This window comes from Caballeronia fortuita (genome assembly GCF_001544835.2).
GTDB classification, from domain to species: domain Bacteria; phylum Pseudomonadota; class Gammaproteobacteria; order Burkholderiales; family Burkholderiaceae; genus Caballeronia; species Caballeronia fortuita.
In genome coordinates this window covers 1-57,671 of sequence record NZ_FCNX02000008.1, presented here as the reverse complement: position 1 = coordinate 57,671, position 57,671 = coordinate 1, and the positions used below count along the sequence as shown (strand labels likewise).

Genomic DNA, 57,671 nt, shown 5'->3' with positions numbered 1-57,671 from the left:
CCAACGCGATGATGGCGTAGACGCTGCCAAGCACCAGACCGTTGAGGATCTGCTGGATGAAAATATCCATTTAAAGCTCCTTAGCCCCGTGCGATTCGATAACGCCTTTATCACCGGCCGATAAACCAGTGTGAAGCGAAATCTGAAGCGGCACTGCGCGTACTTTTAAAAAACCGGTAAGGGTTGAGCGCCGATCGTCCGCCCGCGGCCGGATGGGGCTGCAAGCAGTTCACGGACGGATACGAAAACAGCGCCGCCGGATAGCTGGCGCCGCCAGACTGCCTACTGCTTGACGACGTCGAGTACGTCCTTCTTCTTGTCCTTGAAGTCGTACAGCGTGATGGTCCCCGCCTTCAGGTCGCCCTTGTCGTCGAATGCGATATGACCCGTCAGACCGTTGTAGTCGGTCGTGGCGATCGCAGCGAGCACCTTGGGCGCTTCGACGGAGTTAGCACGCTTCATTGCATCGACGATCACGTACATCGCGTCATACGTGAACGGCGCGTAAATCTGCACCGGCGTGTGAAAGCGCGCTTCGTACTTCTTCTCGAAGTCGGCTCCCTTGTCCATCTTCGAAAGCGCGAGTCCCGCCTCCGAGCAGACGATGTTCTGCACCGCGTCGCCCGCGAGCTCGGCCACCTTGTCGGTGCAGACGCCGTCGCCCGCCAGGATCTTCGCCTTGATGCCGAGCGCCGCCGCTTCCTTCGCGAACGGTCCGCCCGTCACGTCCATGCCGCCGTACATCACGGCGTCCGGCTGGATGCGCCTGATTTTCGTGAGAATCGCCTTGAAGTTGCGCGCCTTCTCGGTGGTCTGCTCGCGCGCCGCGATCTTCACGCCGCCGGCCTGCGCGGTTTTCGCGAACTCGTCGGCGAGGCCGCGGCCGTAGGCGCTGGCGTCATCCACCACGACGACCTTCTTCGCGTGCAGCGTCTTCACCGCGTAGTTCGCGAGCACGGGGCCTTGCAGCGCGTCGGTCGCGACGACACGAAACGTCGTCTTGTAGCCTTGCTTCGTGTACTCGGGATTGGTCGTCGACGGCGAAATCTGCGCGATGCCCGCATCGCTGTAAATTTTCGACGCCGGAATCGATACGCCCGAGTTCATATGGCCGATGACCGCGACCACGCGGTCATCGACGAGCTTCTGCGCGGCTTCGGTGCCCACGCGCGGATCGGCGGCGTCGTCCTGGGCGTCCAGTTCGAGACGGATGGAATGCCCGTCGATCGTCAAACCCTGCGCGCTGATCTCTTCGAGCGCGAGACGCGCGCCGTTTTCGTTGTCCTTGCCCAGATGCGCCTGCAGCCCTGTCACGGGCGCGACGTGACCGATCTTCACGACAGTTGCCTCGCTCGCCGGCGTCGGCGCCGGAGCGGACGCAGCCGCCACGGCAACCGCGCTCGCCGCTGACGCCGCCGTGCTCGCCCCGCTTTCGTCCTTCTTGCCGCATGCGGTTGCCATTGCAACCGCAGCCGCGATGGACACGGCGTGAGCAACTTTGAATCGCATCAAATAGGTCTCCTGCGCCTCTAAAAACTGTCGTCGTGAACCCTTCTGGCCTCAAGACGCGCGCATTGTAACGCTAAATATGAGACGAGCAATATTCTTGCGTGGCGGGGTTTTCCAGCATTGCAACCATCATTTTTCGGCGATTTTCCGGCAAAAGCGCAACCGGGTTGCGATCCTTTTTTGTGCAGCAGTTGCACCATAACGGAAGCAGGTGTAATCGGACAGGTTCGGGCGCGTACGTTTGCTTATCGGATTTACGGGGAAACCCTGAAGGCATTAGAAGGAATCGCCTACAACGGCGTGTGCCCCGAAATGGGGCTTTCGCTTGGTTTCAGATCGTTCGGAAGGGTTCCGCCCGTAGCCGTTCGTCGCACTTAAAAGGCGAAAAAAAAGCGCCCGGAGGCGCTTTTTCGAGCGATGCGATTAGTTCATTGCGGCAATGACAAGCCGCGCGGCAACGGAAACGAGATGGTTTCCTCGATGCCCTCGAGCGAGCGCACATTGCGCACGCCGAGCTCTCGCAGACGCGCAATCACGGCCTGAGCGAGCACTTCCGGTGCCGATGCGCCCGCCGTCACGCCGATGCGCTTCTTGCCCTCGACCCAGCGCGGATCGATCTGCGACGGCGAATCCACCATATAGGCGGGAATGCCGCGCTTCTCCGCGACTTCGCGCAGACGGCTCGAATTCGAGCTGTTCGGGCTGCCGACGACGATCACCACGTCGCATTGCGGCGCGAGGAACTTCACGGCGTCCTGGCGGTTCTGCGTCGCGTAGCAGATGTCCTGCTTCTTCGGCTCCTTCACCTGCGGGTACTTGGCCTTCAGCGCGTCGATGATCGCGGAGGCATCGTCGACGGACAGCGTCGTCTGCGTCACGTACGCGATGCGCTGCGGATCGGGCAGATCGAGCTTGAGCACGTCGTCGATATCTTCGACGAGATGCATGCCCTCGCCCGACTGGCCCATCGTGCCTTCCACTTCCGGGTGACCCTTGTGGCCGATCATCACGATGTCGAAGCCTTCCTGACGCATCTTCGCGACTTCGATGTGCACTTTGGTCACGAGCGGGCACGTCGCGTCGAACACGCGCAGGCCGCGCGCTTCGGCTTCGCCGCGCACCGCCTTCGAGACGCCGTGCGCGCTGAAGATCAGCGTCGCGCCCTCGGGCACGTCGGACAGCTCTTCTATGAAGATTGCGCCCTTCTTGCGCAAATCCGCGACGACATAAGCGTTATGGACGATCTCGTGGCGCACGTAGATGGGCGCGCCGAACAGCTTGATCGCGCGCTCGACGATCTCGATTGCGCGATCGACGCCCGCGCAGAACCCGCGCGGCTGCGCGAGCAGGATTTCGACGTCGGTCTGAACTTCGTTGAGGCTTTCAATCATGGTTACAGAATTCCGATGATTTTCACTTCGAAGACGAGCGCCTGGCCCGCGAGCGGGTGATTGAAGTCGAACAGCGCGGCAGTCTCACCGACTTCCTTCAGCACGCCCGCGTAGCGTCCGCCGTTCGGCGCGTTGAATTCGACGAGATCGCCGGGAGAAAAATCCTCGCCGATCATGCTGTTTTCGCGCAGCGTCGCAAGCGACACCCACTGGACGAGCTCAGGATTGCGCGGTCCGAACGCCTGATCCGGCGTTAGCTGAAAGGTCGAGTGGTGACCGACCTTCAGGCCCAGCAGAATGTCTTCCAGCGGTTCGGCGAGTTGCCCTGCGCCGAGCAGGAGCGTCGCGGGCTTGTCGGCGAACGTGTTGACGACGTCGGCACCATCGGCAAGCGCGAGCCGGTAATGAAGCGTGACGTGCGAACCGGGTTTCACCTCGGAGATATCGATGATGCTCATGAGTATTGGATGTGGCCGTTCGTTTGAAGGCGGGGCGCGGGCCCCGCATGCGGCGGCTCTGCGGCGCGAGGCGGCAAACCGCGCGGCGCCGGTGCGAACCGGGCGCCAAAACCGCTATTGTAAGACAGAGTTGCGCCGGGGCGCGTCACGTGGATCGCTCCCGTGTGCGCTCGCCCGCGCGACAAGCCGTCCCGGAGCCCCGCGATGAGCGCCGATCTGCGGCTCGTGCAGCCAGCCGCCGCGCCCGGCGACGGCGCGCCCGCGATCGCGCCCCTCATGCCGATCCGCAAATGGGCGCGCGCAGATCGGCCCCGCGAGCGACTGCTGGACACCGGGCCCGCCTCGCTGTCGGACGCGGAACTCTTCGCATTGTTCCTGCGCACCGGCGTCATGGGCGTGACAGCCGTCGATGTCGCGCGCCAGCTTCTGCTGCGTTTCGGGTCGCTGCGCGGCGTGCTGGACGCATCGGAGGCGGAATTGCGCGAACTGCGCGGCATCGGGCCGGCGCGCGCGGCGACGCTCATCGCCGTGTCCGAGTTGTGCCGGCGCGCGCTGGCCGAGAAGGCGCGCGACCGCGAACTGCTGAACGCGCCGGGCGCGGTGGAAGACTATCTGCGGCTTCTGATCGGCACGCGGCCCTACGAGGTGTTCATCTGCCTCTATCTGGATGCGCGCCATCAACTGCTGCACGTCGAGGAATCGGCGCGCGGCTCGCTCACGCGCGTGGCCGTCTATCCGCGCGAGATCGTGCGGCGGGCGCTCGCGCTGAATGCAGCGGGACTCATCGTCGCGCATAATCATCCGTCGGGCGGGGTCGAGCCGAGTGCGAACGACCGGCGGCTCACCAAGACGCTGCAGGACGCGCTGACGCTCATCGACGTGCGGCTGCTCGATCACATCGTCGTGGCCGCGAACGACGTCTTCTCGTTTGCGCGTCACGGCTGGCTCTGACGGCATAAACCGTTTGATATTGCAGCGTTTTTCCTGCTACAATCCGCGTTTGCTTTTCTCAACCCGCCTGTTCTGAACGAATGCGGTCCTCATTGGCATAACCGTGCTGCCAAGTCCCCGATCGGCAAATTGGGCGATAAGAGGTATCGAAACGAAGGCAAATCAAGTGCTTTCGCATCGAGCGTTCGTCTCGGACTCAACGTGTATTAGGAGTGTCACCATGGCACGCGTATGCCAAGTAACTGGGAAAGGCCCGATGTCGGGCAACAACGTTTCCCACGCAAACAACAAGACCAAGCGTCGCTTCCTGCCGAATCTGCAGAACCGCCGTTTCTTCGTTGAAAGTGAAAATCGCTGGGTGCGTCTGCGCGTTTCGAACGCCGGCCTGCGCCTGATCGACAAGAACGGTATTGACGCCGTGCTCGCAGACCTGCGCGCACGCGGTGAAATCTAAGGAGCACGCACATGGCCAAGGGCGCACGCGACAAGATCAAGCTGGAATCGACCGCAGGCACGGGTCACTTCTACACGACGACCAAGAACAAGCGCAACATGCCGGAAAAGATGCTGATCAAGAAATTTGATCCCGTCGTCCGCAAGCACGTTGACTACAAGGAAACCAAGATCAAGTAAGCTTTGATTTTGAGACCTGCCGAAAGGCGAAGACAGCAAAGAGCCCCGCACCCTGCGGGGCTTTTTGTTTTTCGACGCCGCTTTTTTCCCATGTTTCCCACGCTTTGCACACGATCGTACGGGGGTTTTCGCTGTCACGGAATGTTCATGCGCGTTATGCTTGCCGGCTAACGACGAAGAACACGGACGGAGAACCGGCAGCATGAATTTCGATGTAGCGATCGTAGGGAGCGGGCTCGCGGGTCTGAGCGTCGCGCTGAATCTCGCCGAAACCCGGCGCGTGGCGATCCTGGCCAAGCGCGCGGCGAATATCGGCGCGAGCGATTGGGCGCAGGGCGGCATCGCGGCCGTGCTGGATTCGGCCGACAGCATCGACAATCACGTCGGCGATACGCTCGTCGCCGGCGGCGGGCTGTGCGACGAAGCCGCGACGCGCTTCATCGTCGAAAACGGGCGCGCGGCGATCGAATGGCTCATCGACGAAGGCGTGCCGTTCACGCGCGACGTCTCGGCGGAACTCGGCTTCCATCTGACGCGCGAAGGCGGCCACAGCCATCGGCGTATCATCCACGCAGCCGACGCCACGGGCCACGCCGTCGTCACGACGCTGTCCGAGCGCGTGCGCAACCATCCGAACATCACCGTTCTCGAAGATCATTACGCGATCGATCTCATCACGTCCGACCGGCTCGGGCTGCCGGGGCATCGCTGTCACGGCCTTTACGCGCTCGATCTCAAGACGGGCCGCACCGTGACGATTCAGGCGCCGCACACCGTCCTCGCAACGGGCGGCGCGGGCAAGGTCTATCTCTACACGACCAATCCCGATACCGCGACCGGTGACGGCATCGCGATGGCGTGGCGCGCGGGATGCCGCGTCGCGAACATGGAGTTCATCCAGTTCCATCCGACGTGCCTCTTCCATCCGTACGCGAAGTCGTTCCTGATTTCCGAAGCGGTGCGCGGTGAAGGCGGCGTGCTGCGCCTGCCCGATGGCACGCGCTTCATGCCCGCGCACGACGAGCGCGCCGAGCTTGCACCGCGCGATATCGTCGCGCGCGCGATCGACTTCGAAATCAAGAAGCGCGGCATCGACTGCGTGTATCTCGACATCAGCCATCAGCCGCGCGCGTTCCTCGAAGAGCACTTTCCGACGATCCTCGCGCGTTGCCGCGAGTTCGGCATCGATATCGCGAAGGAGCCGATTCCGGTCGTGCCGGCCGCGCATTACACGTGCGGCGGCGTCGTCACCGATCTCGCGGGGCGCACGGATCGCCCGGGCCTGTATGCGGTCGGCGAGACGTCGTACACCGGGCTGCACGGCGCGAACCGGCTCGCGAGCAACTCGCTGCTGGAATGCCTCGTGGTCGGGCGCGCGGCGGCGCAGGCGATCGAAGCCGATGGCTATTCGAAAGGCTGTCACGCCGAATTGCCCGACTGGGACGAAAGCCGCGTGTCCGATCCCGACGAGGAAGTGGTCGTCGCGCACAACTGGGACGAGTTGCGCCGGCTGATGTGGAATTACGTGGGCATCGTGCGCACGGACAAGCGCCTCGCGCGCGCGCAGCACCGTATCGCGATGTTGCGCGACGAGATCCACGAGTACTACGCGAATTTCAAGGTGAGCCGCGATCTGCTGGAACTGCGCAATCTCGTCGACGTGGCGTCGCTGATCGTCGAAAGCGCGTGCTCGCGGCGCGAGAGCCGCGGCCTGCACTACAGCCGCGACTGGCCCGCGACCTTGCCGAAGGCGCTGCCGACAGTGCTGATGCCGCCGGCCGCGCGCCGCACGAGCCTTTAGAGCAGACGCATCGAAAAATCGGTCGCGCGCACGTCCTTCGTGAGCGCGCCGATGGAGATGCGATCGACGCCGGTATCCGCGATCGCGCGCACGGTGTCGAAATTCACGCCGCCCGACACTTCGAGCAACGCGCGCCCCGCCGTGATGCGTACCGCGTCGCGCATCATGTCGAGCGTGAAGTTGTCGAGCAGGATCGATTCGGCCCGGTGCGCGAGCGCCGTTTCGAGTTGCTCCAGCGTTTCCACTTCGATCTGTATCGGCACGCCGGCCTGCAACGCGAGCGCCGCATCCATCGCCGCGCCGACGCCGCCCGCCGCCGCGATGTGGTTTTCCTTGATCAGAATGCCGTCGTATAGCGCGAGACGCTGGTTCGCGCCGCCGCCCACGCGCACCGCGTACTTCTGCGCGAGCCGCAAGCCCGGCAAGGTCTTGCGCGTGTCGAGAATCCGAGCGCGCGCGCCTTCGATCGCGTCGACGTAACGGCGCGTCGCGCTCGCCACACCCGACAGCAATTGCAGCAAATTGAGGCCATTGCGCTCGGCCGTCAGCAGCGAGCGCGCAGCGCCGTGCAGCAACACGACCGGCGAATTCGCCGTCATGCGATCGCCCTCGCGATATTGCCATTGCACTTCGATGGACGGATCGACGCGGCGCATGACTTCATCGAACCACGGCACGCCGCAGAGCACCGCTTCCTCGCGCACGATGATGCGCGCGGTGCGGCGCGCGTCGGCGGGCACGAGGCGGCCGGTGACGTCGCCCGTGCCGACGTCTTCATCGAGCGCATCGACGACATTGCGCGCGAGCGCCGCGTCGAACGCTTCGCCGTATTGCGCGCGGACTTCCTCGAAGATCGATGCATACGTCATCACGCGGCTCCCACGTTCGAGAACAGCGTCGTGTCTTTCGCAAGATCGCCGCTCGCCTGCACGCGCTTCTTGTGACGCGCGGCGAAATCGAGCATGCGGTCGATCGGCACGCGCGCACGCATTCCGATGGCCGGGTCGACGTGAATCTCGTTGTGCCCGCGCTCCAGCACGTCGGCGAGATTGGCGAGGCCGTTCATCGCCATCCACGGACAATGTGCGCAGCTTTTGCAGGTCGCGCTGTTGCCGGCGGTCGGCGCTTCGATGAACGTCTTGCCCGGCGCGGCGAGCCGCATCTTGTGCAGGATGCCGAGATCGGTCGCGACGATGAAGCGCTGCGCGTCGAGCTTCACGGCGGCATCGATGAGCTGCGTGGTCGAGCCGACGACATCCGCGAGCGCGACCACGCCTTCCGGCGATTCCGGATGCACGAGAACCTTGGCGTCGGGATATTCGCGGCGCAAGAGATCGAGTTCGATGCCCTTGAACTCATCGTGGACGAGACATGAACCTTGCCACAGCAGCATGTCCGCGCCGGTCTTCTTCTGGATGTAGCTGCCGAGGTGCCGATCCGGCGCCCACAGGATTTTTTCGCCGCGCGCGTGCAGATCGGCGACGATTTCCAGCCCGATCGACGACGTGACCATCCAGTCGGCGCGCGCCTTCACGGCCGCGCTCGTGTTCGCGTACACGACGACCGTGCGGTCCGGATGCGCATCGCAGAAAGCGGAGAATTCGTCGGCCGGGCAGCCGAGGTCGAGCGAGCAGGTCGCGTCGAGGTCGGGCATCAGCACGCGCTTGTCCGGGCTCAGAATCTTCGCCGTCTCGCCCATGAAACGCACGCCCGCGACGACGAGCGTCTTCGCGGCGTGATCGCGCCCGAAGCGCGCCATTTCGAGCGAGTCGGCGACGCAGCCGCCGGTTTCGTCGGCGAGTTCCTGAAGTTCGGCGTCGACATAATAGTGCGCGACGAGCACCGCCTGTTCACGCACGAGCAGCGCGCGGATGCGCTCCTTCAGCTCGCGCTTGCGTTCGGCCGATGGCGCGTCGGGCACCCGCGCCCACGCCTCGCCCACTCCACACGTCAGGCCTTGCGGCCGGTCGTACTCGACGCTCCTGATCGCTTCCATGTCCCTGTCCCCTGCTCCATGCCAACAACGTGATGCGAGAATCGGCCGCCCAAAAACAAAAACCCCGCCAGAGCGGGGTCTTGTGACGTCCTTAAATTTTAACGGATATCGCGGATCAGGCGTAGCGGCGCAGACGCAGCGCGAAATCCTGCAATGCCTTGATGCCGCTTTCTTCCGCGCGATGGCACCAGTCCTGCAACTGCGTGACCAGTTGTTCGCGCGATGCGTTCGAACGGTCCCACATCGCCGACAAGTCCTTGCGCAGCTCGATGAACGTACGCAGTTTCTGATTATCCGAGGTCAGCTCCGGCAGTTGCTTCAACTGCGGCTCGTTCAGGCCGTCTTCTTCCTTGTGAAACCACTTGCGCGCACCGCGCATCAACTGATACTTCTCGCGCGCGCCGGCTTCCTTCAGCTTCGCCAGTTCCTGCGCGTAGGCGTGCTTGAGCGCCTTGCCGTAGCGCGCCATCACTTCGTAGCGGTTGGCGAGCACGGCCTGCAGCGTGTCCTGATCGACGACGGCCTTGCTCGCAGCGAGCTTCGGCGTCGGCGCGACCTTTTTCACCGTCGCGAGGCCGACCATCGACATCATGCGGATATACAGCCAGCCGATGTCGAACTCGTACCACTTGCTCGACAGCTTCGCCGACGTAGCGAACGTGTGATGGTTGTTGTGCAGTTCTTCGCCGCCGATCAGGATGCCGAGCGGAAAGATGTTCGTCGAGGCATCCGACGAGTTGAAGTTGCGATAACCCCACCAGTGGGCGAGACCGTTCACGACGCCTGCCGCCCAGAACGGAATCCAGATCATCTGCACGGCCCACACCGACAGACCGACGATGCCGAACAGCGCGACGTCGATGACCATCATGACGCTGATGCCGAGAATCGGATAACGCGTGTAGACGTTGCGTTCCATCCAGTCATTCGGCGTGCCGTGACTGAACTTGCGCATGGTTTCTTCGTTTTTCGCTTCCGAGCGATAGAGCTCCGCGCCCTCGAGCAGCACCTTCCAGATACCGCGCGTCTGCGGGCTGTGCGGGTCTTCCTCGGTTTCGCATTTCGCGTGATGTTTGCGGTGGATCGCCGCCCACTGGCCGGTCAGCATGCCCGTGGTCATCCACAGCCAGAAACGGAAGAAGTGGCTCGCGACCGGATGCAGGTCCAGCGCGCGGTGCGCCTGGCAGCGGTGCAAATAAATCGTGACGCCGGCGATGGTGACGTGCGTCATCGCGAGCGTGAAAAGCAGAATCTGCCACCAGGAAAAGTCGAGCAATCCGTTGGCGAGAAATTCGAGAGAAGAATTCAGCAAGGCAGTTTACCTGTGTAGCTGTGAAATTCGGGAAAAATGGCCGGTCGAACGGACTTCGAACGCGGTGTTGTGCACATGAAAGGAATGTGCGCAAGTTCGATCGCATTCTACTGCATGCGTTCCAAGTCTTTGTCCTAAAGGTGAAATTTTTTGAATGGTACCGAAACGAGGAAAATCTCACGCCTCGATCAGGTGCCGAATCACCACTCAAATCAAAAGATCGAGCCGTCCGACGGGTTGTCAGCCAAGTCCGGCATTTATTACCGATTCGCTGCCCGCACGGGGCACGCCATCGATAATTCGTATTTCGCGCTGAGCGTAGGGAATTTCAATCCCATACTCGCAGAATAACCGCCAAACCGCGCGATTCACGTGCGACTTTACGCCGCCCGTGCCCTTGGCGGCCTCCTCGATCCAGAAACTCAACTCCAGATTGATGCCGTCCGCGCCGAAACTCGCGAGAAGCGCCGCGGGCGCCGGGTCCTGCAACACGCGCTCGACGCCCTGCGTCGCTTCGACAAGCAACTGCATCGCGCGTTCGACGTCGCATCGGTAACTCACCTGCACCGCGATCTTCGCATTGCCACGCGTGAGGAACGACGAATGATTTTGTACGACATCCGTGATGAGCTTTTCGTTCGGAATCAGCGTTTCGATGCCGTCCAGACCGCGCACGACGGTATAGCGCGTGCGGATCTGCGTAACCGTGCCCTGATTCCCGCTGACGTTGATCATGTCACCGAGCCGCAAGGAGCGGTCCAGCAGAATGATGAAGCCAGACACATAATTGCTCGCGATCTTCTGCAAGCCGAAGCCGAGCCCGACGCCGAGCGCGCCGCCGAACACGCCGAGCACCGTGATGTCGATGCCGACGATCGACAGGCTCACCAGAATCGCGGCGAGAATCATCAGCGCCCGCGCGACACGGGCGAGCACCACTTTCAGATTTGCATCGAGCGAGCGGGCGCGCATCAGGCGGTCGTCGAGCAGCGCGCCCGCCCACATCGCGACGATCAGCGTCACGCACACCCACAGCACGCCCGAGGCGAGCGAGAGCAGCGTCATGTGCGCGTTCGCGAAATTGAAGCGCACGCTCGCCATCCAGTGAACGACATCGTCCTGGATGCCCATGACGGTGAGCGCCATCGCGATCCACACGATCGCAGTCACGAGCTTTTCGAACAGATAGAGCAGCGCGTTGGCCTCGTGCTCCGCCTGACCGCGGCTGAAGACGCGCCGCGCGACGTACAGCATCGTGTAAATAACGGTGATGCCGCACAGCGGCACGAGCGCAAGCCGCAGCAGGGACGTATGGATGAACGGGGCGAGCGCGATCTGCGCGATCGACACGAACACGGTGCCGAGCAACGGAAACAGTGCTTTGTTGAGGCTTTCCGCGCCGAAGCGCACGGCTTCGAAACGCGACTGGCGGCGCGCATCGAGCTTCTTGCGAAGCGCGCGCGCGCACCACCACGCCACCACCAGCAGGCCGAAGAGCGCGGCCACCTGCCAGATCACTTCCGGCTCGCCGAAGTCGCGAAAAAGCCGCGTGGAGAGTTCGTTCAGGAAGTGATTCTGCATCGCTTACGCGGATTCTTCGGCTGCCTTGGGTGCTTTGGCGGCGTCGGGCACGCGCTCCAGCACCGCCGCGAAGAAGCCGTCCGTGCCGTGCTTGTGCGGCCACAGCGACAGGAATTCGCCCGTGTCCAGATCGATGCGCTGTTCCGCCAGCACGTCGCGCGCGGGCACCACGCGGAAGTTCGGATGCGTATCGAGAAACTGTTTCACGACGTCTTCGTTCTCCGCTTCGAGCATCGAGCAGGTCGCGTAGACGAGACGGCCGCCGGTCTTCACGAGCCGCGCGGCGCTCGTGAGAATCGAAAGTTGCTTGGGCGTAAGTTCAGCGACCGTCGCGGGCGACTGACGCCACTTCAGGTCCGGATTGCGGCGCAGCGTGCCGAGGCCCGAGCACGGCGCATCGACGAGCACGCGGTCGATCTTGCCCGCGAGGCGCTTGATCTTCGCGTCGTGTTCGCTGTCGATCAGCACCGGATTCACGTTCGACAGGCCACTGCGCGCGAGACGCGGCTTGAGCTTCGCGAGCCTGCGATCGGACACGTCGAACGCATAGAGACGGCCGGTGGAGCGCATCATCGCGCCGAGAGCGAGCGTCTTGCCGCCCGCGCCCGCGCAGAAATCGACGATCATTTCGCCGCGGCGCGGGGCCATCAGCGAGCAGAGCAACTGGCTGCCCTCGTCCTGCACTTCGATCCAGCCTTCCTGGAACGGCGCGAGGCGCGTCAGCGCCGGCTTGCCGTCGACGCGGATGCCGAACGGCGCGAACGGCATTTCGCCCGCGTCGATGCCCGCCTCGGTCAGCGCCTTCAGCACGATCTTGCGATCGGCCTTGATCGGATTCGAGCGCAGATCGAGCGGCGCGGGATAGTTCAGCGCGGCGGCAAGCTGCGCGAGTTCTTCGGGCGCGAATCGCTTGCCCATCGCGTCGTAGATCCACTGCGGCAGGTTCGTGCGTACGCGGACCGGCAGGCTCGCCGGATCGATCTTCGAGACCTGCGCGAGCCATTGATATTCGTCGGCGGACACGAACGGCTTCAGCGCGGAGAGACCGGCCGTCTGCATCAGCCCGAGCAGCGCGAGACGGCGCGCCTGATTGCCGCTGCCGCTTTCCGCGAGATGCGAAAACTCCATCTTCCGGCGCAGCACCGCGAAGACCGCCTCGGCGATCACGCCGCGCTCGCCGTGCCCGAGCTTCGGATGCGCGCGGAAAAAGCGGCTCGTCGCGGCATCGGCCGGGCCGGAAAAGCGGAGCACGTCCGCGAGCAGCGTTTCGGTTTGTCCGATCAGAAATCCATGCAGCCTCATACGCCCTCCCCGGCAATGTCGGCAAAGAGCCATTGCGGCTCGGACGGCGTGAGGGCGACACGTTCGCCCTCGATAGAAAGACGCCCCTCGATAAACCAGCGCACCGCGCGCGGGTAGATTTCGTGCTCGACCTTGAGCACGCGCGCGGCGAGCGCGGCGGCATCGTCGCCGGCGACGACCGGCACCGCGCCTTGCGCGACGATCGGCCCGTGATCGAGCGTCGGCGTCACGAAATGCACGCTTGCGCCGTGCACGCGCACGCCGGCGTCGAGCGCCTGCTGATGCGTGCGCAAACCCGGAAAGCACGGCAAGAGCGACGGATGAACGTTGAGCATGCGCCCGGCGTATTTCACGACGAAGGCGTCGGTCAGCACGCGCATGAAGCCTGCGAGCACGACGAGATCGGGCTCGAAGCGATCGATTTCACGCGCGAGCGCCGCATCGAACGATTCGCGTTCGTCGAACTGACGATGATCCACCACTTTTGTTTCGATGCCGTTCGCGGCCGCGAAGCCTAGACCGGCGGCATCGGGCCGGTTGGAAATGACCGCGCAGACGCGAGCCGGCCAGCCTTCGCGCGCGCATGCACGCACGACGGCCTCCATGTTGCTCCCGCGTCCGGAGATCAGAATGACGATTTTTTTCATCCGCGGATTTTATCATTCGGAGGGTGCGAAAATCGTGCCAAACGGGTTTGCATTCGGGATCGACCGGCGTCGCGCCGGGGCGCTCGCGCCCGACCATCCGTGCGAGCGTCTATAATCTAACGCTTTGCGGCATCTGCCCCTCCCACCGACCATCGCCTATCGTGAGAGTCTTTCGCGGCCTCCCCAATGCCGAAAGCCGGTCGCCCTGCGCGCTGACCATCGGCAATTTCGACGGTGTCCATCGCGGTCACCAGGCGCTGCTCGCGCACGTGCGGGCCGCCGCCGACGCGCGCGCGCTGCCGGTCTGCGTGATGACCTTCGAGCCGCATCCGCGCGAGTTCTTCAATCCGGCAGGCGCGCCGCCGCGCATCGCCATGTTGCGCGACAAGCTCGAAGCGCTGCGCACCAACGGCGTCGATCGCGTGGTGGTCGAGCATTTCAACAAGACGTTCGCGGGCCAGTCGCCGGATACGTTCGTGAAGAACGTCATCGTCGATGGCCTGCACGCGCGCTGGGTCATGGTCGGCGACGACTTCTGCTACGGCGCGAAACGCGCGGGCAATTTCGAGTCGCTGAAAGCGGCCGGCGAGAAATACGGCTTCGAAGTCGAGCAGATGGCGACCGTCGCGCATCCGAACGGCGCGCGCATTTCGTCGTCGTCGGTGCGCTCGTCGCTCGTCGCGGGAGATCTCGACGCGGCGCAAGTCGCGCTCGGGCGTCCGTACGTCATCAGCGGACATGTCGTGCACGGCGCGAAGCTCGGCCGCGACCTCGGCTTTCCCACGCTGAATCTGCCGATCGCGCACAAACGGCCGGCGCTGGCGGGCATTTTCGTCGTGCGCGTGCACGGCCTCGCCGATGAACCGCTGCCCGCCGTCGCGAGCCTCGGCCTGCGTCCGACCGTCGACGATTCCGGCCGCGTGCTGCTCGAAGTGTTCGTGCTCGACTGGCACGGCGACGCCTACGGCAAGCTCGTGCGCGTCGAGTTCCTGAAGAAGCTGCGCGACGAGGAGAAGTACGTCGACCTCGAAACGCTCGGCCGCGCGATCGCGAAAGACGTCGACGACGCGCGCGCGTACTTCGGCCTGCCGCCTGCCAGCAACGCGAGCCGCGCTTCCGGCTTCGCCATTTCGGCGACCGACCGAATTAGGTGAGCGCGCGGTGCCGCTTTGAAAAAAGCGCATCGCCCGCTGCCCTCGCCTGCCTGGATACACCGCGCGCAAACCAGCGCCGCCGTCTCACCGAATTCACTGAGTCACTCATGAGCGACAAGAAAGAAAAGGCTTCCTCGAAGTATCCCGTCAACCTGCTCGACACGCCGTTCCCGATGCGCGGCGACTTGCCCAAGCGCGAACCCGCGTGGGTCAAGGAATGGCAGGACAAGCAGATCTACGAGAAGATCCGCGCGGCATCGAAGGGCCGCAAGAAGTTCATCCTGCACGACGGCCCGCCCTACGCGAACGGCGACATCCACCTCGGCCACGCCGTCAACAAGATCTTGAAGGACATGATCGTCAAGGCGCGCAATCTCGCGGGCTTCGACGCGGTCTACGTGCCGGGCTGGGACTGCCACGGCATGCCGATCGAAATCCAGATCGAAAAGCAGTTCGGCAAGACGCTGCCCGCCATCGAAGTGATGCAGAAGGCGCGCGCCTACGCGGGCGAGCAGATCGAGAAGCAGAAAGTCGGCTTCCGGCGTCTGGGCGTGCTCGGCGACTGGGACAATCCGTACAAGACGATGAACTTCGCCAACGAAGCGGGCGAAATCCGCGCGCTCGGCAAGATCATGGAAAAGGGCTACGTGTTCCGCGGTCTCAAGCCGGTGAACTGGTGTTTCGACTGCGGCTCGGCGCTGGCGGAAGCGGAAGTCGAGTACAAGGACAAGACCGATCCGACCATCGACGTGATGTTCGCGTTCGCGGAACCCGAAAAGACCGCGCAGGCGTTCGGCCTGCCGGCGCTGCCGCGCGCGGAAGGCGGCATCGTCATCTGGACGACGACGCCGTGGACCATTCCCGCGAATCAGGCGCTGAACGTGCATCCGGAGATCGTCTACGCGCTCGTCGATACGCCGCGCGGCCTGCTGATCCTCGCGCAGGAGCGTGTCGAAGCGTGCCTGCAGAACTACGGCCTCCCGGGCGAAGTCATCGCGACGACGACCGGCGAAAAGCTCGCGAACCTGCGCTTTCATCATCCGCTCGCGGCCGCGCATCCGGGCTACAAGCGCACGTCGCCGGTCTATCTCGGCGACTACGTGACGACCGAAAGCGGCACGGGCATCGTGCATTCGTCGCCGGCCTATGGCGTGGAAGACTTCGTTTCGTGCAAGGCGCACGGCATGGCGGATTCCGACATCATCAACCCCGTGATGGGCGATGGCCGCTACATCGAATCGCTGCCGCTTTTCGGCGGGCTGTCGATCTGGAAGGCCAATCCGCAGATCGTCGAAGCGCTCGATGGCGCGGGCTCGCTCATCAAGAGCGAGAAGTACACGCACAGCTACATGCACTGCTGGCGCCACAAGACGCCGATCATCTACCGCGCGACCTCGCAATGGTTCGCGGGCATGGACGTGAAGCCGAAGGACGGTGGCCCGACGTTGCGCGAAACCGCGCTCGAAGGCGTCGAGAACACGGCGTTTTATCCGTCGTGGGGCAAGCAGCGTCTTTACAGCATGATCGCGAATCGCCCGGACTGGACGCTTTCTCGCCAGCGTCAATGGGGCGTGCCGATGGCGTTCTTCGTGCACAAGGAAACCGGCGAGCTGCATCCGCGCACGCTGGAGTTGCTGGAAGAAGTGGCGAAGCGCGTCGAGGAAGGCGGCATCGAAACGTGGCAATCGCTCGATCCGCGCGAATTGATCGGCGATGACGCCAACATGTACGAGAAGAATCGCGACACGCTCGACGTGTGGTTCGACTCGGGCACGACGCACTGGCACGTGCTGCGCGGCTCGCACAAGGATTCGCTGCAATTTCCGGCCGATCTGTATCTCGAAGGCTCGGACCAGCATCGCGGCTGGTTCCATTCGTCGCTGTTGACCGCATCGATGCTCGATGGCCGTCCGCCTTACGACGCGCTCCTGACGCACGGCTTCACCGTCGATGGCGAAGGCCGCAAGATGTCGAAGTCGCTCGGCAACGGTATCGATCCGCACGAAGTGGCCAATCGCCTCGGCGCGGAGATCATCCGTTTGTGGATCGCATCGACCGACTATTCGGGCGAACTCGCGATCTCGGAGGAGATTCTCAAGCGCGTGACGGAAACGTATCGGCGTATTCGCAACACACTGCGCTTCCTGCTCGCGAATCTGTCGGACTTCGATTTCGACAGGAACGCGCTGCCGTTTCAGGACTGGCTCGAAATCGATCGATACGCCGTCGCGCTCACGCGCAATCTGCAGGACGACGCGCTTTCGCACTACGAGAAGTACGAGTTCCATCCGGTCGTCGCGAAGATCGCGACGTTCTGCTCGGAAGATCTCGGCGGCTTCTATCTCGACGTGCTGAAGGATCGTCTCTATACGACCAAGCCCGATTCGCGCGAGCGCCGCAGCGCGCAGACCGCGCTGTTCCATATCGCGCAGGGCTTGCTGCGTCTCGTCGCGCCGTATCTGTCGTTCACGGCGGAAGAGGCGTACAAGGTGCTGAAGCCCGGCCAGGACACGATCTTCACCGAAGTCTTCGCGACGTATCCGGAGATCGCGAACGGCGGCGAGCTGCTCGACAAGTGGACGCTCATCCGCAGCGCGCGCGGCGACGTCACGAAGGCGCTGGAAGAAGCGCGCACGGCCAATCAGATCGGCTCGTCGCTGCAGGCGGAAGTCGTGGTGCGCGCAAGCGGCGCGCGTTACGACGCGCTCGCGAGCCTCGGCGATGCATTGCGCTTCGTGCTGATCACGTCGTCGGCGCAAGTGGAGAAGGTCGCGAGCGAGGCGGAAGAAGGCGTGGATGTCGCCGCGTCGAGCTATCTGAAGTGCGAGCGCTGCTGGCACTATTGCGCCGATGTCGGCTCGCACGCGGATCATCCGGGTCTGTGCGGCCGCTGCTTCTCCAATCTCTTCGGCGCAGGCGAAACGCGAGGCGCGGCATAAATGGCTCGAACGATGGCAAAACAAACTTCCGTTAAAGCCGCGAGCAGCGGTTCGCTCGCGCCGTGGCTCGGCGTCGCGCTGATTGTCATTCTGTTCGACCAGTTGACGAAGATCGCCGTGCAGCGCGTGTTCGCCTATGGCGATCCGCACGCGCTCACGCCGTTTTTCAACCTGCTGCTCGTCTACAACCGCGGCGCGGCGTTCAGCTTCCTCGCAATGGCGGGCGGCTGGCAGCGCTGGGCATTCACGGCGCTGGGCGTCGTCGCGGCAATCGTGATCTGCTATCTGCTCAAGCGCCATTCGGGGCAGCGCATGTTCTGCACGGCGCTTTCGCTCATCATGGGCGGCGCGATCGGCAACGTCATCGACCGGATCGCGTATGGGCACGTCATCGACTTTCTGGATTTTCACGTGAACGCCTGGCACTGGCCGGCGTTCAACCTCGCCGACAGCGCGATCACCGTCGGCGCGGTCCTGCTGGTGTTCGACGAACTCCGGCGCGTGCGCGGCTCACGTTGACATTCACGACGCGGCTCCTTTCACGGAGCCGTGTTCTTTTTGCGATGGAGGCAAGTTGGAACTCGCGGGCAAACATCTCGTTTTGGGGCTGACCGGCGGCATCGCCTGCTACAAGATCGCCGAACTGACGCGCCTGCTCGTCAAGGCCGGCGCGACGGTGCAGATCGTGATGACGGAAGCGGCCACGCAGTTCATCACGCCCGTCACGATGCAGGCGCTCTCCGGCCGTCCGGTCTACACGTCGCAGTGGGATGCGCGCATGCCGAACAACATGCCGCACATCGATCTTTCACGCGAGGCGGATGCGATCGTCATCGCGCCGGCATCGACGGATTTCATGGCGAAGCTCGCGCACGGCATGTGCGACGACCTGCTCTCGACGCTGTGCATCGCGCGCGATTGCCCGCTGCTCGTCGTGCCCGCGATGAACCGGCAGATGTGGCAAAGCCCGCCGACGCAACGCAACGTCGCGCAGCTTCGCGCTGACGGCGTCGAAGTGCTCGGTCCCGATTCGGGCTCGCAGGCGTGCGGCGAAGTGGGCGACGGCCGCATGATCGAGCCGGAAGCCGCGTTCGAAGCAATCTGCGCGTTCTTCCAGCCGAAGATCCTGCGCGGTCAGCGCGTGCTCATCACGGCGGGTCCGACGTTCGAGCCGCTCGATCCGGTGCGCGGCCTCACGAACCGCTCGTCGGGCAAGATGGGCTTCGCGCTCGCACGCGCGGCAGCGCAAGCGGGCGCGGACGTGCATCTCGTCGCGGGTCCGGTTTCCCTGCCGACACCGTGGGGCGTGTATCGCGAGGACGTGCAGACCGCGCAGGACATGCACGATGCAGTCATGGCCGCGACGCCCGACGCCGACATCTTCATCGCGGTCGCGGCGGTCGCGGACTGGCGCGCCGAACACGTGAGCGAGCAGAAGATCAAGAAGTCCGCCGATGCCTTGCCCACGTTCACCTTCGTCGAAAATCCCGACATTCTCGCGACGGTCGCGAAGCTGCCGAATCCGCCCTACTGCGTCGGTTTCGCGGCCGAGAGCGGCGACCTCGACGTGCACGGTGCCGAAAAGCGCAAGCGCAAGGGCGTGCCGCTTTTAATCGGCAATATAGGGCAACTCGCATTCGGTCGCGACGACAACGAAGTCGTGCTGTTCGAGGAAAGCGGGACGACGCCGCTGCCGCGCGCCGACAAGCAGCAACTCGCGCGCACGCTGATCGCGGAAATCGCGAAGCGCGCGCCTCGCATCGGCGGCTCGCTCCTGTCATGACGAAACTCTCGGTACTCGACCAGACGCCGGTCATTCACGGTCACAGCGTCGCCGACGCGATCGCGGCCACGCTCGATCTCGCGCAACTCGCCGACGATCTCGGCTATACGCGCTACTGGTGCGCGGAACATCACGGCTTGTACGGCGTGTCGAATCCGTGTCCCGAGGTGATGCTCGCGCGCATCGGCAGTCTGACGAAGCGCATTCGCATCGGCTCGGGCGGCGTGATGCTGCCGTATTACTCGTCGTTCAAAGTGGCCGAGCAATTCATGATGCTCGAAGCGCTCTTTCCGAACCGTGTCGATCTCGGCGTCGGACGCGCGCCCGGCGGCGACATGCATACCGCGCAGGCGGTCGCGGGAGGTTCGTACAATCGCGGCGATGTGTTTGCGCAGCAAGTCGCCGAACTGATCGCGCTTTTCAGCGGCAACATTCCCGACGATGCCCTCGCCAAAGGCGTGCTGCTGCAACCGCAGATCGACACGCGCCCCGAGTTGTGGATGCTCGGTTCCAGCGAATTCGGCGGCCTGCTCGCCGCGCAACTAGGCATCCGCTTCGCGTTCGCGCATTTCATCAACGCGCAGTACGGGCATCGGGTGGCTCAGGCGTATCGCGAGCGTTTCACGCCGGGCCATGAAAAGAAGCCGTATCTCGCCGCCGCCGTATTCGTCATTTGCGCCGACACGGACCGCGAAGCCGAGGCACTCGAACGCGCGGTCGATCTCCGTCGCGTGCAGATGGCGTACGGGCTGAACCAGCCGATTCCATCGATCGCGCAAGGCGTCTCTCAGGTCTACGGCGAACGCGAACTCGCGGTGATCGCACACGAAAAAGCGCGCAACATCATCGGCACGCCCGAGCGCGTGACCGCGAAGCTGCACGCGCTGCAGGAACAATTCGACGCCGACGAACTGATCGTCATCACGGTCGCCGGCAGCTACGCCGCGCGCACGCGCTCCTATCAACTCCTGGCCGAAGCCTTCGAACTCGGCCAATCGCCTGCATAACGCCTCATTCCATGAAACTCGACGTCAAGATTCTCGACGCGCGCATGCGCGACTTCATGCCCGCCTACGCCACGCCCGGCAGCGCGGGCCTCGATCTGCGCGCGTGCCTCGATGCGCCGCTCGTCATCGAACCGCATCAGACCGTGCTCGTGCCGACCGGTCTCGCGATTCATCTCGCCGACCCGGGCTACGCCGCGCTGATCCTGCCGCGCTCGGGTCTCGGTCACAAGCACGGCATCGTGCTCGGCAATCTCGTCGGGCTGATCGATTCGGATTATCAAGGCCAACTGATGGTCTCGACGTGGAATCGCGGCGACACCGCCTTTACGCTGAATCCGATGGAGCGTCTCGCGCAGTTGGTGATCGTACCGGTCGTGCAGGCGCAGTTGAATATCGTCGACGACTTCGAAGCGAGCGAGCGCGGCGCGGGCGGCTTCGGCAGCACGGGCAAGCACTGAGCTTCATCGCGCGAGCGCGAAAAAAAAACGGCGCGGTGTCGACACCGCGCCGTTCGCACTTCAAGACCCCTTCTCTTAATCTACTTCGATCGCTTCCGGATTCGGATTGCGCGGCGGCGCCGAGTTCTCGTCGAACGTCAGCTGGACCTTGTCGTCCGCATCGACATCGACCGTCACGCGGCCGCCGTTGACCAGCTTGCCGAACAGCAGTTCGTCGGCCAGCGCACGACGGATCGTGTCCTGGATCAGACGCTGCATCGGACGCGCGCCCATCAGCGGATCGAAACCGTGCTTTGCGAGATGCTTGCGCAGCGAATCGGTGAAGACCGCATCGACCTTCTTCTCGTGCAGCTGATCTTCCAGTTGCATGAGGAACTTGTCGACCACGCGCAGGATGATTTCCTCGTCCAGCGAGCGGAAGCTGATGATCTGGTCCAGACGGTTGCGGAACTCCGGCGTGAACATGCGCTTGATGTCGGCCATTTCGTCGCCCGACTCGCGGCGCGACGTGAAGCCGATCACGGCCTTGCCCATCGCTTCGGCGCCCGCGTTCGTCGTCATGATGATGATGACGTTGCGGAAATCCGCCTTGCGCCCGTTGTTATCCGTCAGCGTGCCGTGGTCCATGACCTGCAGCAGCACGTTGTAGATGTCCGGATGCGCCTTCTCGATTTCGTCGAGCAGCAGCACGCAATGCGGCTTCTTCGTGACGGCTTCGGTCAGCAAACCACCCTGATCGAATCCGACATAGCCCGGCGGCGCGCCGATCAGACGGCTCACCGCGTGGCGTTCCATGTACTCCGACATGTCGAAGCGCAACAGTTCGATGCCCAGCGTGAACGCCAGTTGCTTAGCGACTTCGGTCTTGCCGACGCCCGTCGGACCGGAGAACAGGAACGCGCCGATCGGCTTGTCCGTCTTGCCGAGTCCCGCGCGCGCCATCTTGATCGACGCCGACAACGCGTCGATCGCCGGATCCTGGCCGAACACGACCGCCTTCAGATCGCGATCCAGCGTCTGCAGCTTGCTGCGGTCGTCCTGCGACACGCTTTGCGCCGGCACGCGCGCGATCTTCGAGATGATCTCTTCGATTTCGCTCTTGCCGATGGTCTTCTTCTGCTTCGACTTCGGCAGAATGCGTTGCGCCGCGCCGGCTTCGTCGATCACGTCGATGGCCTTGTCCGGCAGATGACGATCCGTGATGAAGCGCGCCGACAGTTCCGCCGCCGCCGACAGCGCACCCGACGAATACTTCACGCCGTGATGCTCTTCGAAGCGCGTCTTGAGGCCGCGCAAGATTGCCACGGTCTGCTCGACGGTCGGTTCGGTAACATCGACCTTCTGGAAACGGCGGGACAGCGCCGCGTCCTTTTCGAAAATGCCGCGATATTCCGTGAACGTCGTTGCACCGATGCACTTCAACTGGCCCGACGACAACGCCGGCTTCAACAGGTTCGATGCATCCAGCGTGCCGCCCGAAGCCGCGCCCGCGCCGATCAGCGTATGAATTTCATCGATGAACAGAATGGCGTGCGGTCGCTCTTTCAGTTCCTTCAACACCGTCTTCAGACGCTGCTCGAAATCGCCGCGATACTTCGTGCCCGCGAGCAGCGCACCCATGTCGAGCGAGTACACCTGCGCGTCGGCGAGAATGTCCGGCACTTCGCCGCGCGTGATGCGCCACGCGAGACCTTCGGCGATCGCGGTCTTGCCGACGCCGGCTTCACCGACGAGCAGCGGATTGTTCTTGCGGCGGCGGCACAGCACCTGCACCACGCGCTCCACTTCCAGTTCGCGGCCGATCAGCGGATCGATCTTGCCGTCCTTCGCGAGCTGATTCAGGTTCTGCGTGAACTGCGCAAGCGGTGTTTCCTTCTGCGCGGCAGCGTCTTCCGATTCCGGATTGGCTTCGTTGTTCGTCTTCGCGGCATCGCCACTGTTCGTCTTCGCGATGCCGTGCGAAATGAAATTCACGACATCGAGACGCGTGACGCCCTGCTGCTGCAGGTAATACACGGCGTGCGAATCCTTCTCGCCGAAAATCGCGACCAGCACGTTCGCGCCGGTCACTTCCTTCTTGCCGTTCGAAGTCGATTGCACGTGCATGATCGCGCGCTGGATCACGCGCTGGAAACCAAGCGTCGGCTGAGTATCGACGTCGTCCGTGCCGGGCACGGTCGGCGTGTTGTCATGAATGAAATTGCGCAGGTTCTGACGCAAATCTTCAATGTTGGCTGCGCAGGCGCGCAACACTTCAGCCGCGGTCGGATTGTCCAACAGGGCGAGCAAGAGATGCTCGACCGTTATGAACTCATGCCGCGCCTGACGTGCTTCCATAAACGCCATGTGCAGACTGACTTCCAGTTCCTGGGCAATCATGCTTCCTCCATCACGCACTGCAGCGGATGACCCGCTTGCCGTGCATGGCTAACGACTTGCTCAACTTTGGTCGACGCAATGTCTCGCGTGTAGACCCCACAAACTCCCCTGCCCTCGCGATGAACCTTCAGCATGATCTGCGTCGCAGTCTCACGATCTTTATTGAAGTATTCCTGCACGATCATCACGACGAATTCCATCGGCGTGAAGTCGTCATTCAGCAGCACCACCTTGTACATGGCCGGCTTCTTGAGCTTCTGCTCCTGCCGCTCCAGTACCGTGCCATCCTGCTTGTTGGGATTTGTCGCCATACATCCATTCTAAACAACACGGACGTCCTCGCAATCGCCGCTCCAGCACCGACCATTCGGCCGGAATGAAACGCTGGAAAGTGCGCGTGCGCAGCGACGCTCCACTGAATCCTGCCGCTGCCCAACATTTCGGCACGGCCCGCTTGCACCTCGTCGAAACCAGTATCGCACAGCTTCAAAAAAAACAAACCGAGCACCAGTTGCCGCGGGCCGCCGGGTATCACACAAGTGAGTCGATTATGCGACTTTTCAAGATGGCGTGCTTGGACGGCAGCGCACACGCAATGCAGGAATTACCCTACGAATGCGCTCTTTGCAACGAGCTTAACGGCTATCCCAAAAATTCCTTGACACCCGATTTAAGAGATTTAACAATCAAACTGGCACTTTTTTCCGGGGGCCAACCACGGACGAAAAAAGAGGCCGAGGTGAGCTTGTGAGGAGGGGGCGGTTCACATTGTGGGGTGTGCCGTCGAGCTTTTCGAGCGTGCTCTGGGTGCGACAAGAGTTAGAGGGGAAGTACGAATGTCTACTGGTACGGTCAAATGGTTCAACGACGCGAAAGGCTACGGATTCATCACGCCCGATGAAGGCGGCGAGGATCTGTTCGCACATTTCTCGGCGATTCAGATGAACGGTTTCAAGACGCTCAAGGAAGGCCAGAAGGTCAGCTTCGAGATCGTCCAGGGACCGAAAGGCAAACAGGCTTCGAACATCCAGGATGCAGTCTGACCGTTCGATCGACGTTGCTGCTGAAACCCGGCCTTCGCGCCGGGTTTTTTTACGCCCCACATTCTCAGCATACATGGGGCGCTCACGCCAGATAAAAACCCCGCAAGACGTAGGTCTTCCGGGGTTTTTAGTTACCAGTTCGAATTGAGGTGAGTCCTCACATATTTTCGATCATCACCTCTCCGAAGCCCGAACACGATACCTGCGTCGCGCCTTCCATCAGGCGGGCGAAGTCGTAGGTGACGCGCTTCGAAAGAATCGATTGCTCCATCGACGAGATGATCCGGTCCGCCGCCTCGAACCAGCCGAGATGGCGCAGCATCATTTCCGCCGACAGGATTTCCGAGCCCGGATTCACGTAGTCCTTGCCCGCGTACTTCGGCGCGGTGCCGTGCGTCGCTTCGAACATCGCGACGGAATCCGACATGTTCGCGCCCGGCGCGATGCCGATGCCGCCCACCTGCGCCGCGAGCGCATCCGAGATGTAGTCGCCGTTCAGGTTGAGCGTCGCGATGACGTCGTATTCGGCGGGACGCAGAAGGATCTGCTGGAGGAACGCATCGGCGATCACGTCCTTCACGACGATATCGCTGCCCGACTTCGGATTCTTGACCTTCATCCACGGACCGCCGTCGATCAGTTCCGCGCCGAACTCCTTCTGCGCGAGCGCGTAACCGTAGTCGCGGAACGCGCCTTCGGTGAACTTCATGATGTTGCCCTTGTGCACGAGCGTGACCGAGCGGCGGTCGTTATCGATCGCATACTGGATCGCCTTGCGCACGAGCCGCTCCGTGCCCTCGCGCGACACCGGCTTGATGCCGAGCCCCGACGAATCCGGAAAGCGGATCTTCTTCACGCCCATCTCCTCGCGCAAGAACTTGATGACCTTCTTCGCTTCGGGCGATTCCGCCGGCCATTCGACGCCCGCGTAGATGTCTTCCGAGTTCTCGCGGAAGATCACCATGTCGATCTTCTCCGGTTCGCGCACCGGCGAGGGCACGCCCTTGAAGTAGCGCACGGGCCGCAGGCATACATACAGATCGAGTTGCTGACGAAGCGCCACGTTCAGCGAGCGGATGCCGCCGCCGACGGGCGTCGTGAGCGGCCCCTTTATCGACACGATGAACTCCTTCACCACGTCGAGCGTTTCGTCCGGCAGCCACACGTCCGGGCCATAGACGCGCGTCGCCTTTTCGCCCGCGAAGACTTCCATCCATTGAATCTTGCACTTGCCGCCGTAGGCTTTTTCCACGGCCGCATCGACGACCTTGATCATGACAGGCGTGATGTCGACGCCCGTGCCGTCGCCCTCGATATACGGGATGATCGGCTGATCCGAAACGTTGAGCGAGAAATCCGCGTTGACGGTGATCTTGTCACCGTCCGCCGGAACCGTGATGTGCTGATACGGCATGGTCGACTCCAAATATGGCCGGACTTGAATGGAAGCAATCAGACTGGTTAGCGAGCGATGCGATGCAGCATGCGCGGCCTCGCGTACACGATGACGTACGTAATGACGCGCGATGATGTTCACCGCATCATTCTAACCATGCTGGCCAGCCCCGGCGCGCCCGAGGCCGCGAGGCGCATGGATTAAGATGCCGCATCAGATCACGCCGCGCGCCGCCTTCGCATGTCACTCATCGCCCTGAACAAGCCCTTCGGCACCATCTGCCAGTTCTCCCCGCACGAAACGCGGTCGTCGCTCGGCGACTGCGTGAAGACGCCGGGCGTGTATCCGGCGGGCAGGCTCGACGCCGACAGCGAAGGTCTGCTCCTGCTCACCGATGACGGCGCATTGCAGGCACGCATCGCGGAGCCGCGTCACAAGCTCGTGAAGCGATATTGGGCGCAAGTCGAAGGCGCACCCGACGAAGCCGCCTTGACGCGTCTCGCGAACGGCGTCGATATCGGCGGCCATGTGACGCAGCCGTGCCGCACCGCGTTCGTCGATCAAAGCGATACCGATGCGCTCTGGCCGCGCACGCCGCCGATCCGCTATCGCGCAGCCATCCCGACGACGTGGATCGAACTCGCGATCACAGAAGGCAAGAACCGGCAAGTCAGACGCATGACGGCCGCCGTCGGCTTCCCTACATTGCGCCTTGTGCGCGTCGCGATCGGCGCGCTCGATATCTTCACGCTCGGCCTCGCGCCCGGCGAAAGCGTCGAGGTCGAATCGCGCGCGCCGTGGCAGCGCGTTCGTTGAATGGCATTCAATTATCTCGAAAATAAGCAATGCGCCGTCGTTTCGCGAATGCGTTTAAACGTCGTGTCATGAAGATCGAGTAGCGCGCGTGGTGGATCGGAACAACATCAAAGCGGATATCAAAACGCGCATCGAATATTTTTTGGTCTGCTGCGCAATTTCTTTGTCACTCGCGTCAACCGACTCTTCTCGCGATGCGTTAAGGGCCTCAGATGCCGCATAAAGCTATCCGGCATGAGCGAATAACTGATTACAACAACCTGTGTGCTCCAGGGTGTTTGAAAGGTTCAAGCGTTCACGGTCTTATCGAAAATCAAATAGTCGATAAGACTGTCAACCGAAAGGTAGGTGGCTCGTTTACCGACATGACTCAATGACCGGGTCGTCTGGTTAATCAACTCTCGCTGAGGATGTAAAGATGAACAAACTGATCGCTGCTCTCGTCGCTGGCCTGTTCGCAACCGCTGCGTTCGCACAAGAAGCTTCGGCACCGGCTGCTGCTGCTCCGGCAGCTGCTTCGTCGGCTCACAAGTCGTCGGCTCACAAGAAGTCGCACAAGTCGTCGCACAAGAAGTCGCACAAGGCAGCCGCTTCGGCTCCGGAAGCAGCTTCGGCAGCGCAGTAAGTTTGTTGTAAGAGGCGGTATAGCGAAGTCAAGAACGAAGCATTACCGCCGTACTTACGGCGTTGAAGGGCAGATGGCCGCAAGGCATCTGCCCTTTTGTTTTGTGTCTGCGCATCGAGTAACATGCGCGTGGTTTGGCCGGTTCAGGTCCAGACAATCAATATGGAATGGGAGCTTTGCCGTGAATCTCGTCTCGCGCTTTTCGACTCAACGAAGCAATATGGGCAAGCTCGCCCGCGCGTGCGTGATCGCGCTCGCGTTGCCGTTCGCCGCATTGCCGCTCGCGCAGGCGCAGACGATGCCGCCCGGCGCGAAACAGCCGTCCGATTTCCCGCGCGCGAAACTGACGGCCGGCATGTACGTGATCGACGCCGCCGTCGCCGCCAACGATGCCGATCGCGAGCAAGGCCTCATGTATCGCACGAAGCTGGGTGCAAACGAAGGCATGCTCTTCGTGTTCAATGAAAACGCCGTGCATTGCTTCTGGATGAAGAACACGCTGATCCCGCTGTCGATCGCGTTCATCCGCGCGGACGGCACGATCACCGACATCGACGAGATGCAGGCCGAGACCGAGAACAACCACTGTCCGCGCAACAACGGCGTATACGCGCTCGAAATGCCCAAGGGCTGGTTCGCCGCGAAAGGCATCAAGCCAGGCGTGCAGCTCAAGGGCTTGCCGCGCGCGCAGTAACGCGTCTTTCGCGCACGATCGAAGAACCGGCGTCGTCGTCCGACACGCCGGTTTTTTTGCGTCCGAATCTCCGGGAAGTCTCGGGCACGGAGCTGGCAGGATTCCTGCAAAGAGCTTGCCGACGCGCTATCCTAAAAAGATTCAGCGCGACGCTCTTGCGTTGGCTACACGCCGCGCTGACTTTATCCACAGGAGGTTCACGTGCCCCGCAAGACTCCCATCGAGCGCTATCGGAACATTGGAATTAGCGCTCACATCGATGCCGGCAAAACCACGACTACCGAGCGCATCCTTTTCTATACCGGCGTGACGCACAAGATCGGCGAAGTGCACGACGGCGCGGCCACGATGGACTGGATGGAGCAAGAGCAGGAACGCGGCATCACGATCACCTCGGCGGCGACGACAGCCTTCTGGAAAGGCATGGCCGGCAACTATCCGGAACACCGCATCAACATCATCGATACGCCGGGGCACGTCGACTTCACGATCGAAGTCGAACGCTCGATGCGCGTGCTCGACGGCGCATGCATGGTCTATGACTCGGTCGGCGGCGTGCAGCCGCAATCGGAAACCGTGTGGCGTCAGGCGAACAAGTACAAGGTGCCGCGCATCGCGTTCGTCAACAAGATGGATCGCGTCGGCGCGGACTTCTTTCGCGTGCAGCGGCAGATCGGCGATCGTCTGAAGGGCGTCGCGGTGCCGATCCAGATTCCGATCGGCGCGGAAGATCACTTCCAGGGCGTGGTCGACCTCGTGAAGATGAAGGCGATCGTCTGGGACGACGAGAGCCAGGGCATCAAGTTCACCTACGAGGAGATTCCCGACAACCTCAAGGACCTCGCGCATGAATGGCGCGAGAAGATGGTCGAAGCCGCGGCCGAAGCGAGCGAGGAATTGCTCGAAAAGTATCTCGAGGATCACGAAAGCCTGACCGAGGACGAGATCAAGGGCGCGCTGCGCAAACGCACGATCGCCAACGAGATCGTGCCGATGCTCTGCGGCAGCGCGTTCAAGAACAAGGGCGTGCAGGCGATGCTCGACGCCGTGATCGATTACTTGCCCTCGCCCGTCGACGTGCCCGCGATTCTCGGCCACACGGAAGACGATAAGGAAGCGGAACGCCATCCGAGCGATGACGAGCCGTTCTCCGCGCTCGCCTTCAAGATCATGACCGATCCGTTCGTCGGCCAGTTGATCTTCTTCCGCGTGTACTCGGGCGTCGTGAATTCCGGCGACACCGTCTTCAATCCGGTGAAGGACAAGAAGGAGCGCCTCGGCCGGATTCTGCAAATGCACGCGAACGAGCGCAAAGAAATCAAGGAAGTGCGCGCGGGCGACATCGCGGCGGCCGTCGGCCTGAAGGAAGCGACGACCGGCGACACGCTCTGCGATCCGCAGAACGTCATCATCCTCGAACGGATGATCTTCCCGGAGCCCGTGATCTCGCAGGCCGTCGAGCCGAAGACGAAGGCCGATCAGGAAAAGATGGGCATCGCGCTGAATCGTCTCGCGCAGGAAGACCCGTCGTTTCGCGTGACGACCGACGAGGAATCCGGCCAGACGATCATCTCCGGCATGGGCGAGCTGCACCTCGAAATTCTCGTCGACCGGATGAAGCGCGAGTTCGGCGTCGAGGCGACGGTCGGCAAGCCGCAGGTCGCGTATCGCGAGACGGTGCGCAACAAGGTCGAGGACGTCGAAGGCAAGTTCGTCAAGCAGTCGGGCGGACGCGGCCAGTACGGCCACGCGGTGATCGCGCTGGAGCCGGATCCGGGCAAGGGCTACGAGTTCGTCGACCAGATCAAGGGAGGCGTGATTCCACGCGAATTCATCCCGGCGGTCGACAAGGGCATCCAGGAAACGCTGAAGGCCGGCGTGCTGGCGGGCTATCCGGTCGTCGACGTGAAAGTGCGCCTCACCTTCGGCTCGTATCACGATGTCGATTCGAACGAAAACGCGTTCCGCATGGCCGGCTCGATGGCCTTCAAGGAAGCGATGCGCCGTGCGAAACCCGTGCTGCTCGAACCGATGATGGCTGTCGAAGTCGAAACGCCCGAGGATTTCATGGGCAACGTGATGGGCGATCTCTCGGGCCGGCGCGGCATCGTGCAGGGCATGGAGGACATCGCGGGCGGCGGCGGCAAGCTCGTGCGCGCGGAGGTGCCGCTCGCCGAGATGTTCGGCTACTCGACGTCGCTGCGTTCGCTCACGCAAGGCCGCGCGACCTACACGATGGAGTTCAAGCACTACGCGGAGACGCCTAACAACGTGTCGGAAGCGATCATCAACTCGAAAGCGAAATAATCGCGATCGAACCGTGTAGTATCGGAAGTCCGTTGCTCGCTTCCTTGATGGCGGCAACGGACTTTTCATATCCGCAGACGATAGACGGGCATGAGCGACATGAGCGATCCACATCAGCACATCGATTGGCGCGAACACGGCGTCAAGGTCATCAAGGGCGATCAGCTCGACACCAACACACCGCAGACGCCGGGCATGAACCGCGCGGCTGCGATCAACGCGGCGCGCGTCGGCGCGCAGAAGATCTGGGCCGGCACGGTCACGATCCATCCGAATGCGAAGACCGGCGCGCATCATCACGGCGCGCTCGAAAGCGTCATCTATGTGGTGCGCGGACAGGCGCGCATGCGCTGGGGCGAACATCTCGAGTTCACGGCCGAGGCCGGTCCCGGCGACTTCATCTTCGTGCCGCCCTACGTGCCGCACCAGGAAATCAACGCCAGCACCGACGATCCGCTCGAATGCGTGCTCGTGCGCAGCGACAACGAAGCGGTGGTGGTGAATCTGAACATCGATGCGGTAGAGCAGCCCGAGGAAGTCTTCTGGGTTGATCCGATCCACAAGCATCCGCACGATCACTGAAGCACACGGGCGCGTCAAGGAGCGGCGCGTTCCTTGCTAGTTCGACCTGAATGCACCTCGACGGCGCGGTCGAGCCGATCCCGCATGGGCGACGGCCAGCAAACAACGACAACGGAAAAGCACACGATGAAGAAACCTTCGACCGACGCGCATCTACTCGAACTGCTCCGCCCGAGCGCGGGCGAGCTGGGCAATCACGCGATCGACGAGTTCATGGCCGGCCGCCTCACGCGCCGCGAATTGCTGCGCCATGCGAGCGTGCTCGGCCTGGCGCTCGCCGCGGGCGGCATTCTCGGCATGCCCGCCGCGCGCGCGCAAGGCACGGGCAAGCCCGGCGGCACGATCCGCGTCGCGCACATGACGCCTGCGGGCGCGGTCGATCCGCTCACGGTGACGGACGCGGCGGGCCTCGTGCTCATCAATCAGACCGGCGAATTCCTGATCGACGACGACAGCGAGCACCTGACGCTGCGGCCTGCTCTTGCGCTATCGTGGTCGTCGAATGCGAAAGGCGACGTGTGGACCTTCAAGCTGCGCCCCAACGTCAAGTTCCACGACGGCCAGCCGATGACCGCCAAGGACGTCGTCGCGACCTTCAATCGCCTGTCCGATCCGGGTACGGGCTCGGCGGCGCTCTCCGTGCTGAAGGGCGTGCTGTCGAAGGATTCGGCGAAAGCCGTCGACGATCACACGGTCGAATTTCATCTCGACGCGCCCAACGGCAATTTCCCGTATTACGTTTCCTCGAACACATATAACGCGGTGATTCTGCCCGCCAATTTCAGCGGCCCGTACGAGAAGACGTTCATGGGTACTGGCGCGCTCAAGCTCGAAAAATACACCCCGACAGTGGGCGCCTCGTTCGTGCGCAATCCCGACTACTGGGGCGAGAAGTCGCTGCCCGATCGCGTGCAGTTCTCCTTCTACGCGGACCAGCAGGCGCAACTTCTCGCGATGCAAGGCCGCCAGGCCGACGTGATGGGCGACTTCACCGTGCAGGGCGGCGTTGCGATGCTGACGAATCCGCAGTTCAAGGTGCTCGGCACGAAGTCGAGTTCGCATCGGCAGATTCACATGCGCTGCGACATGGGCGCGTTCAAGGACAAGCGCGTGCGTCAGGCGCTCGCGCTCTCGATCGATCGCGAAGTCATCGTGAAGGGATTGTTCCGCGGCCGCGCGCAGGTCGGCAACGACAGCCCGTTCGCGCCCGTGTTTCCGTCGAGCGATCTCACCGTGCCGCAACGCAAGATCGACATCGCCCAGGCGAAGAAGCTGATGAGCGATGCGGGCGTCGCGAACGGCTTCGACATCACGCTCACGACCGAAAAGTACATGGAGATTCCCGATCTCGCGGTCGTCGTGCAGAACGCGGCGAAGGCGATCGGCATTCGCATCCAGTTGAAGGTCGAGAGTCAGGACCTCTATTACGGCTCGGGCACGTTCGGCAAGTCGGACTGGCTCGATTCGCCGCTCGGCATCACCGATTACGGGCATCGCGGCGTGCCGAACGTATTTCTCAACGCGCCGCTGACGAGCGCCGGAACGTGGAACGCGGCGCACTTCAAGAATCCGGAGTACGACAAGCTCGTCGCGCAGTTCGTCGCCGCGCTCGATGTCGCGTCGCAGAAGAAGCTGTCCGGCCAGATTCAGCGTCTGCTGCTCGACGAAACGCCGGTCGTGATTCCCTACTTCTACGACCAGTTGATCGTCACGCGCGCCAGCGTCTCGGGCGTGCGTTTCAACGCGATCTCGCAGATGTGGTTCGACCGCGCAACGATCTCGGCCTGAACGCATGAGCACGATCACGCCCACGGCGTACGTAGCCGATTTCGCCAAAATGAAACGCGTCGTGCGCTTCGTAGGCGTGCGGCTCTTGCTCGCGCTCGTCACGCTGTGGCTTTTGTCGATGATCGTCTTCGCGGGCGGCCAGCTTCTGCCCGGCGACGTCGGCCGCGCGATTCTCGGCCCGCTTGCCGACGCGCGCGCGGTCGCGGCGCTCAATCATCAGCTCGGCGTCGACCGGCCGCTTCTCACGCAGTATTCGAGCTGGATCGGCCATTTCCTGCGCGGCGACATGGGCGAGTCGTACGCGTTTCGCGCGCCCGTCGCGCCGTTCATTGGCGATGCGCTGTGGAACTCGGCCAAGCTCGGCGCGCTCGCGTTCGTCGTCGTGGTGCCGCTCGGCATCGCGGGCGGCGTGTATGCGGCGCTGCATTCGGGCCGATGGATCGATCGCGTCATCAGCATCGGCGGACTGACGGCGACCGTCGTGCCGGAATTCGTCTCGTCGATCGTGCTGATCCTGATCTTCGGCGTGTGGCTGCAATGGCTGCCGATCGAGGCGACCGCGCCCGCCGGCGCCGGCATCCTGACGCAACTGGAGCACCTGATCTTGCCGGTGCTGCCGCTCGTCTTCGTGTTCTTCGGCTATATCGCGCGGATGGCGCGCGCGGGCACCGTCGAAGCGCTCGACGCCGACTACACGCGCACCGCGATCCTGAAGGGCCTGCCGCAGCGCGTCGTGATCCTGCGGCACGTGCTGCGCAACGCGCTCCTGCCGACGGTCACGGTCGCCGCGACGCAGCTCGGCTACATGATCGGCGGGTTGGTCGTCGTGGAGACGCTGTTTCACTATCAGGGCATCGGCTCGCTGATCTACAACGCTGCAAAAGCGAAGGACTTTCCGATGCTCGAAGCGGGCGTGCTGACCATCGGCGTGATCTATACGGCGGCGAATCTGATCGCGGATGCGCTTTACGTCGTGCTCAATCCGCGCCTGCGCACGGGTGAAGCGCAATGAGCACGGCGACCGCTGTTGCGCCGAAACCGCGCCGCTTCGAAGCCCTCGGCGCGCTGCTGCGCTCGGCCACGTTCGATCTCGGCGTGCTGATCCTGCTCTTCTGGGTGGTGTGCGCGCTCTTCGGCCACTGGCTCGTGCCGCACGATCCCTACGCGTCCGATCCGCTCAACTCGCTCGTCGCGCCTTCCGCCGATCACTGGTTCGGCACCGATCAGCTTGGCCGCGACATCTTCGCGCGCGTGATCGTCGGCTCGCGCGACATCCTGACGATCGCGCCGCTCGCAACCCTGCTCGGCACGGCGGCGGGCACGGCGATCGGGCTCGTCGTCGGCTATTTCGACGGCTGGGTCGACGCCGCCATCGGCCGCGTGATCGATGCGCTCCTCGCGCTGCCGCTCGTCATCGTCGCGCTGCTCGCGCTCGCCGCGGTCGGCGCGAGCAATACGACGGTCATTATCGTGATCGGTCTCACGTTCGCGCCGATCACCGCACGCACCGTGCGCGCCGCCGTGCTGAGCGAGCGCCATCTCGACTACGTGCTCGCGGCGCAATTGCGCGGCGAAAACGCGCTCTACATCATGTTCGCGGAGATTCTGCCCAACGTGCTGCCGCCGATCATCGTCGAGGCGACCGTGCGCCTCGGCTACGCGATCTTCGCCGTCGCGACGCTCTCGTTTCTCGGCTTCGGCATCCAGCCGCCGTCCGCCGACTGGGGCCTCGCGCTGTCCGAAAGTTATACGCTGATGGCGGGCGGCGCGTGGTGGACCGTCGTGTTCGATGCCGCCGCGATCGCGTCGCTCGTCGTCGCAGTGAATCTCGTCGCGGATGCCGTGCAAGGAGTGCTCGACCGATGAACGGACCGCCGCCATCGGCATTTCCCACGTTCGGCGCCGCGAAAGGCGATCAGGCCGACGCGCTCACGGTCGTCGGCCTCACGGTTGCATATCGCTCGCGCGGACGCGAACGCGAAGTGCTGCAGGACGTGACCTTGCGCGTGAAGCGCGGCGAAGCGTATGGACTCGTCGGCGAATCGGGCTGCGGCAAGTCGACGGCCGCGCTCGCGGTGCTGCGTTATCTGCCGCGCAACGGCCGCGTGAAGGCGGGCCGCATTTCGATCGCCGGCCGCGATGTCGCCGCGCTCAACGCCGACGCGCTGCGCGGCATGCGGGCGAACGCCGTGTCGATGGTCTATCAGGATCCGGGACGCGCGTTGAATCCGTCGCTGACGATCGCGCGGCAAGTCTCCGAAGCATTCGAAGTCACGGGCGCATCCGCCGACGAGGCGCTGTCGCGCACCGCCGAAATGCTCCGGCGCGTGCGCATCGCGTCGCCCGAGCGCGTGATGGACAGTTATCCGCATCAGTTGTCGGGCGGCATGCAGCAGCGCGTCGTCATCGCGATGGCGCTCGCGTGCAATCCCGAACTGCTGATTCTCGACGAGCCCACAACGGGCCTCGACGCCACGGTCGAAGCCGAAGTGCTCGATCTCATTGCGCAATTGCGGGCGGAGCTCGGCACGGCCGTGCTCTTCATCAGCCACAATCTCGCGGTGATCGGGCGCATGTGCGACCGCGTCGGCGTGCTGTATGCGGGCAAGCTCGTCGAAGAAGGCGCGACCGCCGATGTCTTCGCGCAACCGCGTCACCCGTACACGGTCGGCCTGCTGCGCTGCCTGCCGCGCGCAGGCCGCAGTAAGGAGACCGGGCGTCTCGACACGATTCCCGGCTCGCTGCCGCTGCCGGGATCGATCGCGCAGGGCTGCATCTTCGCGCCGCGCTGCAAGCTCGCCGACGAGCGGTGTCTGAAGGACGCGCCGCCGCCGTATCGCGTGGCATCGGCGCACGGCGATCAGATGGCGCGCTGCCATTACCATGAACGCGCCCAGACGCTGCCGCGCGCGACCGACGAAGCGCCGGTGCCGGTCGCCGATGCCGGCGTTGCCGATCAGCCGCTCGCGTTATCGGCGCGCAATCTCTCGAAAACCTTCCGCGTCGGCGATGAAGACGTGCGCGCCGTCCACGATGTCTCGCTCGATCTCGTTCAAGGCGAAACGCTCGGGCTCGTCGGCGAATCGGGCAGCGGCAAGACGACGCTCGCGAAGCTGCTGCTCGGCCTCGTATCGCCCGATAAAGGCGCGTCGCTCGAACTCGACGGCGCGACGCTGCCCGAGCGCGTCACCCGGCGCAGCGAGGAACAGGTGAAGTCGCTGCAGATCGTGTTCCAGAATCCGGATTCCGCGCTGAACCGCGCGCATTCGGTGCGGCAACTGATCGCGCGTTCGCTGTCGAAGCTCGCCGCGCTGCACGGCGAGGCGAAGGAAAAGCGCCTGCATACGCTGACCGAAGCGGTGCGCCTGCCCGCGCGCTATCTCGGCTCGCGCACGCGGCAACTGTCGGGCGGGTTGAAACAGCGCGTCGCGATCGCGCGGGCGTTCGCGGGCGATCCGCGCGTCGTGGTCTGCGACGAGCCCACGTCCGCGCTCGATGTCTCCGTGCAGGCCGCCATCCTCAATCTGCTCGCGGACTTGCAGCACGAGCGGCGCGTCTCGTACGTCTTCATCTCGCACGACCTTCATGTGGTGCGTTATCTGTCGGATCGCATCGCGGTGCTGTATCTCGGGCGCATCATGGAGATCGGGCGCGCGGCCGCCGTGTTCGACGGACCGCAGCATCCGTACACCGAAGCATTGCTGTCGTCGGCGCCGTCGATCGACGGGACGCATGCGAAGCGCATCCGTCTGTCGGGCGAGTTGCCGAGCGCGGCGAATCCGCCATCGGGCTGCGTGTTCCATACGCGCTGCCCGCGCAAGATCGGCGCAATCTGCGAAACGGATACGCCGCCCTGCCGCGACGCCGGCGACGGTCACGCGATCCATTGCCACATTCCCGTCGACGAACTGCGCGCGCTGCAACTTCAGTGACGGCGCAGTGACGGCAATACGGCCAATCGTCGGAACCAAAGCGGCGTTGCGCGTCTCTCATCGGTTCGATAGTTCACAACAACGAGGATTCAACCGATGAAACCCGCCCTCTCCGCCGCGCTTTGCGCACTGACTTTCGGCGTCGCGATGGCCGCGCACGCGCAGACCGCGCCGCAAACGCCGCCGTCCGGCGCGGCCGATCCGACTTTCTCCGCGTACGCGCTCGCGCAGCAATGCGCCGCAAAATCCGACAACACGGCGCAAGGGCAATGCGTGGGCGCCGTGCGCGGCATCGTGCGCGGTTATCAATACGGCGTGCTGTTCCTGTCGCAGCGCACGTCGCTGCCCGATAGCGAAACGAAGCGCGTCTCGCTGTGCCTTGCGGACACGCCGGTATCGTCGATCGTCGATGACTTCCTGGCCGATGCGAAGCAGGTCAACGAAGCCGACCTGCGCCGCACGCCCGCGGAAGTCGCGGTGCTCGGCTCGGTGCACGGCCATCACGCGTGCACCTGATCCGGCGACGCATCACAGCATTTCGAGCGAGCGCTTCGACCTGGGCGGCTTGAATTGCTGATCGATGTCCGCGAGTTCATCGGCGGACAAGTGAAGATCGAGGGCGGCGCGATTCTCGCGCACATGGGCGACATCCGCCGCCTTCGGAATCGCGAACACCTGCGGCTGCTGCAACACCCACGCAAGCGCGACCTGAAACGCCGACACGCCGCGCGCCGCCGCGATCTTCTCCAGCACGCCGCCGCGCGGCAGGCGCGCGTGATCGACGGGGCTGTACGCCATTGCCGGCATGCCACGCTCGCGCAGCCACGGCAGCAGATCGAACTCCGCACCGCGCCGCGCGACGTTGAAGAGAATCTGATCGGTCGCGCAGGCGTCGCCGCCATCGAGCGAGAAGAGTTCTTCCATGTCGTCGGTGTCGAAGTTGCTCACGCCCCAGTGGCGAATCTTGCCGTCGTCCTTCAACTTTTCGAATCCCGCGATCACGCCTTCGAGGTTCTCGCCGCCGCGCCAGTGCAGCAGATAAAGATCGATGCGATCGGTCTTCAGACGCTTCAGGCTGCGCTCGCAGGCGGCCTGCACGCCGCGCTCGCTGCCGTTGTGCGGGTACACCTTGCTGACGATGAAAAGCTCCTTGCGCCGGTCCCCGAGCGCTTCGGCGATGAGCTTCTCGCTTTCGCCTTCGCCGTACATCTCGGCGGTATCGATGAGCGTCATGCCGAGCTCGACGCCCTCGCGCAGCGCGGCGATTTCGCCCTTGCGCGCGTTCGGGCGCTCGCCCATTTCCCATGTGCCCTGCCCGAGCTTCGGAATCGCTTCGCCCGTGGGCAGCGTGACGGTCGTCTGGTCTGATCCGGCCATGAAAGAGCCTCCTTGAGTGTCAGCCGATTATGGCGCAAGGCGCGCGCCGTCGCTTCACGTCAGACCGACAACCAGCGGCCCCAGCAACGTCAGCAGCACGTTCGCGAGCGCATAGGTGATCGCGAACGGCACGGTCGGCACCGCGCTTTCGGCCTTGTCGAGCACGCCGCCGAACGCGGGATTGGCGCTGCGCGAACCGGTGAGCGCGCCCGCGAGCAGCGCCGCGTTGTCGTAGCGCAGGACGTAGCGGCCAAAGAGCATCGTCAGCACGAGCGGAAACAGCGTGACGAACACGCCGAGCAGGAAAATCGTGAGGCCGCTTTGCTTCACCGTCGCGACCGCCTGCAAGCCGGAATTCAAGCCGACGACGGCGACGAACGCCGCGAGCCCGAAGTCCTTCAGCAATTGCGACGCGGCGGGCGGCATCACGCCGTACATCGGATGCTTGCCGCGCATCCAGCCGAACAGCAGCCCCGCGAGCAGGCAGCCGCCGCCCGAGCCGAGCGTGAGCGGCACGCCGCCAATATCGACGACGATGAGCCCAATCAGCAGCCCGAGCACGATGCCCACGCCCATGTAGATGAAGTCGGTCTTGTCGGTGTACGGCAGTTCGTAGCCGGCGGCGTCGACGGCGCGTTTGGTGTCGCGCGGCGAGCCGTAGAACGTGATGACGTCGCCGTGCTCGAGCCGCGTTTCCGGCAACACCGGCAGCGGATGTCCCGCGCGCGCGATGCTCCGGATATACACGCCGTGCCGCATGTCGCGATCGACGGTCGCGCGCACTTGCGCGATGCTCACGTGGTTCGTGCCGCGCTTCGTGAAGACGCCCTGGCGCTTCTGCATGACGACGCTGCTGCCGTCCGCATCCGCGACTTCCTCGCCGATGTGCGCCGCCGCGCCCACCATCACCTCGCGCCGCCCGACGACGAGCACGATATCGCCCGCCTCCAGCACGATGTCCGCCTCGGGTTCGAGCACGCGCCCGCCGCGCCGGATGCGCTCGACCGTGATCATGTCGCCGTCGTCGACTTCGATGTGCGCGACCGTGCGCCCCGCCGCGCCGTCGCGCGTCACGCGATACGTGCGCCCGACGAGTTCCGGCAGCGCCGGAATCTGCCCCGGCGCGGGGCCGGCCGCGCTGCCCGCGAGCGCCTTCTCCGCGTCGATCGACGCCTGCCGCAGGCTCTGGCCCATGAACTTCGGCAGGATGTTCACGCACACGATGATCGCGCCGAGCGAGCCGAACACGTAAGTCACCGCGTACGCGACGGCGACATCGGCCTGCAATGCCTTGGTCTCCGCGGCGGGCAAGCCCAGGCGCGCGATCGCGTCGCCCGCCGTGCCGATGATCGCCGATTGCGTGAGCGCGCCGCCCGCGAGCCCCGCCGCGAGCCCCTTGTTCAGCCCGAAGAGCTTCGCGCAGATGAGCACGCTCGCGAGCGCCGTCGCGGCGAGGAACACGGCCATCGCGATTTCGCGCAGCGTGCGCCGGTTGATCGAATTGAAGAACTGCGGGCCGGAGTCGTATCCGACCGCGTAGATAAAAATCGCGAACATCACGGATTTCACGCCGTTGTCGATCTGCACGCCCGCCTGACTGACGATCACCGCGACGATGAGCGAGCCGCCGACGCCACCCAACTGAAACTTGCCGAAGCGTATTTGCCCGAGCAGATAGCCCGCCGCGAGCGACAGAAAGAGCGCCGATTCGGGCGACTTGCGGAAGATGTCGTGGAGCCATTCCATCGCGTCAGCCCAGTTTGCTCGCGAGCCCGACAATCACGGGCCCGAGCAACGGCAGCAAGACGTTCGAGAGCGCATAGGTGATCGTGTAGCCGATCATCGGCGTCGCGTTGCCCGTCACGCCGACGAGCGCGCTGATCGCGGGCGTGCTGCATTGCTGGCCCGCGATCGCGCCGAGCAGCATCGGCACGTCGAGCTTGAGCAGCCATCGTCCGATGAAGAGCGACGCGAGCGCCGGCCCGAGCGTGATGACGATGCCCGCGACCGGCAACGCGATGCCGTATTCGCGGACGAGCCGCAACGCGTCCGCACCCGCCGACAGCCCGACCGCCGCGATGAACGTGCACAGGCCGAAGTCCTTCAGAATCTGCGCGGCCGCCGAGGGCAGCGAGCCGATCAGCGGATAACGCGAGCGGATCCAGCCGAACAGCAACCCCGCGAGCAGACAGCCGCCGCCGGTGCCGAGCGTGAGATCGATGCCGCCCACGTGCGCCGACAGCCGCCCGAGCGCGACGCCGAGCAGCACGCCCAGGCCCAGAAAGACGAAATCGGTTTTCTGCGTCGCGGGAATGATGTAGCCGAGCCGGGACGCGCCGCGCGCGACATCTTCCTTGTTGCCGACGAGCGTCAGCACGTCGCCGCGATGCACCTGCGTGCCGGAGAGCGCGGGAATCGTGCTGTCGAGCCGCGTCACGGCCGCGACGAAGACGCCGTGCGCGTCGGCGGGCGCGGCGCGGGCGCGCACCTGCGCGAGCGTCAGGCCGTGCAGCGCGCGGCGCGTGAGCATCACGTCGGCGCGTTCGACATAGATATCGGAGACGCCGCCGCCGAACACTTCCTCGCCGATGGCGGGAATCGCCTCGACGAGCGCCTCGCGCCGCCCGCCGACCACGACGAGATCGCCCGGTTTCAACAGAACCGCCGGCTGCGGCTTGATGATCGAACGGTCGCGTTGCACGCGCTGAATGCTGATGTTGTCGTGAAACCGCTCTTCCAGTTCGCCGACGGTGCATCCCGCGGCCGCCGTCACGCGAAGCTCGCGCCCGGCGAGCGGCGGCGCGGCCGGCGTCTGTCCCGCGCCGAGCGCGCCGTCGCCGCCGAGCTTGCGCCACACGCGGTCTGCTTCGTCTCGCAGGCTCACGCGCAGGATGAGCGGCGCGAACTGGCTGGTAAAAAGAACGATCGTCACGAGACCGAACAGATAGCTGACGCTGTAAGCGGTGACGATGTTGGCTTGCAGCCGCGCGGTGTCTGTGGCGGACAAACCGAGCCTGTTGATCGCCTCCGACGCCGTGCCGATTACCGCCGATTCGGTCGCGCCGCCTGCGAGCAATCCGGCAGCCGTGCCGGCATCGAGCTTCAGGATGACGACGGCGCCGAGCACCAGCGCGACAACGACGACGATCTCGACGATCGACAGCGCGCCGTAACGCCAGCCGCGCCCGATGTTCGCGAAAAACTGCGGGCCACCGGTGAAACCGAGCGCGAAAATAAAAAGTGCGAATGCGATGTTCTTCAGATCCGGCGAAATTCGTGCACCGGTTTGGCCCAGAATGAGCGCGACGATCAGCGTGCCGCAAACGCCGCCGAGCTGAATTGGACCGAGTTTCACCGAACCGATGAGATAACCAATAGCGAGACTCGCAAACAATGCGATCTCCGGCTGATATGCAAGCAGATCTGATGTCATGAGAGTCAAAGCCGGTTACACGCTGATTGATTTTTTTTAATGTCGCCGACGTCAGTATTCGAAAGAATCGCATAACTCACGCAAACGCATAAGCGAAATGTCACTTCGATAACTTAAATCTTTCCCGTGATCACAACCGACTTGATTTTTTCATCGTCATCGGACTGGCGCAGGAAGTATCATTATTTAAGGGTTCGCTGAATATATGTCCGAAAGCATAACGGAAATTGAAACGCTTCCGTTCCGGACGCTCGAAGTGATGAATAGCCCGCAAATTCAATGCGTTGCAACGATCCTCTGCTGTCGCGACAAAACTTTACAAATGACAAAAAATAGCGCGCTTTAGAATTAAACATTGCAATATTTTGATGCCTTCATATTATCGTCTTCACACGTTGAGCAAAAACCCGCACGCATTGGCGTTATGTAACGTCGTGGGCGGATCGTGGCGCAGCACTTGAGAGAGGGCAGACAGGATGAACCAGATTCACGCAATGCGCGTTTTCGTTCGCGTGGCGGATACGGAAAGTTTTCGGCGCGCCGCTCAGCAACTCGATGTCTCCAATGCACTCGTCACGCGAGCAATTGCCATGCTCGAGGCGCATTTGCGGACTCGACTCATTAATCGCACTACGCGCAATCTTTCGCTGACCGAGGCTGGTACGCGTTATCTGGAAGGCTGCCGCGCCCTACTGGAGGAACTCGATCATCTCGAGTCGACGGTCACGCATACAGAGGGCGAACCAAGCGGCACATTGCGTGTCGTGGCGTCGAGCGCACTCTCGCTTCTCACGCTGACGCCACTCATCGACGGCTTCCGAAAAATGTATCCTAATGTCAATGTTCGGCTGACGCTCGCCGAGCGCCATGTCGATCTTGTCGAAGACGGATATGACGTCGGCATCGTCACGGCATTCATGGTGACGAGCACCGCGCTGATCGAGCGATCCGTCGGCACCAGCACGCTCGTGCCGGTCGCAACGCCGGCCTTCGTCGCGGAGCACGGCATGCCCGCGTCGCCGACCGATCTGCAGGCGCAGCCCTCGGTCGGACTGCCGAATGACATGCGGAGTCAGACATGGCATTTCCGCCATCGTCACGGCGCGGCGGATCAGGTCACGTTAGCGCCGGTCTATTCGGTCAACAACGGGCTGATGGTGCGGCTCGCCACACTGAAGGGCATGGGCTTCTCGATTCTGCCCGAAGGCATCGTGCACGCGGATCTCGAGAGTGGCACGCTCGTTCGCCTGCTCGACGGCTATTCGATCGACGATCCCGACATGAAAGTGTCGATCGTCTATCCGGGGCGGCAGTACTTGCCCGCGAAGACGCGCTTTTTCATCGACTATGCGCTGGATTACCTGAGTCGCGAATTCGCCGCTCACGGCGGCCGTCCCGATGAAGTCGCGCGCTCACCGGTGCCGTCGTACGTGCCGATGCAAGCGCCGATCCGCAGCAGCGCCACGGCCGCGGCGAGCGAACTGAGGGCGTAAGAACGACGAGGGCCAGCACGGCGTTTCAGCCGTCTGGCCCATCGCACGGCAGAACCAAGCTTTACCGCGCGGTCCGTTCCGGCCGCGCTCAGATATCCCCGTATTCCGCGCCCGATGCATCCGGCGCCGCGCACATCTCACGCAGCAACCCGGCCTCTCGCTCATGCACTTCCACGGGCATGCACAGCGCGCCTGCATGAGCCAGGTAGCGCGCGCGATGCTGACCGTTGCGAAACGCGACGACGCCTTCCCGATGCACGCCCAGAAGCCCGAGCAGCCCCGGCGAGCGCCGCACGCTGATGGTCACGTAGGGCATTTCCGGCACGCGCGGATTATCCGGATCGAGGAATTCGCGGATGCCGCGCACCTTGCCCGCGTGCCAGTCGTCGACGGCTTTGAGCACGTAATCGGTGTCGTCGCGATCGGCGCACGCGAGCAGCTTTCTCACGTCGACGAGTACGACCTGATGACGCGAGCCGTGATCGGTGAATACCCGCTTCAGGCGCACGAAGTCATATTGTGGATGGCTCTGGAGCCTGACGATCCAGACCGCTTCTGCGGCGGTCGGCGCAACCATCGTGTCCATGATCGGCATATGAAGAAGACTGCGGCGCGCGCGCCCCGTGCGCGCGTGTTTCGCTGACAACGTAATAACCGTGCTAATCCGTTACCCGGATAACGGCTCGAAATCAGGCTTCTAAACAAACGCGCGAGCCTAATAAACTTGTACACCCTAGCCGCGATTCATGAAAGCGCCATGACGGGCACGTCGCGTGCTTTTGTTGCCAGAATCGAACAGACAGGCACGCGCGCAGTCTGCGTACGTCACGCCGCTGTCACATACCCATCGCTCAACGATAAGTGGACACTTCTTCCGATCTCATCGTCGCGCGGCCCGAAGGTCTTTTCTGTGTGCCGGGCAACTTCCATATCGACCCGTGGCGGCCTGTCGAACGCGCCGTCATCACGCACGCCCACGCCGATCACGCGCGCTTCGGCCACGCCCATTATCTGGCGGCCGCGCCGGGCGTCGGCGTGCTGCGTTCGAGGCTGCCGGGCATCGACGTGCAAGGCCTCGAATACGGAGAAGCAATCGTCGTGAACGGTGTGCGCGTGTCGCTGCATCCCGCCGGACACGTGCTCGGATCGGCGCAGGTGCGCGTCGAGCACAAGGGACGCGTGTGGGTCGCTTCCGGCGATTACAAGGTCGATCCCGATCCGACGTGCGCGCCCTTCGAGCCCGTGCGCTGCGACACCTTCATCACCGAGTCGACGTTCGGTCTGCCGATCTATCGATGGGACACCTCACGCGGTGTCTTCGCCGGCATCGACTCATGGTGGCGGCACAACGCGAGCGAAGGCCGCGCGTCGGTGCTGTTCTGCTATTCGTTCGGCAAGGCGCAGCGCGTGCTCGCGGGCATCGATGCCGCCATCGGTCCGATCTTCTGCCACGGCGCGGTCGAGCCGCTCAACCGCGCATACCGCGAAGCGGGCGTCGCGCTGCCGCCGACGCGCCTCGTCAGCGAGATCGCCGCGAAGGACAAGGCCGCGTTCAAGGGCGCGCTCATCGTCGCGCCGCCGTCCGCGCAGGGCAGCACGTGGATGCGCCGCTTTGGCGAATACAGCGACGCCTTCGCGTCCGGCTGGATGCGTCTGCGCGGCACGCGGCGGCGGCGCGGCGTCGATCGCGGCTTCGTGCTCTCCGATCACGCCGACTGGCCCGGCCTGCAACTCGCCATCGGCGCGAGCGGCGCCGAGCGCGTGATCGTCACGCACGGACAGATCGAGCCGATGGTGCGCTGGCTCAACGAACAAGGGCTCGATGCGGGCGCGTTCAAGACCGAATACGGCGACGATGCGATCGAAGCCGACACGGCCGACACAGCCGACCCGGCCCGACCTGAACCCGCCGCGTCATGAAGCGCTTCGCGACGCTCTACACCGCGCTCGACGCGACCACCTCGACGCACGCGAAGCTCGAAGCGCTGATCGCGTATTTCTCGGGCGCCGAGGCCGAAGACGCCGCGTGGGCGTCGTACTTTCTCGCGGGCGGCAAACCGCGCCAGTCGGTGCCGACGCGCCTGCTCACCGAATTCGCCCGCGAGCGCGCGGGTCTGCCGGAGTGGCTTTTCGAAGAGTCGTATCAGGCGGTCGGCGATCTGGCGGAAACCATCGCGCACATTCTGCCGCCGGCGACGGGCGAAACGTCGCTCGGGCTCGCGCAATGGATCGAGGAACGCGTACTCACCTTGCGCGGCGCGAATCCGTCCGAACTGCGCGAACGGCTGCTGAGCTATTGGGACGAACTCAACTGGAGCGAGCGGTTCTTGCTGACGAAGCTGATCGGCGGCGGCTTTCGCGTGGGCGTCGCGCGGCAGCTCGTGGTGCGCGCGCTCGCCGAGGTCGCGGGCGTCGATCACAAGCGCATCGCGCAACGCATGGTCGGCTGGACCGATTCGCGCCAGACGCCTAGCGCCGCGCGCTATCTTCGGCTGATCGCGCCGGCCGCCGACGGCGACGATGTCGACACGCCGCACGAAAGCGATATCGGCCTGCCCTTTCCGTTTTTTCTCGCGCATCCGCTGCAGGCCGATCCGGCGACGCTCGGTTCGCCCGATGACTGGATCGTCGAGTGGAAGTGGGACGGCATCCGTGCGCAGCTCGTGAAGCGCGCCGGCCGCGTGTGGATCTGGTCGCGCGGCGAGGATCTCGTCACCGAACGCTTTCCCGAGCTTGCCGCGCTCGGCGAGGCGTTGCCCGACGGCACCGTGATCGACGGCGAAATCCTCGCGTGGGAACCCGGCGCCGCCGCGCCCTTGCCGTTCGCGCGATTGCAGCCGCGCATCACGCGCAAGTCGCTCACCAAGAAAGTGCTCGCCGATTCGCCCGCCGCGCTGCTCGCCTACGATCTGCTCGAAATCGATGGCCGCGATCTTCGCACGGAGCCGCTGCACGCGCGGCGCGCTCGGCTGGACGCGCTGGCGTCGTCGCTGCATGCGGACGTCCTGCGCGTCTCGCCGGTCGTGACGGCATCCGGCTGGGACGCGCTCGCGACGCTGCGCGAGGAAAGCCGCGCACGCGGCGTCGAGGGCTTGATGCTGAAAGAGCGCGCGTCGATGTACGGCGTCGGGCGCACGAAGGCATCGGGCACATGGTGGAAATGGAAGATCGATCCGTACGCGATCGATGCGGTGCTGCTCTACGCGCAGCGCGGCCACGGAAGGCGCGCGAGCCTGTACACGGACTTCACCTTCGCCGTCTGGGACGAAGCCGACGGCACGCGCACGCTCGTCCCGTTCGCGAAGGCGTATTCCGGCTTGACCGACGAGGAAATGCGCCAGGTCGATGCAATCGTGCGCAAGACGACCATCGAGAAATTCGGCCCGGTGCGAAGCGTCACGCCGACGCTCGTCTTCGAGATCGGCTTCGAAGGCATTCAGGCGAGCCCGCGTCACAAGTCGGGCATCGCCGTGCGCTTTCCGCGCATGCTGCGCTGGCGCACCGATAAAAAAATCGAAGATGCGGATACGCTCGATACCCTCAAGGGCTTTCTGAACGAGGCGAGCGCATGAGCGCGCCCGAGTCGGCCGACGAACGCAAGCGCCGTGCGCCGCGCCCTCGCCGCGTGCCGCGCACGCGTGCGGCGCAGGCGAAACTCGATGCCGCCGTCGAGCCCTTCACGCCCGCACCGTTCGCCTATGACGAAGCGCAAGCGGCGAAACCAATCGACGAGCGCATCGCGCACTGGTTCGCCGAGCGCGGCTGGCAACCGTTCGAATTCCAGCGCGAGGCGTGGCGCGAGATCGCGCGCGGGGCGAGCGGCCTGCTTCACGCGACGACCGGCGCGGGCAAGACGTGGGCCGTGTGGCTCGGGGCGCTCGCGGCTTTCGCGCGGTCATCGAAAGCCGATAAGACGCCCGCGCCGCTCACCGTCCTGTGGATCACGCCGATGCGCGCGCTCGCCGCCGACAGCGCCCGCGCGCTGCAAGGCGCGGTCACTGCGCTGAACGTGCCGTGGACGGTCGGGTTGCGCACCGGCGACACGTCATCGACGGAACGCGCGCGGCAGAATCGCCGGATGCCGTCCGCGCTCGTCACGACGCCCGAAACCCTCACGCTGATGCTCACGCGCGCCAACGCACGCGACGAGCTGAAGCATCTGCGCATGATCGTCGTCGACGAATGGCACGAACTGCTCGGCAACAAACGCGGCACGCAGACGCAGCTCGCGATTGCGCGGCTCGCGCGCTGGCGTCCCGATCTGCAAATCTGGGGCTTGTCCGCGACGCTCGGCAATCTCGCGCTCGCGCACGATGCGCTACTGCATCCCGTGAAAACGCCGCGTGTGGTCGTGCGTGGCGCGCAGCCGAAAACGCTCGTCGTCGATACGCTGATTCCCGAGACCATCGAGCGCTTTCCGTGGGGCGGGCACCTTGGCGTGCGGCAAGTCGGTCCCGTCGCCGATGAAATCGAGCACGCGCAAAGCTCGCTCGTCTTCACCAACACGCGCTCGCAATCGGAAATCTGGTATCGCGCGCTGCTGGAATTGCGGCCGGACTGGGCGGGCCTGCTCGCGCTCCATCACGGCTCGCTCGACAAGGAAGTGCGCGACTGGGTCGAACTCGGCCTGAAGAACGGGCAATTGAAGGCGGTCGTGTGCACGTCGAGCCTCGATCTGGGCGTCGATTTTCTGCCGGTCGATCGCGTGTTCCAGATCGGCTCGCCAAAGGGCGTCGCGCGTCTGATGCAGCGCGCGGGACGCTCGGGCCACGCGCCGGGCCGCGTGTCGCGCGTGACGATCGTGCCGACGCATGCGCTCGAACTCGTCGAAGCGGCCGCCGCGCGCTGGGCGATCCAGGAACATCGCATCGAAGGGCGCGACATGCCGTTGAAGCCGCTCGACGTCCTCGTCCAGCATCTCGTGACAGTGGCGATCGGCGGCGGCTTCACGCCCGCCGACATGCTCGACGAAGTCCGCGGCGCGTATGCGTATCGCGATCTGACGCAGCAGGAATTCGATTGGGCGCTCGCGTTCGTCGAGCGCGGCGGCGCATCGCTTGCGGCGTATCCGGACTTTCATCGCGTGGTGAAGGGCGATGACGGCGTGTATCGCGTGCCGCGCGAAGACCTCGTGCGCAGGCATCGCAATAACGTCGGCACGATCGTCGCGAACGCGACCATCAGCGTGGCGTACATGACGGGCGGTCGCATCGGCGCGATGGAGGAATCGTTCATTTCGCGTCTGAAGCCCGGCGACGTCTTCACGTTCGGCGGACGCGCGCTCGAACTCGTGCGCGTGCGCGACATGACTGCGTACGTGAAGCGCGCGACCTCGTCGCGCGGCGCGATGCCGCAATGGGCGGGCAGCAAGATGCCGCTCTCGTCCGAACTCGCCGATGCTGCGCTCGTGATGCTCGCGCGCGCCAACGACGGCATCTACGACGAGCCCGAAATGCGCGCCGTCAAACCTCTGCTCGACTTGCAGGCGAAGTGGTCCGCGCTGCCGGGGCCGGGCGTGCTCGTCGTCGAAAGCGTGCGCTCACGCGAAGGTCATCATTTCTTCTGCTATCCGTTTGCCGGGCGCATGGCACATATCGGGCTCGGCTCGCTGATCGGCTGGCGTGTTTCGCGCGATCAGCCGAGCACGTTCTCCATTTCGATGAACGATTACGGCTTCGAACTGCTGTCGGCCAAGCCGTTCGATTGGGAGACGCTCATCGACGAAGGGCTTTTTTCGCCGGAAAATCTGGAGCACGACATTCTCGCGAGCCTCAACGCATCGGAGTTGTCGGCGCGGCGCTTTCGCGAGATCGCGCGCGTGTCGGGGCTGATTTATCAAGGTCATCCGGGGCAGCAGAAAAGCGCGCGGCAATTGCAGGCGTCGAGCGGCCTTTTCTACGAAGTCTTCCGCAAGCACGACAGCGGCAATCTGCTGCTCGCTCAGGCCGATCAGGAAGTGATGCTTCAGGAACTCGAACTCGGCCGCCTGCGCGCGGCGCTCGAACGCATGAACGAAAGCCGCCTTGCGTTCCATGCGCCGAAGAAGCCGACGCCTTTTGCGTTTCCGCTGATCGTCGCGCGGCTGCGGGAAAAGGTGAGCACGGAGAAGCTGTCGGATCGCGTAGAGCGCATGCTCGCGGATCTGGAGAAGGCGGCGAAGGGATAAATAGCGATTGAAGCCCTGACCATCGATGTGACCTGAAGATGGAGGTTTGCGCTCTAACGCGATTTTTTTTATAGCTTGCGGCGGGCGCGACGAGATAGACTTGCGTTGCCCGGTTGCGCAGTTACTCCGCATGTGCGGGGATAGACCGGTTCTCGATTGGTTGGATGCTTTTACCGCGAGAATTCCTCCGCGTGCGCGGAGATCTGAAAGGAGCTCCGTTTGTGAGCTCCTTTTTTCATTTCATTGCTGACAAAAGCCACGCTGTCCTTGCCGTTCACTGCGGCGCGCCCGCTTTATGTAGCGATTCGATGCGCTTTGGCAGATGTTGGCAATGCGATCTTTCCGAAATTTGCAACCCATCTCGCTCTGATTGGGTCTGCGAAGTTATGCTGCGCAGACATCGTTCTCAACGTTCTCGATGTCTTGGATAAGGAGGCGCAGATTGAAATTCAAAATGGAAACTCAGTGGACAACAGTACGGAGCAGACTCGTCGTGATGCTTGTCTGTAAATTCGACGTGAGCAAATGCCTCCTGGCGCTTGCGCTGTTGACGCAGCTTCGAAAATGACGATGAACGAACGTACATATCGGGTGATGCGGGAAGGATGGTTTGCGCGGCTCGGATCTTGCAGAACAGCCTGATTTCATGGGTACCGACGGTAAGCCTCAATGCCAATAGAAGCCCTGACCATCGATGTGAACGGCCACGCGCTCGTGTTGTCGGCGGAACGCGCGGCGTTCGATCCGCACGCGAAGAGCCTTTTCATCGCCGATGCGCATTTCGGCAAGGACGCCGTGTTTCGCGCGCGCGGCATTCCGGTGCCCGTCGGCACGACCGGCGAGACGCTCGCGCGGCTCGATGCGCTCGTCGCGGCGCATCGGCCGGAATCGATCGTGTTTCTCGGCGACTTGCTGCACGCACGCGAATCCCACGCCGATGAAACGCTCGATGCCCTCGCCGCATGGCGCGCGCGGCATCGCGAACTGGCGCTCGTGCTCGTCGAAGGCAATCACGACAAGCACGCAGGCGCGCTGCCAGCCCTCTTCGGCGTCGATGTCGTCAAGGAGCCGTACGCGCTCGGGCCGTGGGCGCTTTGCCATCATCCACAGACGGTCGATGGCGCTTACGCGCTCGCGGGGCATGAGCATCCGGTGTATCGGCTCGCGACGCGCCTCGACAGCGTGCGTCTGCAGTGCTTTCGCTTCGGCGCGCGCGCGGGCGTGCTACCGGCGTTCGGCGCGTTCACGGGCGGTTTCGAAGTGAACGCGGGCGCGCGCGGCGAAGCGCTCTACGTGATCGCGGGCGAGCGCGTGTTCCCGCTCAGTGATAGATCGTCGTCGACGATTGCAGCTTCGTGAGCCTGCCGCGCTGCAAGCCGTACCAGCCGAGATTCGACTGCATCACCACTTCCTCGCCCTGCCAGAACACGCGCTTGACCGTCATGCGCTGACCGGCGCGCTGCACGAGCGGCGGATTGCGGCGGAAGTCGTAGAGGATCGGGCCGGTGTCGGTCCGCACCAGCATGCGCGTGATCGCATCGCCCGCGGCGGACGTTTCATCGAAATGCATGATGCGTTTAGCGTCGAAGCGGTCGAACACTTGCGTGTCGATGAGCGCGGCCATGCCGGATTCGTCGCGCAGAAAACGCAGCGCGCCCGCTTTCGTGGCGATGGGGCCGGCGGCGTCGCTCTGCGCGAAAACGTGCGTCGCGATAAACAGCGCGCCGAATGCCGCCGCGCGAACGATTGATTTTGTCAGTGACATATTTCGATCAAAAAGTTGCTGCGTTTTTCCAACACCGCGCGACGCGTTCGACGCGCAAGGAATGCGTGGCCGTGCGCCTGTTACCGGAAACATCTGACGCATCGCTGCGGCGCGTTTGCAATACTCGTGCGCCACGGCAGCATGCACAAGAATATCCGTCCGATCGTTTGCGCAATCCGGACCCGGCCGCATCAGGGTTTATACCAGCATCGAATATGACCTTTCGGTACAATTCGAGCCTTCAACTCCGCCTCGGCGCCTGCATCGCTCAATCCGACGATGCGCCCAGACGTGACACTCCGTCCGCTCCCGCCATGCCTTTGCCTCTCTTCGCTCTCGCCGTTGCCGCGTTCGGCATCGGCACGACCGAATTCGTCATCATGGGCCTGTTGCCCAACGTCGCGCGCGATCTCGCGGTCACCATTCCTGCGGCGGGCATGCTCGTCTCCGGCTATGCGCTCGGCGTGACCGTCGGCGCGCCGATTCTCGCCATCGTCACTGCGAAGATGCCGCGCAAGAAGGCGTTGATGGGGCTGATCGGCGTGTTCATCGTCGGCAACATGCTGTGCGCGCTCGCGCCGAACTACTGGGTGCTGATGGGCGCGCGCATCGTCACCGCGTTCTGCCACGGCGCGTTCTTCGGCATCGGCTCGGTGGTCGCCGCGGATCTCGTCGCGCCGAATCGCCGCGCGCAAGCCATTGCGCTGATGTTCACCGGCCTCACGCTCGCCAACGTGCTCGGCGTGCCGCTCGGCACCGCGCTCGGCCAGGCCGCCGGCTGGCGCTCGACGTTCTGGGTCGTCACGCTGATCGGCGTCGCGGCGGCGGGCGCGCTCGCCGTGTGCCTGCCGAAGCACATCGAGATGCGCGAGACGAGCATCCTGCGCGAATTCGACGTGCTCAAGAACCCGCAAGTGCTGATGGTGCTCGGCATCAGCGTGCTCGCGTCGGCGAGTCTGTTCTCGGTCTTCACGTATATCACGCCGATCCTCGAAGACGTGACGGGCTTTTCGCCGCATGCCGTGACCTACGTGCTGCTGCTGTTCGGTCTCGGGCTCACGGTCGGCAGCACGCTCGGCGGCAAGCTCGCGGACTGGAAGCTGCTGCGCTCGCTGCTGTCGTTCCTGCTCGCGATCGTCGTCATCCTGGCGATCTTCGCCGCCACGATGCACGAACCCGTCACGGCGATGATCACGATCTTCCTGTGGGGCGTGCTCGCGTTCGCGATCGTGCCGCCGCTGCAAATCCTGATCGTGAATCGCGCGAGCGATGCGCCGAATCTCGCATCGACGTTGAATCAGGGCGCGTTCAATCTCGGCAATGCAACGGGCGCCTGGCTCGGCGGCTGCGTGATAAGCGCGGGCGCGCCGCTCACGTCGCTGCCGTGGGTCGGCATTCTGATGGCGGCGAGCGCGTTCGGCTTGACGCTGCTGTCGGCGACGATCGACAAGCGCGCGCGCCGTCTCGCCATCGGCCAGGCTGCCTGATTGCCGGCGTCCGGTACGTTGGATGAAGGCAGTCCTTTCACGTGATTTTCTCGCGCTGATTCTGAGCGTCGCGGTCGTCGGACTGGGACTCGGCGCGACGCTGCCGCTCACCGCCCTCGCGCTGACGCAGGCGGGTTACGGCACGGGCATCGTCGGCATGATGACGGCGATGCAGGCAGCGGGCGGCCTCGTCGTCGCGCCGGTGGCGAGCCGCATCGCCGCGCGGTGCGGCGCGCGTGCGACGATCGTCGGCACGGTGATCGTCGCGGCGCTTTCGACCATCGCGATGCAGTTCAGCGCCGATCTGTGGCTCTGGGCCGTGCTGCGTTTCCTGTGCGGCGCGGCGCTGATGCTGCTCTTCACGATCGGCGAGGCGTGGGTCACGCAACTCGCCGACGACTCCACGCGCGGTCGCGTCGTCGCGATCTACGCAACCAACTTCACGCTATTTCAGATGACGGGTCCCGTGCTCGTCAACGCGATCGGCGGTTTGCCGTCGATGCGCTTCGCCCTGTGCGGCGCGATCTTCCTGCTGGCGCTGCCCGCGCTCGCGTCGATACGCGGCGCGCCGCACGCGCTCGCCGCCGACGAAGGCGAACACGGCGACTGGCGCGCGGTGCTGCCGCGCATGCCGGCGCTCGTGATCGGCACGGGCTTCTTCGCGCTCTTCGACACGCTCGCGCTCTCGTTGATGCCGCTTTTCGCGATGTCGCACGGCATCGGCGCGGATACGGGCGTGCTGTTCGCATCGGCGATTCTGCTCGGCGACACGACGATGCAGTTTCCGATCGGCTGGCTCGCCGATCGCGTCGGTCGCGCGAAGGTGCATGCGGGCGCGGGTGTCGTCGTGGCGCTGCTGTTGCCGCTTCTGCCGTGGGCGGTCGCGTATCCGTGGATATGCTGGCCGCTGCTCTTCGTGACCGGCGCGGCGGCGGGCAGCGTCTACACGCTGTCGATCGTTGCGTGCGGCGAGCGCTTTCGCGGACCGTCGCTGGTATCGGCGACGGCGATCGTCGGTGCATCGTGGAGCGTGGCGAGCTTCGGCGGTCCGATCGTCGCGGGCACGATGATGCAGCGCATCGGCGCGGACGCGTTGATCGGCGTGCTGACGGTGGCGGCTTGTGCGTTTTTGGTGGCGGTTGGGTGGGAGCGACGGGCCGCGTGAAGCTCAACCCCGCGCCGGCAAAATCTCCCCCACACACGCCCCGAACCCCACGCGATACCCCTCGCCCTGACACCATCCGCGCAACGTAACCTCGTCGCCGTCCTGCAGGAATACGCGCTCGCCGCCCTCTTCCAGCTTCACGGGCCGCTGCCCGTTCCACGTGCTTTCGAGCAGACTGCCGCACGAATCCGGCGTCGGTCCGCTTATCGTGCCCGAGCCCATCAGATCGCCCACGCGCGTATTGCAGCCGCCGACCGTGTGATGCGCAAGCTGCTGCGCCATCGACCAGTACATCAGCCTGAAGTTGGTCCGCGAAAGGGTCGTCGGCGTACGCGCGCCTTCCGGACGCAGCACGACTTCCAGTTCGATGTCGAACGCGTGATCGCCTTCGTGTCGCAGATACGCGAGCGGCGCGGGCTCCTGTGCGGGCGTCGCGGTGCGAAACGGTTCGAGCGCATCGAGCGTGACGATCCACGGCGAGATCGTCGTCGCAAAACCTTTCGAGTTGAACGGGCCGAGCGGCACGTACTCCCATTGCTGAATGTCGCGCGCGCTCCAGTCGTTGAGCAGCACCATGCCGAAGATATGCGCCTCCGCGTCCTCGCACGGGATCGGCTCGCCGAGCGCATTGCCGCGTCCGATGATGAAGCCCGTCTCCAGTTCGATATCCAGCTTGCGGCACGCGCTGAAGATCGGCCGCTCTTCGTTCGGCAGCTTGATCTGGCCGTTCGGGCGGCGCACCGGCGTGCCGCTCACGACCACCGACGACGCGCGCCCGTTGTACCCGACCGGCAGCTCCGACCAGTTCGGCAGGAGCGCGTTCTTCGGATCGCGGAACATCGAGCCGACGTTCGTCGCGTGTTCCTTCGACGAATAAAAATCCGTGTAGCCCGGAATCTCGACCGGCAGATGCATCGTCGCGCCGGCGCGCGGCACGAGCGCGCGCCGGCGCAAGATTTCGTCGTCGCGCAGCGCCGCGTTGCCTTGCGCGAGCAGCGCGGACAACGCAATGCGCACGTCGCGCCACTTCTCGCGTCCGAGCGCGATGAAGTCGTTCAGGCGCGATGCGTGGAACGTGCCGCGCGCATCGATCAGACGCGCGTCTTCGAGCACGGCGAGATCGACGATCCAGTCGCCGATCGCGACGCCCGCGCGCGGCAGCGGGCTCACCGCGTCGCTGAAGACGCCGAACGGCAGGTTCTGGATCGGGAAGTCGTTCGCGGGATCGTTCGCAGATTCGATCCAGCTTTTGAGGGTGGGCGCGAGCGTGGCCTTCAGCGCGTCGTTCATCGTTGCTCCGGGTTGAAGTGTTTCGCGAGGCCTTGCCAGCACTCGTAATAATTCGCCTGCAATTGCGCGGTTTCGAGCGCGAACTGCGTCGGCTTGATGAGCGTGCGCGTTTCGAACATGAAGGCCATCGTGGCATCGACCTTGGCGGGCTTCGACGTATCGGACTGCGATGCCTTCTCGAACGTGCCCGCATCCGGCCCATGCCCCGACATGCAGTTGTGCAGGCTCGCGCCGCCCGGCACGAAGCCTTCGGCCTTCGCGTCGTACACGCCATGCACGAGTCCCATGAACTCGCTCGCGACATTGCGATGGAACCACGGCGGCCGGAACGTATCCTCGGCCGCGAGCCAGCGCGGCGGGAAGATCACGAAGTCGATGGTATCGACGCCCGGCGTGTCGGAGGGCGATTGCAGCACGAGGAAGATCGACGGATCGGGATGGTCGTAGCTGATCGAGCCGATGGTGTTGAAGTGGCGCAAGTCGTACTTGTACGGCGCGTAATTGCCGTGCCACGCGACGACATCGAGCGGGGAATGATCGATATCCGCGCGCCACAGCACGCCGTTCATCTTCGTGACGAGTTCGAACCTGCCTTCGCGCTCTTCGTATGCCGCGTGCGGCGTGAGGAAGTCGCGCGGATTGGCGAGACCGTTCGAGCCGATCGGACCCAGGTCGGGCAACTGCAGCAGCGCGCCGAAGTTCTCGCAGATATAGCCGCGCGCCTCGCCATCGGGCAGCGCCACGGAAAAGCGCACGCCGCGCGGAATCACCGCGATCTCGTACGGTTCCACATCCAGCTTGCCGAGTTCGGTGAAGATCGCAAGCCGCCCTTGCTGCGGCACGATGAGCAATTCGCCGTCGCTGTCGTAGAAGAAGCGGTCCTGCATCGAACGATTCGCGGCGTAGAGATGAATCGCACAGCCGGACATCGATTCCGCCGCGCCGTTGCCGGCCATCGTCACCCAGCCGTCGATGAAATCGGTCGGCGCGGCGGGCATCGGCAGCGGATCCCAGCGCAATTGGTTGGGCGGCGTCGGCGGCACGTCGGCGAAATTGGCGACGAGCTTCGCGCGCAGCATGTCGGCGGGAATGCGCGTGAATGGCTGGTGCACGGCGGCGGGCCGGATGCGATAAAGCCACGAGCGCCGATTGTGCGCGCGCGGCGCGGTGAACGCCGTGCCGGAAAGCTGCTCGGCATAAAGGCCGTAAGCCGCGCGCTGCGGCGAGTTGCGGCCGATGGGCAGCGCGCCCGGCAGCGCCTCGGTGGCGAAGTCGTTGGCAAAGCCCGACTGGTAATGCGCGTTGGCGTCCGTGTGCGTCTCGAACGTGGGCATGGTCGAAATCCTCGACGAAAAGTACGGCGGTTCAGGCGGCGACGTCGCACTCGGCGCATCGTCGCTGCGTTTTACGCATGGTAAAAGCAATTACGATTAGTTAAATCCATCGTAAACCCTTAATCGACGGCCCTGGCCGGGCATATCAATATGTGAATTTGGTGCTGGACGCGGTGACGCGCGCTGATACCATCGACCATTCCGATAAAAAATTGCCGGTCGGCACGCCTCACGAACTCGAATGCGCCATCCATGATTGCCCCGTCCTTGCCCGAACTCGTCGCCCGCGCCGCGGAACATCCGTTTCTCGGCGCGCATGTCGCGCTCGGCACGGGCGAGCATGCCGGTCAGGCGGTCGCGCACTATCGCGATCTATGCATTTCGAGCGCGTATGAGCCGATCTTCGATGTCGGCACGCACAGCTTTCCGCAGACTTTGAGCGCATCGCCGGAGAGTGCGGAGCGTTTCGGCGACGAGCTCGGCATGCAGGCCTTGACGCTGATCCAGGGCGATGCGCCGCGCGATCCTTTCGGGCAGTTGGAGGACGATCGCGAGTTGGTCGTGCTCGACCGGTTATCGCGTGCGCTGCATGCGTTCAATTTCTTCGGGCCGCATCGGCCGGGGCTATTGTTTTTGCGCGTGCATGAGCGGCTGCTGAAGAGCGTGAAGTACGACCATGGACTGCACTTCTCTTCGGTGCTGATGGAGTTCGGCATGAGCCCGTCGCGCGTGGTGATCGAGTTGCCGGCGGCGGCTGTGGCGCACAAGACGTTTCTTGGATATCTCACCAAGAGCTATCAGCGTTACGGATTCAAGGTGGCGGGCAATTTGCCGAATGCCGGGCAGATCATGGCGGTGTCGGATATGGCGCGGCTCGATTTCATCAAGATGGACGCGGCGCAGGCGTTGCGGGATTCGGTGGTGAAGCATCTGGTGGCGTATGCGCATCGGTTGAAGATTCCGCTCATTTTTTCGAATGTCTGCGATGAGGCGCAGTTCAATGCGCTGCAGCAGTTCGATGTGCATTTCGTGCAGGGGCCGGTGTTTGATGCGCATCCTAGTTTGCATGGGCGTTGAAACTTTTTCGATGCTTCGGCTTCTGGGGAATCCTGATTTTCTTTCGGTCTATTAGCACTGCCCCTGTGCGGGGCGGCAGTCACTTTCTTTGCTGCTGCAAAGAAAGTAACCAAAGAAAGCAGCTCTTTCAGGCCCGCGGTCATACGCAGTTTGGGTAGTCCTCTCGTCCAAGGTGGCACTCGCCTAAAGAGTGCCCTCAAACACCTAAGCGGCTTGGATCGCGCACGGTCTGACTTGCCATTACTTTGAGCGCACTGGTTCAGCACCAAACAGTTTCGGCACAGCGCTGCGCGCTGCCGTCGGGTATGCGAGGGAAACCGACGGAGCGCATGCGCTCACGCACCGATCAACCCGTCGGCCGCGCAGCGGGCCGGAGCTATTTGGTGCTGAACCAACGAGCCACGCGGCGCGATGTGTCAGACCGTGCGCGAGCCAAGCCGGGTGATTGTGATGAGGGCACTCTTTAGGCGAGTGCCACCGTGGACGAGAGAACTACCCAACGTGCGTATGACCGCGGGCCTGGAAAAGCTGCTTTCTTTGGTTACTTTCTTTGCAGCAGCAAAGAAAGTGACTGCCGCCCCGCACAGGGGCAGTGCTAAT

The 57,671-nt window shown here is 63.8% G+C and carries 50 protein-coding genes (1 of these 50 running past the window's edge); 30 read left to right on the top strand and 20 right to left on the bottom strand.

Annotated elements, in window-relative coordinates; translation table 11 throughout:
• From AWB77_RS16435 to AWB77_RS16420, 4 genes are all read right to left on the bottom strand, one after another.
• Nucleotides 1-70, bottom strand: partial view of a branched-chain amino acid ABC transporter permease gene (locus AWB77_RS16435; protein WP_061135517.1) — the 5' portion only. 881 nt of this gene lie to the left of the window's left edge; only the first 70 of its 951 coding nucleotides appear in the window; it begins with the start codon at nt 68-70; the stop codon falls past the left edge of the window.
• Between the two features lie 212 nt (nt 71-282).
• Nucleotides 283-1,509, bottom strand: coding sequence for a branched-chain amino acid ABC transporter substrate-binding protein (locus AWB77_RS16430; RefSeq protein ID WP_061135516.1), 1,227 nt, complete (start codon nt 1,507-1,509; stop codon nt 283-285).
• A gap of 428 nt (nt 1,510-1,937) precedes the next feature.
• Nucleotides 1,938-2,900: a 4-hydroxy-3-methylbut-2-enyl diphosphate reductase gene (gene ispH / locus AWB77_RS16425; protein WP_061135515.1), complete on the bottom strand. Its 963-nt coding sequence runs from the start codon at nt 2,898-2,900 to the stop codon at nt 1,938-1,940.
• Between the two features lie 2 nt (nt 2,901-2,902).
• Nucleotides 2,903-3,358 (bottom strand): FKBP-type peptidyl-prolyl cis-trans isomerase, encoded by a 456-nt coding sequence (locus AWB77_RS16420; protein ID WP_061135514.1) that lies wholly within the window; start codon nt 3,356-3,358, stop codon nt 2,903-2,905.
• Nucleotides 3,359-3,562: 204 nt separating this feature from the next.
• Here AWB77_RS16420 and radC point away from each other — a divergent pair, with 204 nt between their 5' ends.
• The 4 genes from radC (at nt 3,563) to nadB (ending at nt 6,743) form a co-directional block, all read left to right on the top strand.
• Nucleotides 3,563-4,309, top strand: coding sequence for a RadC family protein (radC, locus tag AWB77_RS16415; protein WP_061135513.1), 747 nt, complete (start codon nt 3,563-3,565; stop codon nt 4,307-4,309).
• A gap of 220 nt (nt 4,310-4,529) precedes the next feature.
• Entirely contained in the window at nt 4,530-4,763 is a 234-nt protein-coding gene (rpmB, locus tag AWB77_RS16410; RefSeq protein WP_008351171.1) for a 50S ribosomal protein L28, read from the top strand.
• An 11-nt stretch (nt 4,764-4,774) separates the two neighbouring features.
• Nucleotides 4,775-4,942, top strand: a complete 168-nt coding sequence (rpmG, locus tag AWB77_RS16405; protein WP_006050116.1) for a 50S ribosomal protein L33 — start codon at nt 4,775-4,777, stop codon at nt 4,940-4,942.
• 202 nt (nt 4,943-5,144) lie between these two features.
• Nucleotides 5,145-6,743 carry an L-aspartate oxidase gene (gene nadB, locus AWB77_RS16400; protein ID WP_061135512.1) on the top strand — a complete coding sequence of 533 codons (1,599 nt, stop codon included), beginning with the start codon at nt 5,145-5,147 and terminating at the stop codon, nt 6,741-6,743.
• Here the strand turns inward: nadB and nadC are convergent.
• The 6 genes from nadC to purN all read right to left on the bottom strand — a co-directional run bounded on the left by nadC (nt 6,740) and on the right by purN (nt 13,581).
• Nucleotides 6,740-7,612: a carboxylating nicotinate-nucleotide diphosphorylase gene (gene nadC, locus AWB77_RS16395; RefSeq protein WP_061135511.1), complete on the bottom strand. Its 873-nt coding sequence runs from the start codon at nt 7,610-7,612 to the stop codon at nt 6,740-6,742. The two genes, nadB and nadC, sit on opposite strands and share 4 nt — an antisense overlap.
• Nucleotides 7,612-8,739, bottom strand: a complete 1,128-nt coding sequence (gene nadA, locus AWB77_RS16390; protein ID WP_061135510.1) for a quinolinate synthase NadA — start codon at nt 8,737-8,739, stop codon at nt 7,612-7,614. The genes nadC and nadA overlap by 1 nt, the downstream gene beginning before the upstream one ends.
• Before the next feature lie 115 nt (nt 8,740-8,854).
• Nucleotides 8,855-10,051, bottom strand: coding sequence for a DesA family fatty acid desaturase (locus tag AWB77_RS16385; RefSeq protein WP_061135509.1), 1,197 nt, complete (start codon nt 10,049-10,051; stop codon nt 8,855-8,857).
• Nucleotides 10,052-10,291: 240 nt separating this feature from the next.
• The gene (locus AWB77_RS16380; protein WP_061135508.1) at nt 10,292-11,632 is read right to left on the bottom strand and encodes a mechanosensitive ion channel family protein; all 1,341 of its coding nucleotides are present in this window, start codon (nt 11,630-11,632) and stop codon (nt 10,292-10,294) included.
• Nucleotides 11,633-11,635: 3 nt separating this feature from the next.
• Nucleotides 11,636-12,934 (bottom strand): RsmB/NOP family class I SAM-dependent RNA methyltransferase, encoded by a 1,299-nt coding sequence (locus tag AWB77_RS16375; RefSeq protein ID WP_061135507.1) that lies wholly within the window; start codon nt 12,932-12,934, stop codon nt 11,636-11,638.
• Nucleotides 12,931-13,581, bottom strand: a complete 651-nt coding sequence (gene purN / locus AWB77_RS16370; RefSeq protein WP_061135506.1) for a phosphoribosylglycinamide formyltransferase — start codon at nt 13,579-13,581, stop codon at nt 12,931-12,933. The genes AWB77_RS16375 and purN overlap by 4 nt, the downstream gene beginning before the upstream one ends.
• Before the next feature lie 161 nt (nt 13,582-13,742).
• On the opposite strand from purN, the gene AWB77_RS16365 reads away from it, so the two are divergent.
• The 6 genes from AWB77_RS16365 to dut all read left to right on the top strand — a co-directional run bounded on the left by AWB77_RS16365 (nt 13,743) and on the right by dut (nt 20,922).
• On the top strand, nt 13,743-14,735 hold the full coding sequence (locus tag AWB77_RS16365) for a bifunctional riboflavin kinase/FAD synthetase (RefSeq protein ID WP_061135505.1): 993 nt from the start codon (nt 13,743-13,745) through the stop codon (nt 14,733-14,735).
• Between the two features lie 107 nt (nt 14,736-14,842).
• Complete coding sequence (gene ileS, locus AWB77_RS16360) at nt 14,843-17,674, top strand: isoleucine--tRNA ligase (protein WP_061135504.1); 2,832 nt, start codon at nt 14,843-14,845, stop codon at nt 17,672-17,674.
• Entirely contained in the window at nt 17,675-18,193 is a 519-nt protein-coding gene (gene lspA, locus AWB77_RS16355; protein ID WP_061135503.1) for a signal peptidase II, read from the top strand.
• Between the two features lie 55 nt (nt 18,194-18,248).
• Nucleotides 18,249-19,457: a bifunctional phosphopantothenoylcysteine decarboxylase/phosphopantothenate--cysteine ligase CoaBC gene (gene coaBC / locus AWB77_RS16350; RefSeq protein WP_061135502.1), complete on the top strand. Its 1,209-nt coding sequence runs from the start codon at nt 18,249-18,251 to the stop codon at nt 19,455-19,457.
• A complete protein-coding gene (locus AWB77_RS16345) occupies nt 19,454-20,464 on the top strand; it encodes an LLM class flavin-dependent oxidoreductase (RefSeq protein ID WP_061135501.1) in 1,011 nt (336 codons plus the stop codon). Before coaBC ends, AWB77_RS16345 begins: the two co-directional genes overlap by 4 nt.
• Before the next feature lie 11 nt (nt 20,465-20,475).
• Nucleotides 20,476-20,922, top strand: coding sequence for a dUTP diphosphatase (gene dut / locus AWB77_RS16340; protein ID WP_061135500.1), 447 nt, complete (start codon nt 20,476-20,478; stop codon nt 20,920-20,922).
• A gap of 75 nt (nt 20,923-20,997) precedes the next feature.
• On the opposite strand, the gene clpA is transcribed toward dut, so the two are convergent.
• A complete protein-coding gene (gene clpA, locus AWB77_RS16335; protein WP_061135499.1) occupies nt 20,998-23,301 on the bottom strand; it encodes an ATP-dependent Clp protease ATP-binding subunit ClpA in 2,304 nt (767 codons plus the stop codon).
• Nucleotides 23,298-23,612 carry an ATP-dependent Clp protease adapter ClpS gene (gene clpS, locus AWB77_RS16330; protein ID WP_061135498.1) on the bottom strand — a complete coding sequence of 105 codons (315 nt, stop codon included), beginning with the start codon at nt 23,610-23,612 and terminating at the stop codon, nt 23,298-23,300. The genes clpA and clpS overlap by 4 nt, the downstream gene beginning before the upstream one ends.
• 65 nt (nt 23,613-23,677) lie before the next feature.
• On the opposite strand from clpS, the gene AWB77_RS16325 reads away from it, so the two are divergent.
• The gene (locus tag AWB77_RS16325; RefSeq protein WP_061135497.1) at nt 23,678-24,052 is read left to right on the top strand and encodes a hypothetical protein; all 375 of its coding nucleotides are present in this window, start codon (nt 23,678-23,680) and stop codon (nt 24,050-24,052) included.
• Nucleotides 24,053-24,137: 85 nt separating this feature from the next.
• Nucleotides 24,138-24,344 (top strand): cold-shock protein, encoded by a 207-nt coding sequence (locus AWB77_RS16320; RefSeq protein WP_041730164.1) that lies wholly within the window; start codon nt 24,138-24,140, stop codon nt 24,342-24,344.
• A gap of 157 nt (nt 24,345-24,501) precedes the next feature.
• Here the strand turns inward: AWB77_RS16320 and icd are convergent, their stop codons facing one another.
• A complete protein-coding gene (gene icd, locus AWB77_RS16315) occupies nt 24,502-25,758 on the bottom strand; it encodes an NADP-dependent isocitrate dehydrogenase (RefSeq protein ID WP_061135496.1) in 1,257 nt (418 codons plus the stop codon).
• Between the two features lie 222 nt (nt 25,759-25,980).
• On the opposite strand from icd, the gene AWB77_RS16310 reads away from it, so the two are divergent.
• The 10 genes from AWB77_RS16310 to AWB77_RS16265 all read left to right on the top strand — a co-directional run bounded on the left by AWB77_RS16310 (nt 25,981) and on the right by AWB77_RS16265 (nt 37,000).
• A complete protein-coding gene (locus tag AWB77_RS16310; protein WP_061135495.1) occupies nt 25,981-26,556 on the top strand; it encodes a pseudouridine synthase in 576 nt (191 codons plus the stop codon).
• 418 nt (nt 26,557-26,974) lie between these two features.
• On the top strand, nt 26,975-27,181 hold the full coding sequence (locus tag AWB77_RS16305) for a hypothetical protein (protein WP_061135494.1): 207 nt from the start codon (nt 26,975-26,977) through the stop codon (nt 27,179-27,181).
• Nucleotides 27,182-27,401: 220 nt separating this feature from the next.
• Nucleotides 27,402-27,875, top strand: coding sequence for a DUF192 domain-containing protein (locus tag AWB77_RS16300; protein WP_061135493.1), 474 nt, complete (start codon nt 27,402-27,404; stop codon nt 27,873-27,875).
• 201 nt (nt 27,876-28,076) lie between these two features.
• Nucleotides 28,077-30,182: an elongation factor G gene (fusA, locus tag AWB77_RS16295; protein WP_061135492.1), complete on the top strand. Its 2,106-nt coding sequence runs from the start codon at nt 28,077-28,079 to the stop codon at nt 30,180-30,182.
• Between the two features lie 99 nt (nt 30,183-30,281).
• Nucleotides 30,282-30,764 carry a cupin domain-containing protein gene (locus AWB77_RS16290; protein ID WP_061135758.1) on the top strand — a complete coding sequence of 161 codons (483 nt, stop codon included), beginning with the start codon at nt 30,282-30,284 and terminating at the stop codon, nt 30,762-30,764.
• A 126-nt stretch (nt 30,765-30,890) separates the two neighbouring features.
• Nucleotides 30,891-32,552, top strand: a complete 1,662-nt coding sequence (locus AWB77_RS16285) for an ABC transporter substrate-binding protein (protein ID WP_061135757.1) — start codon at nt 30,891-30,893, stop codon at nt 32,550-32,552.
• A gap of 4 nt (nt 32,553-32,556) precedes the next feature.
• Nucleotides 32,557-33,564, top strand: a complete 1,008-nt coding sequence (locus AWB77_RS16280) for an ABC transporter permease (RefSeq protein ID WP_061135491.1) — start codon at nt 32,557-32,559, stop codon at nt 33,562-33,564.
• Nucleotides 33,561-34,418, top strand: coding sequence for an ABC transporter permease (locus AWB77_RS16275; RefSeq protein WP_061135490.1), 858 nt, complete (start codon nt 33,561-33,563; stop codon nt 34,416-34,418). The genes AWB77_RS16280 and AWB77_RS16275 overlap by 4 nt, the downstream gene beginning before the upstream one ends.
• Nucleotides 34,415-36,484 carry a dipeptide ABC transporter ATP-binding protein gene (locus AWB77_RS16270; RefSeq protein ID WP_061135489.1) on the top strand — a complete coding sequence of 690 codons (2,070 nt, stop codon included), beginning with the start codon at nt 34,415-34,417 and terminating at the stop codon, nt 36,482-36,484. The genes AWB77_RS16275 and AWB77_RS16270 overlap by 4 nt, the downstream gene beginning before the upstream one ends.
• Before the next feature lie 96 nt (nt 36,485-36,580).
• Nucleotides 36,581-37,000: a hypothetical protein gene (locus AWB77_RS16265; protein ID WP_061135488.1), complete on the top strand. Its 420-nt coding sequence runs from the start codon at nt 36,581-36,583 to the stop codon at nt 36,998-37,000.
• Between the two features lie 12 nt (nt 37,001-37,012).
• On the opposite strand, the gene AWB77_RS16260 is transcribed toward AWB77_RS16265, so the two are convergent.
• From AWB77_RS16260 to aspT (AWB77_RS16250), 3 genes are read right to left on the bottom strand one after another with little or no spacing between them, the layout of a single operon-like run.
• A complete protein-coding gene (locus AWB77_RS16260) occupies nt 37,013-37,861 on the bottom strand; it encodes an aldo/keto reductase (RefSeq protein ID WP_061135487.1) in 849 nt (282 codons plus the stop codon).
• Between the two features lie 54 nt (nt 37,862-37,915).
• Nucleotides 37,916-39,607 carry an aspartate-alanine antiporter gene (gene aspT / locus AWB77_RS16255; protein WP_061135486.1) on the bottom strand — a complete coding sequence of 564 codons (1,692 nt, stop codon included), beginning with the start codon at nt 39,605-39,607 and terminating at the stop codon, nt 37,916-37,918.
• 4 nt (nt 39,608-39,611) lie between these two features.
• Complete coding sequence (gene aspT, locus AWB77_RS16250; protein ID WP_061135485.1) at nt 39,612-41,294, bottom strand: aspartate-alanine antiporter; 1,683 nt, start codon at nt 41,292-41,294, stop codon at nt 39,612-39,614.
• Between the two features lie 476 nt (nt 41,295-41,770).
• Between aspT (AWB77_RS16250) and AWB77_RS16245 the strand changes: the two genes are divergently transcribed.
• Nucleotides 41,771-42,787, top strand: coding sequence for a LysR family transcriptional regulator (locus AWB77_RS16245; RefSeq protein ID WP_061135484.1), 1,017 nt, complete (start codon nt 41,771-41,773; stop codon nt 42,785-42,787).
• Nucleotides 42,788-42,875: 88 nt separating this feature from the next.
• Here the strand turns inward: AWB77_RS16245 and AWB77_RS16240 are convergent, their stop codons facing one another.
• Entirely contained in the window at nt 42,876-43,382 is a 507-nt protein-coding gene (locus AWB77_RS16240; protein ID WP_082852672.1) for a plasmid fertility inhibition factor family protein, read from the bottom strand.
• A 266-nt stretch (nt 43,383-43,648) separates the two neighbouring features.
• Here AWB77_RS16240 and AWB77_RS16235 point away from each other — a divergent pair, with 266 nt between their 5' ends.
• The 4 genes from AWB77_RS16235 (at nt 43,649) to pdeM (ending at nt 50,312) form a co-directional block, all read left to right on the top strand.
• Nucleotides 43,649-44,707 carry a ligase-associated DNA damage response exonuclease gene (locus AWB77_RS16235; protein ID WP_061135482.1) on the top strand — a complete coding sequence of 353 codons (1,059 nt, stop codon included), beginning with the start codon at nt 43,649-43,651 and terminating at the stop codon, nt 44,705-44,707.
• Nucleotides 44,704-46,359 (top strand): ATP-dependent DNA ligase, encoded by a 1,656-nt coding sequence (locus AWB77_RS16230; protein WP_061135481.1) that lies wholly within the window; start codon nt 44,704-44,706, stop codon nt 46,357-46,359. The genes AWB77_RS16235 and AWB77_RS16230 overlap by 4 nt, the downstream gene beginning before the upstream one ends.
• A complete protein-coding gene (locus tag AWB77_RS16225) occupies nt 46,356-48,953 on the top strand; it encodes a ligase-associated DNA damage response DEXH box helicase (protein WP_061135480.1) in 2,598 nt (865 codons plus the stop codon). Before AWB77_RS16230 ends, AWB77_RS16225 begins: the two co-directional genes overlap by 4 nt.
• Before the next feature lie 669 nt (nt 48,954-49,622).
• Complete coding sequence (gene pdeM, locus AWB77_RS16220; protein WP_061135479.1) at nt 49,623-50,312, top strand: ligase-associated DNA damage response endonuclease PdeM; 690 nt, start codon at nt 49,623-49,625, stop codon at nt 50,310-50,312.
• Here the strand turns inward: pdeM and AWB77_RS16215 are convergent.
• A complete protein-coding gene (locus tag AWB77_RS16215) occupies nt 50,275-50,718 on the bottom strand; it encodes a hypothetical protein (RefSeq protein ID WP_061135478.1) in 444 nt (147 codons plus the stop codon). The two genes, pdeM and AWB77_RS16215, sit on opposite strands and share 38 nt — an antisense overlap.
• Before the next feature lie 314 nt (nt 50,719-51,032).
• Between AWB77_RS16215 and AWB77_RS16210 the strand changes: the two genes are divergently transcribed.
• Together AWB77_RS16210 and AWB77_RS16205 are read left to right on the top strand one after the other, a co-directional pair.
• A complete protein-coding gene (locus tag AWB77_RS16210) occupies nt 51,033-52,205 on the top strand; it encodes an MFS transporter (protein WP_061135477.1) in 1,173 nt (390 codons plus the stop codon).
• A 22-nt stretch (nt 52,206-52,227) separates the two neighbouring features.
• On the top strand, nt 52,228-53,370 hold the full coding sequence (locus AWB77_RS16205) for an MFS transporter (RefSeq protein ID WP_061135476.1): 1,143 nt from the start codon (nt 52,228-52,230) through the stop codon (nt 53,368-53,370).
• Nucleotides 53,371-53,373: 3 nt separating this feature from the next.
• On the opposite strand, the gene fahA is transcribed toward AWB77_RS16205, so the two are convergent.
• On the bottom strand, nt 53,374-54,660 hold the full coding sequence (gene fahA / locus AWB77_RS16200) for a fumarylacetoacetase (protein ID WP_061135475.1): 1,287 nt from the start codon (nt 54,658-54,660) through the stop codon (nt 53,374-53,376).
• Nucleotides 54,657-55,994 carry a homogentisate 1,2-dioxygenase gene (hmgA, locus tag AWB77_RS16195; protein WP_061135474.1) on the bottom strand — a complete coding sequence of 446 codons (1,338 nt, stop codon included), beginning with the start codon at nt 55,992-55,994 and terminating at the stop codon, nt 54,657-54,659. The genes fahA and hmgA overlap by 4 nt, the downstream gene beginning before the upstream one ends.
• A gap of 252 nt (nt 55,995-56,246) precedes the next feature.
• Between hmgA and AWB77_RS16190 the strand changes: the two genes are divergently transcribed.
• A complete protein-coding gene (locus AWB77_RS16190; RefSeq protein WP_061135473.1) occupies nt 56,247-57,071 on the top strand; it encodes an EAL domain-containing protein in 825 nt (274 codons plus the stop codon).
• The last annotated feature ends 600 nt before the right edge of the window (nt 57,072-57,671 follow it).

Coding starts and splice junctions, on each gene's coding strand:
- AWB77_RS16325 (WP_061135497.1), top strand. CDS start 23,678: ATGAAACGCTGGAAAGTGCGCGTGCGCAGCGACGCTCCACTGAATCCT.
- AWB77_RS16420 (WP_061135514.1), bottom strand. CDS start 3,358: ATGAGCATCATCGATATCTCCGAGGTGAAACCCGGTTCGCACGTCACG.
- aspT (WP_061135486.1), bottom strand. CDS start 39,607: ATGGAATGGCTCCACGACATCTTCCGCAAGTCGCCCGAATCGGCGCTC.
- AWB77_RS16270 (WP_061135489.1), top strand. CDS start 34,415: ATGAACGGACCGCCGCCATCGGCATTTCCCACGTTCGGCGCCGCGAAA.
- nadB (WP_061135512.1), top strand. CDS start 5,145: ATGAATTTCGATGTAGCGATCGTAGGGAGCGGGCTCGCGGGTCTGAGC.
- nadC (WP_061135511.1), bottom strand. CDS start 7,612: ATGACGTATGCATCGATCTTCGAGGAAGTCCGCGCGCAATACGGCGAA.
- ispH (WP_061135515.1), bottom strand. CDS start 2,900: ATGATTGAAAGCCTCAACGAAGTTCAGACCGACGTCGAAATCCTGCTC.
- AWB77_RS16285 (WP_061135757.1), top strand. CDS start 30,891: ATGAAGAAACCTTCGACCGACGCGCATCTACTCGAACTGCTCCGCCCG.
- purN (WP_061135506.1), bottom strand. CDS start 13,581: ATGAAAAAAATCGTCATTCTGATCTCCGGACGCGGGAGCAACATGGAG.
- AWB77_RS16375 (WP_061135507.1), bottom strand. CDS start 12,934: ATGAGGCTGCATGGATTTCTGATCGGACAAACCGAAACGCTGCTCGCG.
- fahA (WP_061135475.1), bottom strand. CDS start 54,660: ATGAACGACGCGCTGAAGGCCACGCTCGCGCCCACCCTCAAAAGCTGG.
- clpS (WP_061135498.1), bottom strand. CDS start 23,612: ATGGCGACAAATCCCAACAAGCAGGATGGCACGGTACTGGAGCGGCAG.
- AWB77_RS16265 (WP_061135488.1), top strand. CDS start 36,581: ATGAAACCCGCCCTCTCCGCCGCGCTTTGCGCACTGACTTTCGGCGTC.
- rpmG (WP_006050116.1), top strand. CDS start 4,775: ATGGCCAAGGGCGCACGCGACAAGATCAAGCTGGAATCGACCGCAGGC.
- lspA (WP_061135503.1), top strand. CDS start 17,675: ATGGCTCGAACGATGGCAAAACAAACTTCCGTTAAAGCCGCGAGCAGC.
- ileS (WP_061135504.1), top strand. CDS start 14,843: ATGAGCGACAAGAAAGAAAAGGCTTCCTCGAAGTATCCCGTCAACCTG.
- AWB77_RS16320 (WP_041730164.1), top strand. CDS start 24,138: ATGTCTACTGGTACGGTCAAATGGTTCAACGACGCGAAAGGCTACGGA.
- clpA (WP_061135499.1), bottom strand. CDS start 23,301: ATGATTGCCCAGGAACTGGAAGTCAGTCTGCACATGGCGTTTATGGAA.
- nadA (WP_061135510.1), bottom strand. CDS start 8,739: ATGGAAGCGATCAGGAGCGTCGAGTACGACCGGCCGCAAGGCCTGACG.
- AWB77_RS16345 (WP_061135501.1), top strand. CDS start 19,454: ATGACGAAACTCTCGGTACTCGACCAGACGCCGGTCATTCACGGTCAC.
- aspT (WP_061135485.1), bottom strand. CDS start 41,294: ATGACATCAGATCTGCTTGCATATCAGCCGGAGATCGCATTGTTTGCG.
- AWB77_RS16430 (WP_061135516.1), bottom strand. CDS start 1,509: ATGCGATTCAAAGTTGCTCACGCCGTGTCCATCGCGGCTGCGGTTGCA.
- icd (WP_061135496.1), bottom strand. CDS start 25,758: ATGCCGTATCAGCACATCACGGTTCCGGCGGACGGTGACAAGATCACC.
- dut (WP_061135500.1), top strand. CDS start 20,476: ATGAAACTCGACGTCAAGATTCTCGACGCGCGCATGCGCGACTTCATG.
- AWB77_RS16245 (WP_061135484.1), top strand. CDS start 41,771: ATGAACCAGATTCACGCAATGCGCGTTTTCGTTCGCGTGGCGGATACG.
- AWB77_RS16230 (WP_061135481.1), top strand. CDS start 44,704: ATGAAGCGCTTCGCGACGCTCTACACCGCGCTCGACGCGACCACCTCG.
- rpmB (WP_008351171.1), top strand. CDS start 4,530: ATGGCACGCGTATGCCAAGTAACTGGGAAAGGCCCGATGTCGGGCAAC.
- AWB77_RS16280 (WP_061135491.1), top strand. CDS start 32,557: ATGAGCACGATCACGCCCACGGCGTACGTAGCCGATTTCGCCAAAATG.
- pdeM (WP_061135479.1), top strand. CDS start 49,623: ATGCCAATAGAAGCCCTGACCATCGATGTGAACGGCCACGCGCTCGTG.
- AWB77_RS16190 (WP_061135473.1), top strand. CDS start 56,247: ATGATTGCCCCGTCCTTGCCCGAACTCGTCGCCCGCGCCGCGGAACAT.
- AWB77_RS16225 (WP_061135480.1), top strand. CDS start 46,356: ATGAGCGCGCCCGAGTCGGCCGACGAACGCAAGCGCCGTGCGCCGCGC.
- AWB77_RS16260 (WP_061135487.1), bottom strand. CDS start 37,861: ATGGCCGGATCAGACCAGACGACCGTCACGCTGCCCACGGGCGAAGCG.
- AWB77_RS16240 (WP_082852672.1), bottom strand. CDS start 43,382: ATGCCGATCATGGACACGATGGTTGCGCCGACCGCCGCAGAAGCGGTC.
- AWB77_RS16380 (WP_061135508.1), bottom strand. CDS start 11,632: ATGCAGAATCACTTCCTGAACGAACTCTCCACGCGGCTTTTTCGCGAC.
- AWB77_RS16210 (WP_061135477.1), top strand. CDS start 51,033: ATGCCTTTGCCTCTCTTCGCTCTCGCCGTTGCCGCGTTCGGCATCGGC.
- radC (WP_061135513.1), top strand. CDS start 3,563: ATGAGCGCCGATCTGCGGCTCGTGCAGCCAGCCGCCGCGCCCGGCGAC.
- AWB77_RS16310 (WP_061135495.1), top strand. CDS start 25,981: ATGTCACTCATCGCCCTGAACAAGCCCTTCGGCACCATCTGCCAGTTC.
- AWB77_RS16290 (WP_061135758.1), top strand. CDS start 30,282: ATGAGCGATCCACATCAGCACATCGATTGGCGCGAACACGGCGTCAAG.
- hmgA (WP_061135474.1), bottom strand. CDS start 55,994: ATGCCCACGTTCGAGACGCACACGGACGCCAACGCGCATTACCAGTCG.
- AWB77_RS16205 (WP_061135476.1), top strand. CDS start 52,228: ATGAAGGCAGTCCTTTCACGTGATTTTCTCGCGCTGATTCTGAGCGTC.
- AWB77_RS16305 (WP_061135494.1), top strand. CDS start 26,975: ATGAACAAACTGATCGCTGCTCTCGTCGCTGGCCTGTTCGCAACCGCT.
- AWB77_RS16275 (WP_061135490.1), top strand. CDS start 33,561: ATGAGCACGGCGACCGCTGTTGCGCCGAAACCGCGCCGCTTCGAAGCC.
- AWB77_RS16215 (WP_061135478.1), bottom strand. CDS start 50,718: ATGTCACTGACAAAATCAATCGTTCGCGCGGCGGCATTCGGCGCGCTG.
- AWB77_RS16300 (WP_061135493.1), top strand. CDS start 27,402: ATGGGCAAGCTCGCCCGCGCGTGCGTGATCGCGCTCGCGTTGCCGTTC.